At 43.4% G+C, this 56,959-nt stretch carries 56 protein-coding genes, 1 tRNA gene, 1 other RNA gene and 1 pseudogene (1 of these 59 cut by a window edge); 29 read left to right on the top strand and 30 right to left on the bottom strand.

Annotated elements, in window-relative coordinates:
• The 7 genes from UH38_RS20670 to UH38_RS20640 all read right to left on the bottom strand — a co-directional run.
• Positions 1 to 624 carry the start of a cation-translocating P-type ATPase gene (locus tag UH38_RS20670; RefSeq protein WP_045056583.1) on the bottom strand. 2,262 nt of this gene lie to the left of the window's left edge, so 624 of the gene's 2,886 nt are visible here — the first part of the coding sequence; it begins with the start codon at positions 622 to 624; its stop codon lies off the left edge, out of view.
• A 15-nt stretch (positions 625 to 639) separates the two neighbouring features.
• Positions 640 to 1,221, bottom strand: a complete 582-nt coding sequence (locus UH38_RS25025) for a hypothetical protein (protein WP_052672493.1) — start codon at positions 1,219 to 1,221, stop codon at positions 640 to 642.
• Between the two features lie 118 nt (positions 1,222 to 1,339).
• On the bottom strand, positions 1,340 to 3,325 hold the full coding sequence (locus tag UH38_RS20660) for an AMP-dependent synthetase/ligase (protein WP_200892543.1): 1,986 nt from the start codon (positions 3,323 to 3,325) through the stop codon (positions 1,340 to 1,342).
• A complete protein-coding gene (locus tag UH38_RS20655; RefSeq protein WP_045056582.1) occupies positions 3,325 to 3,663 on the bottom strand; it encodes a PepSY domain-containing protein in 339 nt (112 codons plus the stop codon). The genes UH38_RS20660 and UH38_RS20655 overlap by 1 nt, the downstream gene beginning before the upstream one ends.
• 270 nt (positions 3,664 to 3,933) lie before the next feature.
• Positions 3,934 to 5,661, bottom strand: coding sequence for an ABC transporter ATP-binding protein/permease (locus tag UH38_RS20650; protein WP_082065463.1), 1,728 nt, complete (start codon positions 5,659 to 5,661; stop codon positions 3,934 to 3,936).
• Between the two features lie 169 nt (positions 5,662 to 5,830).
• On the bottom strand, positions 5,831 to 7,210 hold the full coding sequence (locus UH38_RS20645) for a sensor histidine kinase (RefSeq protein ID WP_045056581.1): 1,380 nt from the start codon (positions 7,208 to 7,210) through the stop codon (positions 5,831 to 5,833).
• Between the two features lie 3 nt (positions 7,211 to 7,213).
• Entirely contained in the window at positions 7,214 to 7,888 is a 675-nt protein-coding gene (locus UH38_RS20640) for a response regulator (RefSeq protein WP_045056580.1), read from the bottom strand.
• Positions 7,889 to 8,124: 236 nt separating this feature from the next.
• On the opposite strand from UH38_RS20640, the gene UH38_RS20635 reads away from it, so the two are divergent.
• Positions 8,125 to 9,588, top strand: coding sequence for a dihydrolipoyl dehydrogenase family protein (locus tag UH38_RS20635; protein ID WP_045056579.1), 1,464 nt, complete (start codon positions 8,125 to 8,127; stop codon positions 9,586 to 9,588).
• Positions 9,589 to 9,708: 120 nt separating this feature from the next.
• A complete protein-coding gene (locus UH38_RS20630) occupies positions 9,709 to 10,551 on the top strand; it encodes a metallophosphoesterase (protein ID WP_045056578.1) in 843 nt (280 codons plus the stop codon).
• A 598-nt stretch (positions 10,552 to 11,149) separates the two neighbouring features.
• On the opposite strand, the gene UH38_RS20625 is transcribed toward UH38_RS20630, so the two are convergent.
• The 5 genes from UH38_RS20625 to UH38_RS20610 all read right to left on the bottom strand — a co-directional run bounded on the left by UH38_RS20625 (position 11,150) and on the right by UH38_RS20610 (position 16,611).
• Complete coding sequence (locus UH38_RS20625; protein WP_045056577.1) at positions 11,150 to 11,803, bottom strand: hypothetical protein; 654 nt, start codon at positions 11,801 to 11,803, stop codon at positions 11,150 to 11,152.
• Between the two features lie 274 nt (positions 11,804 to 12,077).
• Positions 12,078 to 13,361, bottom strand: a complete 1,284-nt coding sequence (locus UH38_RS20620; protein WP_045056576.1) for a M16 family metallopeptidase — start codon at positions 13,359 to 13,361, stop codon at positions 12,078 to 12,080.
• A 63-nt stretch (positions 13,362 to 13,424) separates the two neighbouring features.
• Entirely contained in the window at positions 13,425 to 14,711 is a 1,287-nt protein-coding gene (locus UH38_RS20615) for a M16 family metallopeptidase (RefSeq protein WP_045056575.1), read from the bottom strand.
• Positions 14,712 to 14,882: 171 nt separating this feature from the next.
• A non-coding RNA gene (ssrS, locus tag UH38_RS25175) (6S RNA) lies at positions 14,883 to 15,066 on the bottom strand.
• Positions 15,067 to 15,180: 114 nt separating this feature from the next.
• A complete protein-coding gene (locus tag UH38_RS20610) occupies positions 15,181 to 16,611 on the bottom strand; it encodes a type IV pilus twitching motility protein PilT (protein WP_045056574.1) in 1,431 nt (476 codons plus the stop codon).
• Positions 16,612 to 17,467: 856 nt separating this feature from the next.
• On the opposite strand from UH38_RS20610, the gene UH38_RS20605 reads away from it, so the two are divergent.
• Both UH38_RS20605 and UH38_RS25020 read left to right on the top strand, forming a co-directional pair.
• Entirely contained in the window at positions 17,468 to 17,839 is a 372-nt protein-coding gene (locus UH38_RS20605; protein ID WP_045056573.1) for a hypothetical protein, read from the top strand.
• Between the two features lie 299 nt (positions 17,840 to 18,138).
• Positions 18,139 to 18,534 (top strand): hypothetical protein, encoded by a 396-nt coding sequence (locus UH38_RS25020; protein ID WP_052672492.1) that lies wholly within the window; start codon positions 18,139 to 18,141, stop codon positions 18,532 to 18,534.
• Between the two features lie 67 nt (positions 18,535 to 18,601).
• Here UH38_RS25020 and UH38_RS20595 read toward each other — a convergent pair whose 3' ends face one another.
• The gene (locus UH38_RS20595) at positions 18,602 to 19,096 is read right to left on the bottom strand and encodes an ureidoglycolate lyase (protein WP_045056572.1); all 495 of its coding nucleotides are present in this window, start codon (positions 19,094 to 19,096) and stop codon (positions 18,602 to 18,604) included.
• A 535-nt stretch (positions 19,097 to 19,631) separates the two neighbouring features.
• Between UH38_RS20595 and UH38_RS20590 the strand changes: the two genes are divergently transcribed.
• Both UH38_RS20590 and ftsZ read left to right on the top strand, forming a co-directional pair.
• Complete coding sequence (locus tag UH38_RS20590) at positions 19,632 to 20,450, top strand: cell division protein FtsQ/DivIB (protein ID WP_045056571.1); 819 nt, start codon at positions 19,632 to 19,634, stop codon at positions 20,448 to 20,450.
• 501 nt (positions 20,451 to 20,951) lie between these two features.
• Positions 20,952 to 22,223, top strand: coding sequence for a cell division protein FtsZ (gene ftsZ, locus UH38_RS20585; RefSeq protein WP_045056570.1), 1,272 nt, complete (start codon positions 20,952 to 20,954; stop codon positions 22,221 to 22,223).
• A 29-nt stretch (positions 22,224 to 22,252) separates the two neighbouring features.
• On the opposite strand, the gene gshB is transcribed toward ftsZ, so the two are convergent.
• From gshB to grpE, 7 genes are all read right to left on the bottom strand, one after another.
• The gene (gene gshB, locus UH38_RS20580) at positions 22,253 to 23,212 is read right to left on the bottom strand and encodes a glutathione synthase (protein WP_200892542.1); all 960 of its coding nucleotides are present in this window, start codon (positions 23,210 to 23,212) and stop codon (positions 22,253 to 22,255) included.
• Positions 23,213 to 23,284: 72 nt separating this feature from the next.
• A complete protein-coding gene (grxC, locus tag UH38_RS20575) occupies positions 23,285 to 23,548 on the bottom strand; it encodes a glutaredoxin 3 (protein WP_045056568.1) in 264 nt (87 codons plus the stop codon).
• 133 nt (positions 23,549 to 23,681) lie between these two features.
• Positions 23,682 to 24,752: a small ribosomal subunit biogenesis GTPase RsgA gene (gene rsgA / locus UH38_RS20570; protein ID WP_144405728.1), complete on the bottom strand. Its 1,071-nt coding sequence runs from the start codon at positions 24,750 to 24,752 to the stop codon at positions 23,682 to 23,684.
• On the bottom strand, positions 24,749 to 25,000 hold the full coding sequence (locus tag UH38_RS20565) for a sulfurtransferase TusA family protein (RefSeq protein WP_045056566.1): 252 nt from the start codon (positions 24,998 to 25,000) through the stop codon (positions 24,749 to 24,751). The genes rsgA and UH38_RS20565 overlap by 4 nt, the downstream gene beginning before the upstream one ends.
• Positions 24,997 to 26,130 (bottom strand): molecular chaperone DnaJ, encoded by a 1,134-nt coding sequence (gene dnaJ / locus UH38_RS20560; protein ID WP_045056565.1) that lies wholly within the window; start codon positions 26,128 to 26,130, stop codon positions 24,997 to 24,999. Before dnaJ ends, UH38_RS20565 begins: the two co-directional genes overlap by 4 nt.
• A 119-nt stretch (positions 26,131 to 26,249) precedes the next feature.
• On the bottom strand, positions 26,250 to 28,223 hold the full coding sequence (gene dnaK / locus UH38_RS20555) for a molecular chaperone DnaK (protein ID WP_045056564.1): 1,974 nt from the start codon (positions 28,221 to 28,223) through the stop codon (positions 26,250 to 26,252).
• Between the two features lie 95 nt (positions 28,224 to 28,318).
• The gene (grpE, locus tag UH38_RS20550) at positions 28,319 to 29,053 is read right to left on the bottom strand and encodes a nucleotide exchange factor GrpE (RefSeq protein WP_045056563.1); all 735 of its coding nucleotides are present in this window, start codon (positions 29,051 to 29,053) and stop codon (positions 28,319 to 28,321) included.
• 303 nt (positions 29,054 to 29,356) lie between these two features.
• Between grpE and UH38_RS20545 the strand changes: the two genes are divergently transcribed.
• The 5 genes from UH38_RS20545 to UH38_RS20525 all read left to right on the top strand — a co-directional run bounded on the left by UH38_RS20545 (position 29,357) and on the right by UH38_RS20525 (position 35,027).
• The gene (locus tag UH38_RS20545; RefSeq protein WP_045056562.1) at positions 29,357 to 31,351 is read left to right on the top strand and encodes a GspE/PulE family protein; all 1,995 of its coding nucleotides are present in this window, start codon (positions 29,357 to 29,359) and stop codon (positions 31,349 to 31,351) included.
• A gap of 45 nt (positions 31,352 to 31,396) precedes the next feature.
• On the top strand, positions 31,397 to 32,527 hold the full coding sequence (locus tag UH38_RS20540; protein ID WP_045056561.1) for a type IV pilus twitching motility protein PilT: 1,131 nt from the start codon (positions 31,397 to 31,399) through the stop codon (positions 32,525 to 32,527).
• Between the two features lie 101 nt (positions 32,528 to 32,628).
• The gene (locus UH38_RS20535; RefSeq protein ID WP_045056560.1) at positions 32,629 to 33,858 is read left to right on the top strand and encodes a type II secretion system F family protein; all 1,230 of its coding nucleotides are present in this window, start codon (positions 32,629 to 32,631) and stop codon (positions 33,856 to 33,858) included.
• A gap of 97 nt (positions 33,859 to 33,955) precedes the next feature.
• The gene (locus UH38_RS20530) at positions 33,956 to 34,531 is read left to right on the top strand and encodes a hypothetical protein (RefSeq protein WP_045056559.1); all 576 of its coding nucleotides are present in this window, start codon (positions 33,956 to 33,958) and stop codon (positions 34,529 to 34,531) included.
• Between the two features lie 112 nt (positions 34,532 to 34,643).
• Positions 34,644 to 35,027, top strand: a complete 384-nt coding sequence (locus UH38_RS20525) for a hypothetical protein (RefSeq protein ID WP_045056558.1) — start codon at positions 34,644 to 34,646, stop codon at positions 35,025 to 35,027.
• Positions 35,028 to 35,177: 150 nt separating this feature from the next.
• Here the strand turns inward: UH38_RS20525 and bioU are convergent, their stop codons facing one another.
• Positions 35,178 to 36,197 carry a (S)-8-amino-7-oxononanoate synthase BioU gene (bioU, locus tag UH38_RS20520; RefSeq protein ID WP_045056557.1) on the bottom strand — a complete coding sequence of 340 codons (1,020 nt, stop codon included), beginning with the start codon at positions 36,195 to 36,197 and terminating at the stop codon, positions 35,178 to 35,180.
• A gap of 357 nt (positions 36,198 to 36,554) precedes the next feature.
• Here bioU and UH38_RS20515 point away from each other — a divergent pair, with 357 nt between their 5' ends.
• The 3 genes from UH38_RS20515 to UH38_RS20505 are packed head-to-tail and all read left to right on the top strand — an operon-like array spanning position 36,555 to position 37,662.
• Positions 36,555 to 36,764, top strand: a complete 210-nt coding sequence (locus UH38_RS20515) for a DUF2997 domain-containing protein (protein ID WP_045056556.1) — start codon at positions 36,555 to 36,557, stop codon at positions 36,762 to 36,764.
• 59 nt (positions 36,765 to 36,823) lie between these two features.
• A complete protein-coding gene (locus tag UH38_RS20510) occupies positions 36,824 to 37,210 on the top strand; it encodes a DUF1257 domain-containing protein (RefSeq protein WP_045056555.1) in 387 nt (128 codons plus the stop codon).
• A complete protein-coding gene (locus UH38_RS20505) occupies positions 37,210 to 37,662 on the top strand; it encodes a ferredoxin (protein WP_045056554.1) in 453 nt (150 codons plus the stop codon). The genes UH38_RS20510 and UH38_RS20505 overlap by 1 nt, the downstream gene beginning before the upstream one ends.
• A 58-nt stretch (positions 37,663 to 37,720) precedes the next feature.
• On the opposite strand, the gene UH38_RS20500 is transcribed toward UH38_RS20505, so the two are convergent.
• The 3 genes from UH38_RS20500 to UH38_RS20490 form a co-directional block, all read right to left on the bottom strand.
• Positions 37,721 to 37,999, bottom strand: coding sequence for a YiaA/YiaB family inner membrane protein (locus UH38_RS20500; RefSeq protein WP_045056553.1), 279 nt, complete (start codon positions 37,997 to 37,999; stop codon positions 37,721 to 37,723).
• A gap of 131 nt (positions 38,000 to 38,130) precedes the next feature.
• Complete coding sequence (locus UH38_RS20495; protein WP_045056552.1) at positions 38,131 to 38,715, bottom strand: DUF1802 family protein; 585 nt, start codon at positions 38,713 to 38,715, stop codon at positions 38,131 to 38,133.
• Positions 38,706 to 39,377 carry a class I SAM-dependent methyltransferase gene (locus tag UH38_RS20490; RefSeq protein ID WP_045056551.1) on the bottom strand — a complete coding sequence of 224 codons (672 nt, stop codon included), beginning with the start codon at positions 39,375 to 39,377 and terminating at the stop codon, positions 38,706 to 38,708. The genes UH38_RS20495 and UH38_RS20490 overlap by 10 nt, the downstream gene beginning before the upstream one ends.
• Positions 39,378 to 39,443: 66 nt before the next feature.
• Between UH38_RS20490 and UH38_RS20485 the strand changes: the two genes are divergently transcribed.
• Both UH38_RS20485 and wecB read left to right on the top strand, forming a co-directional pair.
• Complete coding sequence (locus UH38_RS20485) at positions 39,444 to 39,836, top strand: hypothetical protein (protein ID WP_045056550.1); 393 nt, start codon at positions 39,444 to 39,446, stop codon at positions 39,834 to 39,836.
• 23 nt (positions 39,837 to 39,859) lie between these two features.
• Entirely contained in the window at positions 39,860 to 40,972 is a 1,113-nt protein-coding gene (gene wecB / locus UH38_RS20480; protein WP_045056549.1) for a non-hydrolyzing UDP-N-acetylglucosamine 2-epimerase, read from the top strand.
• Here wecB and UH38_RS20475 read toward each other — a convergent pair.
• Both UH38_RS20475 and UH38_RS20470 read right to left on the bottom strand, forming a co-directional pair.
• Entirely contained in the window at positions 40,961 to 41,659 is a 699-nt protein-coding gene (locus UH38_RS20475; protein ID WP_045056548.1) for a Nif3-like dinuclear metal center hexameric protein, read from the bottom strand. The two genes, wecB and UH38_RS20475, sit on opposite strands and share 12 nt — an antisense overlap.
• On the bottom strand, positions 41,660 to 42,067 hold the full coding sequence (locus UH38_RS20470; RefSeq protein ID WP_045056588.1) for an ArsR/SmtB family transcription factor: 408 nt from the start codon (positions 42,065 to 42,067) through the stop codon (positions 41,660 to 41,662).
• 251 nt (positions 42,068 to 42,318) lie between these two features.
• Here UH38_RS20470 and UH38_RS20465 point away from each other — a divergent pair, with 251 nt between their 5' ends.
• From UH38_RS20465 to UH38_RS20420, 11 genes are all read left to right on the top strand, one after another.
• Positions 42,319 to 43,104 (top strand): metal ABC transporter permease, encoded by a 786-nt coding sequence (locus tag UH38_RS20465; protein WP_144405730.1) that lies wholly within the window; start codon positions 42,319 to 42,321, stop codon positions 43,102 to 43,104.
• A 76-nt stretch (positions 43,105 to 43,180) separates the two neighbouring features.
• Positions 43,181 to 43,253 (top strand) — tRNA-Phe (locus tag UH38_RS20460).
• Between the two features lie 253 nt (positions 43,254 to 43,506).
• A complete protein-coding gene (locus tag UH38_RS26905; RefSeq protein WP_160296003.1) occupies positions 43,507 to 43,647 on the top strand; it encodes a hypothetical protein in 141 nt (46 codons plus the stop codon).
• 178 nt (positions 43,648 to 43,825) lie between these two features.
• Positions 43,826 to 44,179 (top strand): hypothetical protein, encoded by a 354-nt coding sequence (locus UH38_RS20455; protein ID WP_045056546.1) that lies wholly within the window; start codon positions 43,826 to 43,828, stop codon positions 44,177 to 44,179.
• 106 nt (positions 44,180 to 44,285) lie between these two features.
• Positions 44,286 to 44,630 (top strand): YtxH domain-containing protein, encoded by a 345-nt coding sequence (locus tag UH38_RS20450; protein WP_045056545.1) that lies wholly within the window; start codon positions 44,286 to 44,288, stop codon positions 44,628 to 44,630.
• A gap of 15 nt (positions 44,631 to 44,645) precedes the next feature.
• A complete protein-coding gene (locus UH38_RS20445; protein ID WP_045056544.1) occupies positions 44,646 to 45,185 on the top strand; it encodes a hypothetical protein in 540 nt (179 codons plus the stop codon).
• Between the two features lie 50 nt (positions 45,186 to 45,235).
• Positions 45,236 to 45,838 carry a rhomboid family intramembrane serine protease gene (locus UH38_RS20440; protein ID WP_052672491.1) on the top strand — a complete coding sequence of 201 codons (603 nt, stop codon included), beginning with the start codon at positions 45,236 to 45,238 and terminating at the stop codon, positions 45,836 to 45,838.
• Between the two features lie 156 nt (positions 45,839 to 45,994).
• Positions 45,995 to 46,801, top strand: coding sequence for a TPM domain-containing protein (locus UH38_RS20435; protein WP_045056586.1), 807 nt, complete (start codon positions 45,995 to 45,997; stop codon positions 46,799 to 46,801).
• Positions 46,802 to 46,929: 128 nt separating this feature from the next.
• Positions 46,930 to 47,559: a precorrin-8X methylmutase gene (locus UH38_RS20430; protein ID WP_045056543.1), complete on the top strand. Its 630-nt coding sequence runs from the start codon at positions 46,930 to 46,932 to the stop codon at positions 47,557 to 47,559.
• Positions 47,560 to 47,689: 130 nt separating this feature from the next.
• Positions 47,690 to 50,179, top strand: a complete 2,490-nt coding sequence (locus UH38_RS20425) for a phosphoketolase family protein (RefSeq protein ID WP_045056542.1) — start codon at positions 47,690 to 47,692, stop codon at positions 50,177 to 50,179.
• Positions 50,180 to 50,314: 135 nt separating this feature from the next.
• A complete protein-coding gene (locus UH38_RS20420) occupies positions 50,315 to 50,776 on the top strand; it encodes a hypothetical protein (protein WP_045056541.1) in 462 nt (153 codons plus the stop codon).
• A 119-nt stretch (positions 50,777 to 50,895) separates the two neighbouring features.
• Here UH38_RS20420 and UH38_RS20415 read toward each other — a convergent pair whose 3' ends face one another.
• From UH38_RS20415 to UH38_RS20400, 4 genes and pseudogenes are all read right to left on the bottom strand, one after another.
• The gene (locus UH38_RS20415; protein ID WP_045056540.1) at positions 50,896 to 51,291 is read right to left on the bottom strand and encodes a hypothetical protein; all 396 of its coding nucleotides are present in this window, start codon (positions 51,289 to 51,291) and stop codon (positions 50,896 to 50,898) included.
• A gap of 68 nt (positions 51,292 to 51,359) precedes the next feature.
• The gene (locus UH38_RS20410) at positions 51,360 to 52,073 is read right to left on the bottom strand and encodes a hypothetical protein (RefSeq protein ID WP_045056539.1); all 714 of its coding nucleotides are present in this window, start codon (positions 52,071 to 52,073) and stop codon (positions 51,360 to 51,362) included.
• A gap of 37 nt (positions 52,074 to 52,110) precedes the next feature.
• The gene (dapB, locus tag UH38_RS20405) at positions 52,111 to 52,935 is read right to left on the bottom strand and encodes a 4-hydroxy-tetrahydrodipicolinate reductase (RefSeq protein ID WP_045056538.1); all 825 of its coding nucleotides are present in this window, start codon (positions 52,933 to 52,935) and stop codon (positions 52,111 to 52,113) included.
• A 70-nt stretch (positions 52,936 to 53,005) separates the two neighbouring features.
• Positions 53,006 to 54,482, bottom strand: a pseudogene (locus tag UH38_RS20400) (amidase).
• Between the two features lie 73 nt (positions 54,483 to 54,555).
• Here UH38_RS20400 and UH38_RS20395 point away from each other — a divergent pair.
• Positions 54,556 to 55,155, top strand: a complete 600-nt coding sequence (locus UH38_RS20395) for a TetR/AcrR family transcriptional regulator (protein WP_045056537.1) — start codon at positions 54,556 to 54,558, stop codon at positions 55,153 to 55,155.
• A 73-nt stretch (positions 55,156 to 55,228) separates the two neighbouring features.
• Positions 55,229 to 56,782: a M48 family metallopeptidase gene (locus tag UH38_RS20390; RefSeq protein ID WP_045056536.1), complete on the top strand. Its 1,554-nt coding sequence runs from the start codon at positions 55,229 to 55,231 to the stop codon at positions 56,780 to 56,782.
• The last annotated feature ends 177 nt before the right edge of the window (positions 56,783 to 56,959 follow it).

Genomic DNA, 56,959 nt, shown 5'->3' with positions numbered 1-56,959 from the left:
CAAATTGGCACGATCGCCCAAAGGTACATCTGCATCCAGAACCACAGTGGCATTTTTGCTAACGGGTTGCGCTTCTCCGGTGAGTGCTGCCTCCCGCACCCGCAAGTTGGCTCCTTCTAACAATCGTCCATCTGCTGGAACTTGTCCTCCTGCTTCGAGCAAGACAATATCGCCAGGTACGAGTTCCCGTCCTGGGATTTCCTGTACAGTACTTTGACGGCACACTCGCACCATTGGCACTGCCATTTGTTTGAGAGCAGCTAGTGCTTTCTCGGCGCGGCTTTCTTGCACGTATCCCAGCAATCCATTGATGCCGACAATGCTAAAAATTGCGATCGCGTCTTTCGCTTCTCCTAGCAAAGAAGAAACAATCGCAACAGCAATCAACATAATCAGCATAATGTTGGCGAACTGATCTAGCAAAATTCGCGCCACACTACGTCCTGCTTGTTCTTTGAGTTCATTCAATCCAAATTTGATGATGCGATCGTCAACTTGGGTACGATTCAATCCAGTTCGGCGATCGCTATCAAGCAAATCCAATACAATTTCTGCCTCTAGCGTGTGCCAATTGTTTGAGGTCTCAATCGCCGATTGAGAACGAGGATGCAAAGAGTTATTCATGATTTGACCGAGAGATTAATTCAGAAAAACAGCGCCATCTGGTTGGACTTCTAGGGCAATTCTGTCTTGGCTCAAATCTGTTGCTTCATTAAAGGTGATTTGTAACAGCCCAGGTGCGGTATTGACTTGAGGCTGGATGTTGAGTAACCCGCTATCTTGCCGTCTAAAGGTCACGCCAACCGGAGCAGGCAGATTTTTAAGTGTAAGGCTCGATCGGGCGGGTAGAATCCGCGATTCGGTATGCCCAAGTACCTCAAAAGAAATTGCAGCATTAGTTGGATTAGTCAGCAGCATTTTGATTTCCCCATCTACGGGTGCAACGATCGCGCTTGGCGGTTGAAGTTGTTCTGGCAGAGGAGGCACAATTGGGGAGGCAAGAGGTAGATTTAGCGCGTGTAATCCCCCACTAAAGGGAGCCTCGTTGAAAATTCTAGGTATAGCAGCATCATTGGCAGCAGCTTGAACAGTAGATGGATTGTGGGTGGTAGCATGGGCAGTCGGGGCGATACCTTCGGTAAGCTGCGCTAACGCAAAACTCAGCATCAAACTACCAAAGGCTGCTACCGATCGGTTCCAGTGTTTTTGAAACAATTGCATGGTAATGTCTCCTAGTATTTGTCAGAAAATGCGCTTTTGATTGTCCCTTCCTCTGTTCTGTGCTTGGAGAGAACAAAAAAGAGGCACGAGGAACAGTATGGTGAGAAGCGATTTTGAGTTAGTCGTACATTTCGTCGATTAGATAGGCGTAGTGTTGCTCGACTTTGGCACGACGGATTTTCAATGTTTGTGTTGTTAAGCCGTTATCCGGCGAGAATGGTTCAGGCACAAAGCGAAAGTCACTGACTGCATGGAGCGATCGCGGGTTAGAATACTGTTTCAATTGTGCCTTCATCAACTGGCGAACTTGAGGATAGTGGAGCAATTCGGTTTCTGGAACTGAGGACAATTTTTGCGTTGTTGCCCAAGCTGCAATCTCGTCCAAGTTCGGCAAGATTAACGCCGTCAATCGCTTGCGGTCTTGTCCAATCAACACAATTTGATTAATGTAGACACTTTGCTTGTAGCAATTCTCTAAAGGTTCTGGTTCTACGTTCTCGCCATTTGATAGTACGATCGTATCTTTTGCTCGTCCAGCGATCGCTAGATCGCCATCAGGTGTTAACCACCCCAAATCTCCAGTGTTGAACCAACCATCCGCGCAAAGCACTTGTGCTGTTGCTTCGGGGTTCTCATAATAGCCGATCGTGACTTGCGGTCCTCTTGCCATGACTAATCCTGTTTCCCCGCTCGGTAAAGGCAATCCAGTTTCAGGATGAACAATTTTTAGTTCTGTCCCTGGTAAAGCAGGACCAACTGTTCCCCGAACATTTCGATTGATTCTACGGGCAGCAAGCACTGGAGCCGTTTCAGTTAATCCATAACCGTTGAGAATCTCAATTCCCAGGATTTCATAGAAGTTATCGAGATAAGCGGGTAGCGTTGCTCCACCTGTAATCGCACATTTAAGCTGGGGCGCAATTGCTTGGCGAATTTTACGATATACCAGCGCATCTCCTAAGCGATGCAGTATTGATAGAATTCGATGTTGCCATTTTGAAATTTTTTTGTTTTTGAACTCATTTTCCACACGCTCGCTCGATTGATGTGTTGTAATTCGCCGTTGAGTGATGTAAAGTTCGCTAAGCCGGAGAAAGACTTTGACCAGCGATCGCGCCGTTCGGCTTTTGTTTTGAATTTGCTGCCCAATGGCATCATAAAACAGTTCCCAAATTCGAGGCACTGCGATAAAGTAATGTGGTCGTTCCGCTTGCAAATCTTGTTTGAGATGACGGCGATCGCTGTAAACAATCATGCACCCTCGCGATAGTAAAAAATATTCGCAAGCGCGTTCGTAACAGTGCCAAGTTGGAAGAATAGAAAGAACTCGTTCTCCAGAGTTAGGCTGCACGGCAACATCTAAATTCTCGATTTGATGCATGAGATTGCCGTGAGTTAGCATCACACCTTTGGGATTGCCAGTCGTGCCAGATGTGTACATAATTGTTGCCAGTTGCGATCTTTGTAATCCTCGCATCGTAGACTGACCGCGTCCTAGTGTTAATAAATCGTTGAATCCAAAGCAGCCTTTTTGTACCTCATCTGACAACAAAATTACTCGAAAAATCCCTAGCTCGCTCAGAATATACTGAAGTTGTTTCCACGTCTTTAAGTCCTGCAAGATCGCTACTGTGCTACCGCTATGACGCAGAATGTATTCTAGTTCTTGGAGCGGTGCGATCGCACTACGAGGCACATTCACTAAACTTGCAAACAGCGTACCCAAGTCTGCAATTAACCAGTGAGGGGAATTCTCGGCAATAATCGCCACCCGATCTCCAGGTGCAACCCCTAATGATTGCAAGCCTCCAGCAAAGTTGAGAGCTTGCTCGAATACTTGGGCATAGGTTAGTTCTACAATCGGTTGGCTGTGAGGATCTCGGAGCGCAACTCGATCGCCATAGTCTCTCGTTAAGTGTTGCCAAACTGTAAATAGGGTTGAATCGTACTCACTCTTTTGTGCAACAACTTTTTGTGTGAGTTCAACTTGCATACTCGTCTCCAACTTGATTTCAGAATCTAAATCCCAAGAAATAATTATTCCTAGATCGCTAAGGTAGTTTCGCCATTCATTTATAAATGCTTCATGCGTTGTTGTTTGCATTAGTTTGGTATCCATTCTCCTAAAAATGGGATGTTGCTGACATTCCATTTTTGCTCGGTTCTAACAATCTGATTAGTATTTGCATTCACATACACTTCCGTATCATTATCAAGTTCGATTTCCCATGCCAATGTGTTGCGATCGCGCTCTAAATTTGCCTCAATCGCGGTGGCTCCTGGATTAGCTGCCAGTACGGTTTCAACGGCTTGAACTAGGCTGATAGAAGGCGCAGTATTGTGAGGCGACGCTTGGGCTTCTTTAGGTTTGAACCATAATGCGCCACCCATGAGGAGAACTCCAGCCCCGATCGCACTGGCAATTTTTTGTTTAGCGTTCATAATTTCAACTCCTAAACTGTAGAGAGTGTTGTGTTTTTTGCCTATATCTCCAAGTTAGAAGCAAAGATTAAGAAAACCATGAGAAAACCGATTGGTAATTCGTAATTTTAGATTAAGGCTCAATCTACCCGACCGTGACGATATAGAGCGCGGCTTCCTGTTGTCCATCGAGATGTAGCTATTCATTTAGATAAAAGCTACCAACGCTCGTAAAGGTGATGACCAGGTAATTGAGATCGGGCTGTCTCATAGCGAATCGAGCCAACGCACCTATGCTGCATCATAAGTCTGAGCCAACAACAATTGCCAGTGAGTATTGCCTTCTAACTTTAAAACGTAATGATGATATTGCAATAAACTCATACGATGTCCAACGCTGATAAAGGCAATTTTCATTTCCTGAAGCTGTTGATATAGATGTTGTTCGTTATCTAAATCTAAAGCACTTGTAGCTTCATCTAAAATCGCATAGCGTGGTTGAGCCAACAACAATCGCGCGAAGGCAAGACGTTGCTGTTCGCCTAGAGAAAGCGTATTTGCCCAATCTAGCTCAACGTCAAAACCGCCAACCCGCTCAGGCAGTTCTGCCAGATTCACTTGCTCTAAAACGCGATTGAGTTGAGCTTCATCGCTCGAACAATCGCGATGGGGATACAATAGCTGATCTCGCAGCGAACCCAACACCATGTAAGGGCGTTGCGGCAAAAATAGCATTTCACCCAAGACTGGACGAGCTATGTGTCCAAGACCCGTATTCCATAACCCTGCGATCGCTCTGAGCAACGAACTCTTTCCACTACCGCTATGTCCCACGATTGCTAATCCTTCGCCGAGATTTAACTTCAAAGATAGATTATTCACTAATGTTCGTTGATAGTTTGGTGTCAGAAGCGTGACTCGATCGAGCGCCAGTTGTTCATCTTTGGTAGTTGTAATCGTCGTCGATTTCCTTTGTGCAAGTGCAGTTGGTTCTACCGCTTCCGCAAAACTGCCCAAACGGTTTACGCCAGCTGCAAATGCGGTCAATACCTCAAACTGGCTGATGACCAGCGATAAAGCCCGAAAAATCTGATCGAATGCGATCGCCGCTTGAGTAATTGCTCCAAAATCGGTTTGCCCTGCAAAATAAATTGGCGCAACCACCAAGTAAGGTAATGCCCGAACTAGAAAGTTATAGCTACTGGTAAAAAAGCCTAAGTTGCGTTCCCAGCGAATCAACAGATCGAAGTTTCGTAATGCATCCCCAAATCGCTTTCGCAACTGCGCTAATTCTGCAACTTCTCCTTGGTAGAATGCGATCGCTTCGGCATTGTCCCGCACGTGAACTAGACCATAGCGAAAATCTGCTTCCCGTTTCAGTTGGTTGAAGTTAATTCCAATCAATCTCCGTCCGAGCCAAGCTGTGATTACCGTACCCACAATCGCGTAGGCAATTAACGTCATGGATAGCGCTACTGAAATCGAGAGCAATACGCCTGTGAATGAAATTAAAGTAATGACCGAGGACAGAATGACCAACAGAAATGAAAGGCTTGTCCGAGAGAAAGCCCGAACATCATCGGCAATGCGTTGATCGGGATTATCAATTTTGGCATCTAAATTGATTTGATAGTAAGCACGATTGTATAAATACCGTTCTAAGAAACGATTTGTGAGCCACTCACGCCAATGCAGCCCTAACTTTTCTCGAACGAAATCGAACAGAACAACGATCGGAGTAGCAATGACTAAAAGTCCAGCATAAAGCGCAATCAGCCGCCAAAACGTACTGCTATCTCCGGTATTTGGAAATCTCGCTAGCGAAGTATCAATGTTTCTAAAAATAAAGCTAATCCCAACGTTAATTCCATTTACCAATACTGTGAGAACCACTAAATTCAGGAGCAACCTTCTGGCTTTCCACTTTTGCTCTGAGAACCAGTAAGGTTTTGCGAGTTTCCAGAATTTCTTCCATAGCTGACGGTCGAAGCGATTCAATGTGCCTGTTGTGTCACGCATTATTAGAATGACCAAAGAGTGATGCTCTCGACAATAGCAGTGAAAATTAAAAAAATGATGAGAAGAATAAAGTATATCTGTTACTAACTAGAGCATTAAATAGTAAATAGGTAGAGGCATACCCCTGATTAGAAAGCGAAATTAAGAAAATGATGAGAACGAGGGGCTACTATATGTCCGATCGAGATAAAGGCAACTTGACAGTAAAATTTGTTGTACCGGATTCGCTACTAGCCTCGATCGTGCCATTATGAAGCCGAACCATCTCTTGCGCGATCGCAAGTCCTAATCCCGCTCCACCTTGCGATCGTGCAGATTCCACCCGATAAAACCGCTCAAATAAGTAGGGTAAATGCTCTGGTGAAATGCCTGCTCCTGTATTGCTCACACAAACCTGAATTTTGGCAGTCTCAATGTTAGACCAGAGCCTCACCACTCCGCCTTCTTTTGTATATTTCACCGCATTATCTAGGAGATTGAGAAACAAACTTGTCAAATGGTCTGGATCGCCTTTCATCCATAATTCAGGCGCTAGATCGGCGATTAAGGTAATTTCTCTGGTGTCAGCCAAAGGCTCGACTTGCTCGACAATTATCTCTAGTAAGTCACTGAGATTCACAGATTGCAGTGCAAACGGCAACTGTCGTCGATCGATTTTTGCCAAAAGAAGCAAACCATTAGTAAGGCGAATCAAGCGATCGACTTCCTGTTCCAGTTTTTGCAGCGTGCGGTCGTACTCTTCTTGGCTGCGCGAACGACTCCGCGTGACCTCCAACCGTCCTTTCATTACGGTCAAGGGTGTCCGTAGTTCGTGGGCAGCATCGGCTGTAAAGCGTTGTTCTCGGTCGAGTGCTGCTTGTAAGCGATCGAGCATTCGATCGAACGTAATGGCTAACTTTCCAACCTCGTCGCTAGCTCCTTGGTAGTGAATGCGTTGACTCAAATCTGTTGCCGTAATTACCCGTGCTGTTTGCGTAATGTGTCGAACTGGAGATAGCGCCCGATTCGAGAGAAATAACCCACCGAGTACCGCGACCAGCAGAATCAACGGTAGATTGAGCAAAATTTCAGTTGGTAATTCTCGAGCAATGTCTTCTAGCGGCTCTAAAGATTGAGCGACTTGTAACCATCCAACGATGCGTCCTGCTCGAATCACTGGCTGACTAATCAATCGCCAATCAATGCCATCGGTTGCTAAGGTCATATAACCGCTTGTAGTCGGAACCCAGATCGGCACATCTTGATATCGACCGAATCCATCAACTACTTTACCTTCTGGCGTAATTAGACGAGCCGCTAACCCAAGCTGGCTCAGACGTAGTGCAGTCTGGCGTTGCCTAGGAGCCTGCTCAAACGCTAATACTGGTTGGCGATCGAGATAGACGAGTGATTGAGCCGAAGCAATCTGAAGCGCGGTGTCTGTCTTCACGAGCAATTTGCGTTCTAGTCGAAAGTACAAATACCCAGCAATGCTTCCGAGGATGAGTGCCAGCAGCAGCACATACCAGGAGGCAAGTTGAATGCGGACTGGAATTCGACTCCATCGCATGATTTACCCTTCCGCACTCAAGCGATAGCCAACGCCCCGTACTGTATGGAGCAGCGGCGGATTAAACTCGCGATCGATTTTGCGCCGCAGATAGCCGACGTAAACATCGACGACATTAGAATCGCCATAGAAATCAAAATTCCAAATATGTTCGGTAATCCGATCGCGGGTCAACACCTGGCGCGGATGGCGCATAAAATACTCCAGCAATGTAAATTCTCGCGGACTGAGATCGATTTGTTTTCCGTCCCGAAACACTTCGCGGTTTGCCACATCCATTTCTAGATTTGCAACCCGCAAAATCGTATCCCCTTGCAGCGGTGGACGACGCAACAAAGCCCGCAACCGCGCCAACAATTCTGTAAAAGCAAAAGGTTTGGCGAGATAGTCATCCGCCCCCGCATCCAATCCTTTAACTCGATCTTCGATGCGATCGCGGGCAGTTAGAAGCAGTACAGGCGATTTGATCCGTTCCGATCGCAGTTGGCGCAACAATTGCAAGCCATCCATTTCGGGCAGCATGATATCTAGCACAATAATGTCGTACTCGGCGGCTATTGCGTAATCCCATCCACTGCGTCCATCGGGTGCTACATCAACGGCGTATCCTGCTTCAGCTAATCCTTGTCGAACAAATTGAGCAATTCCAGGTTCATCTTCGACGAGTAAAACGCGCATCGATCGATCTCCTTGCAGCGATCGAGACTAGATTTTTAGCTATTGCGACGAGAAGTCATCCACCAACGCATATTGCCATGACAATAAATCGTCGCGAGTACCTTGATTCTAAACTTATTTTTTCAATTTTTCGCTTCCTACACCTCTATAAAAACGCAATCAGTAGTGTTCAATTGCTGGATAATGCGATCGCACGGCGATTGCGCTACGAATAAAGACAGTGTTTGGTGATAATCATGGCTGTTGAATACGATTTAGTAGTAATTGGCGGCGGTTCTGGCGGCTTGGTGGTTGCAGGTGTCGCCGCTGCCCTCAAAGCCAAAGTAGCGTTGATAGAAAAGCATCGTTTAGGCGGCGATTGCTTGTGGTATGGTTGCGTTCCTAGTAAATCTCTAATTTATGCCTCGCGCTTGGCTTACGAAGTCAAAAATGCAGGCAAATTGGGCATATATTGCAATGATACTCAGATTGATTTTGCTCAAGCGATCGCTCACGTCCAAAATGTCATAGCTAATATCGAACCCCACGACTCGCCAGAACGATTTGAGGGCTTGGGTTGTGAGGTAATTTTCGGCGACGGCGAATTTACAGACAAGCAAACATTTAAAGTTAATGGCAGAAGTCTTAAAGCGAGAGCTTTTGTAATTTCTACAGGTTCTAGACCAGCTATTCCACCGATTAGCGGACTTGAAGCAGCAGGATATATTACAAATGAGGAAGTTTTCTCAATAACTCAGCGCCCAGAAACGCTAGCTATTATTGGCGGCGGACCGATTGGTTGCGAATTGGGACAAGCCTTTTCTAGACTAGGTTCTCAGGTGACAATTGTTGCCGGAAGCGATCGCATTTTACCCAAAGAAGACTCGGAAGCAGCGCAAGTAGTAGCCCAGCAATTTACATCAGAAGGTATCCAAGTTCTCACTAAAACCCAAGTCGAACGAGTTGAAGTTATTGGCGGGAAAAAGGTTTTATGGGCAAAGGAACAAAAAATTGCTGAAGTAGACCAAATCTTAATTGCTGCGGGAAGACAACCTAATGTTGAATCCCTCAACCTACAAGCTGCTGGTGTCAAGGTGCAACCAAAGAGTGAGTCTGGTTATGGCAATAGTAAAGGTAAAAAAGGCATCCGCGTTAATGCCAAACTACAAACTACCAATCCTCGGATTTATGCCTGCGGCGATGTTATCGGTGGCTACCAATTTACTCATGTAGCCTCGTATGAAGCCAATATTGTGCTAAAAAATGCGCTATTTTTACCCGTTATCAAAGCAGACTATAAAGTAATTCCTTGGGCAACATTTACCGATCCTGAACTGGCGCGTGTTGGATTAACAGAACAAGAGGCAAAAGAGCGTTACGGCAAAGATATGCAAATCATAAAACAAGAATATGCCGATGTAGACCGCGCTCAAGCTGAAGCTGCAACTGCTGGATTTGCCAAAATTATTACTAGACGCAACGGGCAAATTCTTGGCGCTCATTTAGTCGGTGCAGCCGCAGGCGAATTGATTCACGAAATTGTCTTAGCAATGTCTCACAACCTAAAAATTTCGGCTTTGGGTGGTATTCACATCTACCCCACACTTGCAGAAGTAAATAGTAAAGCAGCCTTTGCCCTCACTCAGCAAAACTACGAAAAAAGCTACAGACTTCAAAAATTATTAGCAAAGGTATTCCAGTTACTAAGAGCCTTTGGCTAAGTTCTGTTAAGCTGGAGTCGCTACGGAAAAGGAGGGGTATCAAGCCGCAAAGCAGCAATTCGCGCATTACTAATTTTGTCCTTAATTACGAATTACGAATTACGAATTACGAATTATTTTATGCACTGGTTACTATCGGGACCGTTGAGTGTGGAAAAATTGACCGTAGAGATCGCAAATCTGCCACCATCATTGCAAGGTACGAAGCTAGTACAACTGTCAGATTTGCACTATGACGGTTTGCGGCTATCAGAAGAAATGCTCGCACAAGCGATCGCTGTGACAAATGAAGCCGAACCCGATTTAATTGTTTTAACTGGCGATTATGTAACTGATGAGCCAGCGCCTATTCATCAATTGGTACTGCGCCTCAAGCACTTGCAAAGCCGCGCTGGTATCTATTGCGTCTTGGGAAACCACGATCTCTATTACAGCCAGTCTAGAAAAGAAATTACTGATGCTCTAACTAGCATTGGTATTGGCGTACTTTGGAACGAAATAGCTTATCCACTCGGACAAGAATTGCCTATAGTAGGACTTGCTGATTATTGGTCGCATGAGTTTAGTATTAAACCTGTGATGAGCTTGGATGCTAATATACCGCGCATCGTACTATCCCATAATCCCGATACTGCTCAACCTTTAAAAAAATGTCGAGTAGACTTGCAACTATCTGGTCATACTCATGGCGGTCAAATTATGCTGCCAGGGATCGGTCCGGCTGTAAACTTATACAAAAGGTTGCGTCGCCGCCTTTCTAAATCCGCACGGCGAACAATGCCTTTTATGCAGAAAGACTGTGCCAAAGTAGTCAGACATTGGGAATGGGCGCAAGGCTTTCATCAGGTAGGAAATAACCAGCTATACGTTAACAGGGGTTTGGGGACATATCTACCAGGACGTTTGTTCTGTCCGCCTGAAGTCACAATCATTACCTTAATTGAGCAAGTACCAATTAACTAACCCAATCGCTCCTACAAAATTCCTTATCTACACACGAACTGCTAACTGGTCACTGGTCACTGGTCACTGATAATTGACTAACCCGCCGCGCTACTAGGGTGAAGAATTAAGTAGCATTCGGCGGGTTATTCAACGATGGGATGGTTTTATTTAAATTCAAACTGGAGAAATTTAACTCAAATAAGGTGGGCTAAACTTGCAATTTTTAGTTCTCGTCCTCGTGCATCCATTCATTCTACGGAGACAGTAATCAAAGCAACAAACTTAAAAATACCTCCAATACTAGCTAACCCTGAAAAGGAAACCTGACAGTAACTTTGTAGACCTCCAATAAAAACCGAGATTTAGCAAACAAATCTTACATTATTGGATGCGACATTTAGTAATTGCAAGGCGATCGCGCAGGAGGCACAGGCGCTAATCAAAAGACGGTTTGTTTTTGTGCCTGCATTTAAACTAACATTCCGTATTCTGGCTAACAACTGGTAATTTACTAAAATTGATTAGCATTTATATGTCGCAATATTTCACAAAATCTGTTTACTAAGGCAAAAATCCCCTCCAAAATTAGGAGAGGATTCAAGGCGCAAATTATTTATTACTGAGCGGGCGCGTCGCTGGTAGAATTGCCAGCAGCAGGAGAAGGACTTGTGCTGGTGCTACCTTCACTCGAACTGTTCTCAGTTGAAGTAGTAGTTGGCGAATCAGAGGATGTGGAGCTAGAGCTACTTTCGCTGGAGCTAGCTGCTGGTGCTTGCGGTGCAGGACTTGGCACTGTAATATTGATATCTTGCTGAGGAGCAGGTGCAGGAGCTTGAGGCGCGGGAGCCGGAGCTTGTTGCACAGGTGCAGGAACTATTACATCTCTAGTCTTTTCAATAATTGTAGTTTGGGTTTTAGGTTGAGGAGATGGGCTAGGCTCTACTCTGTTCGGTACTGGAACTATTACAGGCGTAACTGGGTCAACATCAGTACGTTGGTTTAAATACCATACAGCACCAGCAGTTAGCGCTGCTAGGGAGGCTAACAGAATGCCTAGTAGTAAACCACGTCCTGCATTTTCATTGTCACGCGCTACTAAGTTATCTTCATCGTAGCGTTCTGATATTTGCCCGTTGACGTAACCATCGCGGTAAGCATTTCCGTTGACGTTGGTTTTAGTTACGTCAGTATGAGTATTGCCATTAGCATCTGTGTAAGATTCTTTACGTACTTGTTTACTGTAGTTTTGCGGATCGTTGAGGTTAGACATATTGATAGAATTTCCTTTCTAATTACAATTTCGTTAGCAGCTTTAAAAATACTTTTGTGTATTTCTTTGTCTTATTTGCTACTAGAAGCTTTATTTGTTATTAGAATAACTTTGGCGATCGCCCAATCGGCTCTATCTACAGATGGGATTAGTTCGTCTATCTTAGGGCTGATTATGGTCAAAAAGAAATGTAAAAATCTCCTGTTACCTTAAATACAAAAACCACCGCCTATTGCAAAAACAAGCGGTGGCGAAATAAGCAAAAATAACTGCACTAGCTAGTAGGGATTGTTGCTAAGTTATTTACTACTGCTTCAGGACCAACTACAGATATATAAGGAGTAGTCAAATAGCGACAAGCAGCTTCAACAGCATCAGCAGTAGTCACAGCCGCCACTTCTTGCTGAAACCTAGTATCAAAATCAACTCCCAAATCTAAAACTTCGTACCAACCATAAACTTGAGCGATTTGAGCATTAGTTTGTTTGCCTAAAGCATACTGCCCTAATAACTTGTTTTTGGCTGTTTGCAAAGCTGCTTCACTAAGCTTGGTGCTGCATAGTAAATCGACTTCTGTTTGCAGTCCTTCTATAGCGATCGCTGTATTTTCAGGAGCCGTACCCATATAAACTACAAAAGGGGCAGTATCTTTGCGCGTCGGATAAAATGCCGAAACATCGTAAGCCAAACCGCGTTTTTCTCGCAACTCTACAAACAACCGACTAGAAAGCCCATTGCCTAAATAAGTAGATAGTAGTTTGAGCGCTATATAATCTTGCTGGTGAACTGAAGGAGCCAAATAACCGAGCATGACAATCGACTGTTGGGTTTGTTTGGGCGTAACAGTCGGATAAGGTTGAGGACTTAATTCGGGCAATGTGAGGTTTGGCAAAGGGGTTTTCGGGGCTTGCCAATCGCCAAAAACCTGCTCTACCATAATATTCGCATCGCTTTGAGTTATCCTACCTGCAAAGCTAATGACTAGATTATCAGGGCGAAAATGTTTGTGGTGAAACTCTTGGATATCTTTTCTAGTTAATGCCGATACCGTTGCTTCTGTACCCAAAGCCGACATAGCATAAGGATGGTGGCGGTACATAGCATGGCGCAACCTGTCGAAAGCGATACTAAAAGGTTGCTCTTGCTGAGAACGAATGCCTTGCAACACCAAACGCCGCTCTAATTCTACCTCCATTTCTGGAAAAGTAGGCGACTTCAACAATTGTCCTGCTAATTCCAACATCGAAGGCATATCTGCCGTGACTGTTTTGAGGCTGAGGACAAAATAATCGGCAGCAGCATCGGTACTAAGACTTGCCCCTAATGATTCTACGCGATCGCCAATTTCAAAGGAGGAAAGTTGCTGCGTTCCTTTGGTAATTACACTAGAAAATAAATGCGCTAACCCCGCCTGCTGGGGAGACTCCCAACAACTACCTGCTCGGAGAAAAAGCCGAGCCGCAACAATATCCGCTGCTGGGTTTTCTGTTACTAATACGGTTATGCCGTTGTTTAAAACTGTGCGCTGGATAATTTGATTTTGTAGCTGAGTTGTCACGCCAGTATATTTCCTCTTCTATATATCTTTAATTTTGGGAGAATTAGAATTTACCTTGTTGCTTTAGCAAGGTCTTAATAACGTTACTGCATACTCGTGGGGCAATAAGTAACGCGCAGCCAACTTTTGTAGTTCTTCGGGCTGAAAAGATTGAATTTGCTGGGGGTATAGAAGTGCTAATTGGGCAGATGCGATCGTGCTGTAGTAACCGTAAAGTCCAGCAATTTGACTTGGTGTTTCAGTATAAAAATTATAGTCATTGCACATCAAACGCTTGCAGCGCTCCAGTTCTGCTAGACAAATTGGCTTAGTTTGCAGTTCTTCCAAGTGGGCGCGAATTAAAAACTCAACTCGCTCCAAGTTTTGCGGCTCTAACAAAGCGCTAATCGTAAACAGACTTGACTCTCTTTGCAACGAAAAGTCACTACTAATTGCTTGTACTAATTGCCTATCTTCTCTTAATTCTCTAACTAAGCGACTGGATCTGCCTCCACCTAAAATTACTGACAGCAAATCTAATCCGTAAGCACTACGGAAATTGTCTACACCTGGTCCTACCCATGCCATCATCAATCGCGCCTGCTCTAAATTTGGCAATTTTATTTCTTGGCGACGAATTCCTAACAGCACTGGGGGAAGCTCGGCAGTTTTTTTCGTGGGTAAATTTGCTGGTGCAGCGTGAGGACTATCGACATGAGGCAGAGATTGAATTTCCGTCATTTTCTCGGCAAAGGTGCGATCGATCAAATCCAAAGCCAGATCTGCTTCAATTCCCCCTACAACGGCTACTGTCATGTTTTCCGGTCGGTAATGCTGGCGGTGAAAACAACGCATTGCGTCTGGCGAGTGCTGCTGCAAGTTTTTTGCCGTACCGAGTACCGATCGCCCGTAAGGGTGAAGTTGATATACGCTTTCACTTAACGCTTGAAATCCAATCCAATCTGGATCGTCATAACAAGAGCGAATTTCCTCTAACACTACATCTCGTTCTCGCTCGAACTCGTCTTCAGGAATTGCCGCATTTAAGAGCAATTCTGCTAAATAAGGTAAAGTATCTTCTAAATAAGCCGTTGCTGTTGTCAAGAAATAATGGGCGTAGTCGTGACTTGTAGCTGCGTTCGTCATCCCGCCTTTATTTTCTATCTCGCGATCGAACTGTCCTGGTTGTATTGCTGCAGTGCCTTTAAAGATCATGTGTTCCAAAAAGTGAGCCATTCCAGATTCGTGTTCTGGCTCTTTCACTGCTCCTGCATTCAGCCAAACATCGGCTACAACTACCCCAGTCGTAGGTAAGTATTGGTGAATAACAGTTATACCACTATCTAATCTAAAAAAATTAGCTGGAAACACTAGGGCGATTTGCAGTTTGAATAAACTGTTTTAACTTAAACTTAATCTTAATATCCTAACGTTTCCTAGATCGCAAAATCGAATTAATCGCTACAGTATTTATTTAGGCAGAAAAGTCTCTACAGCAAATTGCTCGACATAGGGCGAACAAAATTTACTGATTTTATATAGAAGTTGACCGCAACGCCGTCTTACCTCAGTTTTGGACCTGGAAAAACCAGGTGGGTACTAGCGGGTCTGACGTAAAGTTTCCGAGTACAAGCTCGGTCTACTGCTGCCAAGACCTCTTAGTTCCCTTATTGGAAAAGACATAGATCAAAAACATTATTGGCAGTCACCAACGTCGCAGCGCAACTTCAACTATTATAACTGAAGCATCATCAAGCAACAGGGTAATTTATTTTGCCCGCCGCTGTTAATAGTAAGATCCTGGTCACTGGTCACTGGTCACTGGTCACTGGTCACTGATTTAAGCTCTACCTCGCAAAATTTGAGCCATTTCGTTTGGTTTGGGAGATGCTTCTAATGCTGTCTCTTCAGTAATCCGTCCTTCTTCATAGAGTCTGTAGATTGATTGGTTCATCGTACACATACCCTCAAAGTTACAGCGGGGGATAATTGACTCAATTTCTTCAACATCATTGCGAATGATATAGTCTTTAATTGCGTCAGTGTTGATCATAATTTCGTGAATCGCGGCACGTTTGCGGTCAGTGGTTCTCAGCAAACTTTGGGCAATCACTGCAACTAAAGATTCAGCTACTTGAATCCGCATCGGCGCTTGCTCGTCGGGGTTATACAAGTTAAGAATCCGCTCGATAGTTTTGACAGCGCTGTTGGTGTGCAAAGTCCCAAATACTAAGTGTCCGGTTTGAGCGGCTTTGAGGGCTGTATTCACGGTTTCGCGATCGCGCATTTCCCCAATAAGAATAATATCGGGGTCTTCCCGCAACGATGCTTTGAGGGCATTGTCAAATTTCAAAGTATGAATGCCTACTTCCCTTTGCTTGATCAGCGATTTTTGACTTTTATGCACGAATTCTACAGGATCTTCAATTGAGATGATGTTTTTGGGCATCTCTTTATTGATATAGTCAATCATCGCTGCCATTGTTGTTGACTTGCCCGAACCTGTCGGTCCTGTAACTAAAATTAAGCCTTTATGGTAGTGGCACAAATCTCGGAACACAGGTGGCAATCCTAATTGTTCCATAGTGAGAATTTTTAATGGAATCAACCGCAGTACCATCGCTGGACCGTTGAGCGAAACAAATATGTTGATCCGCACCCGCACTAAGCCTTCGTATTGAGTAGCGCCGTCGTATTCCAAATCGTGTCTAAATTGCTCGATTTGTTGTTCGCTCAAGATTTCGCCTAACCAGCCATAAAATGTTGCTTCGTCAGTTTCGGGGTACTGAGTGACAATGATGTGACCGCGTTCGCGGAAACGAGGTACTTCGCTTACTCCTAAGTGTAAGTCTGAAACTCCCTGCTCGTAAGCTTCTTGTACTAATTTTTCTAAAGTTGGTTGTACGTCTTTACCAAAAGTAGGTTTTGTCGCTTGGGGTGGTGTAGGGGGACGATGCGCCGAGGTCGGCGGTAGCGGTGGGGGAGATGCAGGACGATGCGCCGAGGTCGGCGGTAGCGGTGGGGGAGATGCAGGACGATTGACTGAGGTCGGCGGTAGCGGTGGGGGAGATGCAGGACGATTGACTGAGGTCGGCGGTAGCGGTGCGGAACTCAAGTCGCTTTGAGCAATATTAGTTGCTGGGCTATGTTGCAGTTGAGTATTACCAATAGTTGTATTATTAACAGCCTGACTTTGCCTTGGTGGTGGTGGTGGTGGTGGAACTTGACGTGCAGGTAAGGGTGGGATTGATGGGCGCTGTGATTCTGTCATATATTTACAACTTTTAAGTAGGTAATTTACGCAAGACAATCAAATAGAGGCTCTAAGGAAAAATTGCGATCGCTCAAAATTAGCTACCTTTAGACTATTTAATAGCCAAAAGCGAAACTAGCAACTTTAGCCTCAATTTGGTAAAAACTATATTGATGTGTTTGTCCTTTTGCTAGTCTTCCCAGGATGTTGACTTTCTTACCACTTTAAGTAAAAGTTTTCTTGGGCGGCTGGTATTGGGCAGTTTTGCCGTCACCCTATCTTGCGGAACTTGAATAAAAGCGATCGCACTAATCTTGTTAGAAACTACTTTTAAATATCTATCTTTATATAGATGACTTTGAGCAAAAACTTTTATTTATGCCTTCTCTTAATTTTTTGTAATTACTATTGATGCATAGACAAGATAGCTAAATTGGCATATCTATGGCTTATAAACTGCTAATACTAAGGTTTGCGATCGCTCCACAGTATATTTAGCTTGCATCTACAATTATGAGAATCAAAAGCTGTAGTTATAAGAAATGTTAAGTATTTAAGTGCAGACCTGTGCGTTTTTAACGCAAAATTAGTCGCAAGCCATTAAATAATCGGCGATTTGATATCTATAAGCCTTATAGAACAACACTTTTGCTCTCTACGTCTGAAGATAGAGAAGAATATTAGCAACGATAAATAACTCAATAAAAACTTAGTATTCATAAATACAAAATAGAGATTGTAAACTTTAATAACTAATCGATCATATTGCTAGTTACTGTCTATATACTAATTTTTAACGAAGCAGACTAGCTTGGATTTAGTCAACCGAATTTTTACTTAATTTAAAAAACTGTATTACCTGTGGAGGTAAATCATGGCTCTAGCTCAAAGCTCCAGTCTAGGAAAAACATATTTTCTATCTGTACTCAAAAGCTTTTTAATTTGGGCATTTACTTTGGCAGTATGCTTGCTAGTAGTAGGTTTTCCATTAGTTGTTTTGATGGCTACAGTAGGTTCTTTGCTGTCACTTGTGTTGCAATCAGTAATGCCAGTTAGTGCGGTTTTACTTGTAGCAGGTAGTTTGATTGGTTTCAATATATTGGCAGTAATAGCAGGTGCGGCTGTTTTAACTTTTAAGGGCATTCATCCCAAGGAAGTTGTCTGGTTGAACTGGCTACATGGCGAGGCAGATACTACACAAACTTCTGTTTATGCTGCTTGTCCTTTGACGTGCGACGTAAAATAACAAGCGGTGCAAAACTGAGGACATCTTAGCTACATAGATAAGATTTTCCATAGATAAGTGCATCTGCCCGGTTAAAGCCGGGTTTTTTCATGGCTAAAATTTATAAGACTGCTTATCTATGCCTTGCTGCATTAGCTACTGCTTATGAGCATTTTTTGTCATAATTAGGGGATTTTTCAGAATTATTAAGTAATTTTAGTGTTAGTAAATATTTACAAACAATATATTATATATAAAGAATCTCCACCGAATCTGACTTTTTCCCCTATAATCTATCAAATTACGCTCCTAACCAGACAATGATGAGCAAAATTCTCGATCGCATGCAAAAAGCGATGCTAGGTCAAATTTTAGTCCGCAAAGGGTTAATTTCTGAGGCGGAACTAGAAAGAGCTTTATTGGAACAGCTTAGTAGCGACAGAAAGTTAGGCGAAATCTTTCTAGATAGAAATATGATCTCGCAGACTGAACTAGAGCGAGTGTTAAGAGAACAAAATATGCTGCTCGGTCATCTGTTAGTTCAAGAAAAGTTTGTTTCTCCAGCCCAGCTAGAACAAATCTTAAGCGAGCAAAATCACCGCAATCAAAAGCTTGGTGAATTAATGGTAGAGAAGAATATAATTTCTCCAGCCCAGCTAGAACAATTGTTAGAGAAGCAATACTGGCAAAAAAATGGTTTTTGGTTGATTTCTTAACTTGGTTTGGTAGCCGGAAAGATTAGAATTGCAAAGTTCACAGCCGAGCGCCAACTATTCCTTTGCATTACAGAATAATTTCTAGCTCTAAGTTGTCTTTTGGTTTTAAGTTGGCAGTGTGGCGATCGCTAATATTGGTATCGCTAAGTTCCAAATTGTAAAAATCAATAACCTTGGTATCGAAATAAGGTCCAGCGTGCCAAGTTCCCCGCTCTAATTTGATAAAACAGTCGCCTAGAATGTGAAAAGCGGCAATTTCTGAGATTGAGGGATAGGGTGCAGCCGATGGAGGTGCAACCGCAATTAGCCAAGGTTTGCCTGCTAGCGAACCTAGACACTGCGTACATTGTAAATGGCGAGTCATTTGCGAAAATTTACGCTCTCGTCCCCTGCAGCGCATAATGTAGAAGCGAGGAGTACCCAGATTGAGAACTAGGGATGCATCTGCAAGATCGTATGGTTTGCGATCGCAAGCAGCATAAATTACCTGACCGTACTTTTGAAATTTGTCTGGAGTTATTTGTTGAGCCTTGATTTGCTTTAATAACTTAGCTGCAGGCATAAGTTACAGGGTAATTGCGCGGACAATATTGTATTTAATAGTAGATTAAACCTATTTATAACAATACTAGGTTCGTTTGGCGATCGCGTGTAATAGCTACAACTTTTTTTAGTGGTATAGATAACTACTAATAAAACTATATATGTTATCTTTGCTACTTATATTTATTAATTGTTGCAGCTAATTGCTAGAAAACTAAGTGTTTCAGCTAAATTTACAGCATAACTGTTGTAAATTTAGTGACTAATTACAATCATTTATAGATTGAGCTTGACTTTAACTAAGCAATATTTGTTTCTACTCCAAACTTAAAAAATTATGGATTTATGTATTTACACGCAACAGTTGAGAATGTACGTGATACCATACTTGACAATTAAATGTTTGGATTTTAACAGTACATGGCTTACAGGCAGAAAATTCACTGCAAAATCTCAGAGGCTTGCGCCAATGAGAGCATGGGTTAGCTAGTTTAAAACATATATAAAAATCTTAAAAAGGTTTTGATTCTTATTAATATTATTAATACCTGAATATGAAGGATATTACACCTATTTCTCAACTAGAGTTGGAACAGAGACGCTCGGTACTGCGCCGTACCAGAAGGATCGAACAAGCTCAGTCGATTTGGAGAACCTTGGCTGCAAGTTGCCTTTTAGGTGGACTTATCTGGGGAGTTAATCAACCAATTTGGGTAGTAAAGGAAGCCAAGCAAATTACTATTTTTGGCAACAAACTCCTGTCTACGCAGGCGATTCAATCTTATCTACCAGTTGCTTATCCCAAATCTTTGTTAGAAATTCAACCAGAAGAATTAGCCCGCGCTTTGGAATCCCAGCCGACAATTGCCGATGCTAGCATTACGCGCAAACTATTTCCGCCTAGGGTCACGCTGCAAGTGCAAGAAAGAGTACCCGTAGCAGTCGCCATCACCAAAACTCGCGCCCTGCCAACTACAGGTTTAATTGCTGAAGATGGTGTATGGATACCAATTCAAAGTTATGCCGCACCAAACAGTACCTCGTTTCAAATGCCAAAACTAAAAGTTTTAGGACAAGTAGAGCAATATCAACCTTATTGGCGCGAACTTTATCAAACAGTCAGCAAAGCGCAAGTAAAAATAACAGAGATTGATTGTCAAAATCCGCACAACTTAATTTTAAAAACTGAACTAGGAAATGTACATCTCGGTCCTTATAGTCCGCTACTGACAAAACAATTGCAAGTCCTGCAGAGAATGGGTTCCCTGCCAACCAAAGTTCCTCATAGTCAAATTAATTACATAGATTTAAGTAATCCTGATAATCCGTATATTCAAACAAAATTTCTTGAACCAAAAACCAAGCAAAATTAGGCGTAGGTAGTGTAACCTAGTGACTGTAAAGCAAATTGCAGCACCAATAATGTTAGAAAGTCATTTAAGTATCAGACTGCCAGAGCTAGAAATGAAGATACTAGAGCAATATTGTCATAAGTATCAAAGGACAAAAACAGATGTGGTCAGAGAGTTTATTCGCTCCCTCAATCAAAAGCTCTAAAACAGGACTAAAGACTTTTAACCCAAAATTAACTTACTTCTGTCAAAGTAAGCGATCGCAACTAAAAGGAGTAATTACAGATGTTGACACGAAATTTTGACAAATTACTGGTTGTAGCTAAAAATACTTGAAAAACCTTCTCAGCAGCCGGACAATTCTAAGCTACGAATACCTGGCGCGTATATAAGATGAATAATTTGCATCTGATACGCTGACAACAAGTCAAAATCTCAGCTAGAGGAACCAGAAGGCAAATTTATAGTAAACTTTTAGCCATATTACCCAAAGTTGTTTATAAAAATTCAAAAATTGCAATTATGTTTAATAATAAACAAGGGCTTGCCCATAAAAACACTCAATCATCAGGACAGTCTCGGTACGCGCTGGCAGTAAATTCTACCAATCCCTTTAGCAATTCTGGACTGCATTTCGGGCGCGATGCGGGTAATGGCGTACCGGGGGAAGATAACTTGTTAGATGAAATCGTACCCGGTCGAGTAGCTAATATTAAAGTAATTGGCGTTGGCGGCGGTGGCGGCAATGCAGTCAACCGCATGATTGCGAGTAATGTGGCTGGCATTGAATTTTGGACAATCAACACAGACGCTCAAGCATTGGTACAATCATCCCCCTGCAAACGCTTGCAAATCGGACAAAAGCTCACGCGCGGTTTGGGAGCAGGTGGCAATCCAGCAATTGGTCAAAAAGCAGCAGAAGAATCCCGCGATGAAATTGCGGCTGCCTTAGAAGGCTCTGACTTAGTATTTATCACCTCTGGCATGGGTGGTGGTACGGGTACGGGCGCAGCCCCAATAGTTGCAGAAATAGCCAAAGAAATGGGCGCTCTTACAGTTGGTGTCGTGACGCGTCCGTTTGTATTTGAAGGGCGACGACGCACAAGTCAAGCCGAGCAAGGAATTGAAGCATTAGAAAGCCGAGTAGATACGCTCATTGTCATTCCCAACGATAAATTGCTGTCGGTGATTTCCGAACAAACCCCAGTACAAGAAGCTTTTCGCTATGCCGATGACGTTTTGCGTCAGGGGGTGCAGGGAATTTCTGATATTATTACCATCCCTGGTTTAGTCAACGTTGACTTTGCTGATGTACGGGCGATTATGGCAGATGCGGGTTCGGCATTGATGGGAATTGGCATTGGTTCGGGCAAATCTCGTGCTAGGGAAGCTGCTAATGCAGCTATTTCATCGCCCTTACTAGAGTCTTCTATTGAAGGAGCCAGAGGCGTTGTTTTTAATATTACTGGCGGTAGCGATCTAACTTTACATGAGGTAAATGCTGCCGCAGAAACGATTTACGAAGTAGTCGATCCCAATGCCAATATCATTTTTGGCGCAGTGATTGACGATCGATTGCAAGGCGAAGTCAGAATTACAGTTATCGCAACAGGCTTTACAGGCGAAGTTCAAGCTGCCCCTCAAACGCTGACAAAAGTATCCCCGAAACCAGCGCCACCAAATTCCCCCGCAAATACATCGCAGCCAACAGCACCGCAAGCTGCTGAACCTAAAGAAAAGCCAGGACTAGATATACCTGATTTTTTGCAAAGAAGAAGACAACCGCGCCCTTAGAGGGAGTAAGGGCGCGTAGCAAAGCTCCTCTAACGTTGTACCCATTGGATAACTCGCGCCCCTAAGTTCGTCCCATCTAGGCGGTCTATTTCCCTAATGCCAGTAGGGCTAGTAACGTTGACTTCTGTTAAATAGCCGCCAATTACATCAATCCCAACAAAATACAAGCCGTCTCGCCGCAGAAGGGGGGCAACTTCTGCACAAATTTCTTGCTCCCTGTCGGTAATTGCTGTTGATGCTACTGTCCCGCCTGCTGCCATATTGTTGCGAAACTCATTGCCGGAAGATAAGCGATTGAGAGCGCCAATTGGTTCTCCATCGAGTAAAATAATGCGCTTGTCTCCCTCTTTGGCTGCGGGTAAAAACGTCTGCACCATTACCGGAACTCTGCCTTGGAGAGTGCTAAGTTCAACTATAGAGTTGAAGTTGCGATCGCTCGGTTCTAAATACAGTATTCCCTCTCCAGCTTTATTCCCTAAAGGCTTAAGTATTGCTGCGCCTTTGGACTCGACAAATTGGCGAATAATTTGTTTGTCTGGACTAACAATCGTTTCGGGGATCGAATTGGTAAATTGCAGGGCGTACATCTTTTCGTTAGCTGCCCTTAGCCCTTGGGGATTGTTAACTACTAAGGTTTTTGCCTTATCTATATAATCGAGGATGTAGGTGGCGTAGAGGTAAGTGACATCTACAGGCGGATCTGTCCGCATAAATACCGCATCCATAGATTCTAAAGGCGCATTGGTGCGATCGCCTAACTCGTACCAAGGAGATTTTGCTACCCAACGCCCTGCTACTAATTCTACTGGCTGCAATTGCACCCGTTCTAACTGCGCCCAAGCTTTGCCAGCGATAACACTAAGCAAGTTCGCTTGAGTCACCCAAACTTGATGACCAAGCGCTTGCGCTGCTTCCATTAGTGCCACGCTAGTATCGTGACCTGGATCGAGTTTGGCTATAGGATCGATGATAAAAGCAAGTTTTAGCACGCTGACTATTTTTTGTGAATAAAGTGCGACTATGTTCTATTTAACTTGCTTGCGGGGCAATCTTACAGGACATTATTTAGCTGCTAGTAGAGGATCGAGTTTGCCTTGCCAATCTAAATCGTGAATATCGTCGCAGCCGCCTATATGTTGGTCGTTGATAAATATTTGCGGTACAGAACGTCTGCCGTTGGCTCTTTGTGCCATTTGCGATCGCGCTGCTTCATCGCCATCAATACTATATTCTGTAAATTCTACGCCCTTACTTTTGAGTAATTGTTTCGCCCGAATGCAATACGGGCAGGTTCTCCACGTGTAAATTTCAATTTTGGCGCTCATGGCTGGTACTATAAGTAATAATTCTTAATTTTAGAATAGACTTCTGGCAAAAGTAGCGATCCCCCTGTATTCCCCCTTGTCTCCTTGTCCCCTTGTCCCTTGAATTATGGACTTATGCAAGAGGTCTAACAATCTAGCTTGTGCTGGTAGTATTTTCCTCGTTGTCTTCTGTATCCTCGTACAACTGTTGTAGCTGCTGTTGTTGCGTCCGCCGCGATGTGCGCCGATACTTTTTCGTTTCTAGCTTGGGTTCGTACTGACTTTTACCGCGCTTGGTTTTTAACTTGTGACTAGATTCGGGATCTGCTTGTTGGTTGAGAGCATCGGTGCGAGCGATCGCTTCTGCCAAAAAGTCTAAATAATGCTCGTAGCGCTCCCAATCGCCCCTGACAGCGCAGTTTGGCTCGTCTCGGTGCAGGCAATTACTAAATTGACAGCTAGCAACGGCTAATCGCTGTCTAGCTTCGGGAAAATAATTAACCAATTCTTCGGGGGTACAATCTAAATCTGGTTGATTAAACCCAGGAGTATCAGCTAGCAATCCCCCTGTGGGCAAATCAAATAATTCTACGTGGCGGGTAGTATGCCGCCCTCTGCCTAATTTGCCTGAAACTGCACTAACGCGCAAATTTACTGTAGGAATTAGTTGATTGATTAAGCTAGATTTACCGACTCCAGAAGGACCAGCAACAACTGTAATTTTATCTTGTAGTTGCTGGCTAACTGCTTCTATGGCAATATTAGCTTCAACGCTAATAAATATCGGCTCGTAGCCCCACTGTTGCAAGCGCGATCGCCATTCTTCCAATTGTTCGCTGCCAAGTAGGTCGCTTTTATTCAAGCACAAGCATACATCTAAGCTAGTAGATTCTGCTTTGATCAAAAAGCGGCTCAATTGATGGGGATCGAGGGTAGGTTCTTCTAGAGCAAAAACTAACAGAATTTGCTCGGCGTTGGCAATGGGGGGGCGATTTAGCTCTGTCTTTCTGGGCAAAACATTGGCGATCGCACCTCTCCCCCCTGCCCAATCTGGTTCTACTACTTCCACGCGATCGCCTACCATCACTTTCTGCCCAATTTTTTTGAGAAGGGCGCGGCGAGTACACAACAGCAAAGTTTCTGCTAACTTTACTTGGTAGTAATTTGCTTGGACTGCAACTACAGTACCTAACAGGCTGTGCTTATCTTCCTCCAACGCCATCATGCAGCAAGCGGGCGACGTACTAAAAGGGAAAAATAGCCAGATGCCTCCACAATTTGCTCGACGCTATAACCTGCCATTGTCAGGCTGTCGGGGACTTGCTCGATTGGTTCGCCTGGATCTAACCACACTTCTAACAATGCCCCTGGCTGCATTTGTTCCAGACGCAATTTAGTCCGCACAAAGTTGATCGGGCAGGGCGTACCGCGTAAGTCGAGATTGGCATCAGGAGCAGATAATGGATTGCTCATCGCTGAAATAAATTTCCTAAAAATCCGTCTCTACCACCTTTTCCAGTGCGATCGCCTCTAATTTTTGCTAACTTGTCTAGCAATTCTTTCTCTTCGCTAGTAAGTTTGGTGGGAATATCTACTAACACTGTAACTAAATGGTTGCCCCGACTAACTGGATTTCCCAAACGCGGTACGCCATGATTTTCCAAAGTTAGGACTATATTTGGCTGCGTTCCAGGCGCTATAGTTTGTTCTACAGGTCCATCTACTGTATTAATTTCAATTCTTGAGCCTAAAATTGCTTGCAGGTAGCTAATTTTAATCTCCGATAAGATGTCGATGCCATCGCGCTTAAACTCAGCATCTTCATTAACAAACAAATAGACATAAAGATCGCCTGGAGGACCGTTGCGCTGCCCTGCATCGCCCTCTGCGGAAATCCGCAAGCGCGTACCGTTATCTACTCCGGCTGGAATCGTAATTTTGAGCTTTTTCGTAACTTGATGTGCGCCTTTACCTTCGCAAGTTTCGCATTTTTCCTCAATCATCTGCCCCGTACCGTTACAAGTGGGACAAGCGGAAACTTGAGTAAAGCTACCAAAAGGCGTTCTGGTCACGCGGCGTACTTGCCCCGAACCCGTACAAGTCGAGCAAGTCCGAGGACGAGTACCAGGCTTTGCCCCAGAACCAGAGCAAACTTCGCACGTTTCTAGGTGGGAGATGCGAATTTCTTTTTCGCCCCCAAATACAGCTTCTCTAAAGTCTAATTTGAGGTCTAGGCGCAAGTCATCGCCGCGCACCGGACCATTGCGCCGCCGTTGACTTTGACCCCCCGCCACGCCGCCAGCAAAGTTGTTAAATAAGTTCTCGAAAATATCAGCAAAGCCGCCAATGTCGCCAAAGTCTTGAAAGCCAGCGCCAGCACCAGCCGCTACTCCAGCTTCGCCAAAGCGATCGTAGCGATCGCGCATTTCTGGCTCTGATAGCACTTCATAAGCGCGATTGATTTCTTTAAAGCGATCTTCGGCTCCAGCCTCTTTGTTCACGTCTGGGTGGTATTTTCGCGCTAGGCGGCGGTAAGAAGATTTGATTTCTTCTTTGTCTGCATTACGAGAAACACCTAATATTTCGTAGTAGTCGCGAGCCATAAAGCGCTGCTTTGTTTGGAGTTAAGGTTGACTATCGGCTGATGGATATTAGTTTTTAGCTAAATCAAAGCTTCTATTACTAAATGTATCCAAATAATTATATTTCTAACAAGCCTACATTATTCGATCGCCTCATAATCAACTGTAACTGTACTATCTTGATCGAAACTTAGATCGAAGTCATCGTTAGCAGGGGGTGTTGAAGTTTTAGCGCTCGTGGTAGTTTGGGGCAATGTCTGTTTGCTGGCGGTGACAGTTTCAATAAAGTCGTGCGCCCCAGAACTTGCTTTTTTGTAGACGCTAGTACCAATTGTCAGCAACAATTGCTGAAAACTATCTATCTTGTGCGTAACTGTGTCTAAGCTAGTGGCTGAATCGTTGAGCAGTGCTTTTAACTGCGCCATTTCTGTCTCGGCTTGAGTTTTCAAATCGTCACCGATCAAAGCGCCGTTATCTTTTACGGTTGATTCGTAGCTGTAGAATAAGTTTTCAGCTTGGTTTCTCAGTTCAATTAGTTCGATGCGTTTCCTGTCTTGGTCGGCGAACATTTCCGCTTCTTGACGCATCCGTTCGACTTCGCTAGCAGTTAAGCCGCCAGTGCTGGTAATCCGAATGCTTTGTTCTCGCCCCGTACCTTTATCTTGAGCTAAAACTTTTAAAATTCCATTGACATCGATTTCAAAACTGACTTCAATTTGCGGCATACCGCGCGGGGCGGGAGGAATTCCCGCCAAGACAAATCTGCCTAAGCTTTTATTATCTTTTGCCATCGCCCGTTCGCCTTGTAGGACGTGGATTTCTACAGAAATTTGTCCGTCTGTGGCGGTAGAAAATACTTGTGACTTGCTAGTAGGAATTGTGCGATTGCGCTCGATTACTTTGGTAAATACTTCGCCTAAAGTTTCAATACCCAATGATAGCGGCGTAACATCTAAGAGCAATACATCTTGAACTTCGCCGCCTAGCACTCCACCTTGAATTGCTGCGCCTAATGCTACAGCTTCATCTGGGTTGACAGAGCGATCGCTTGCTTTACCGCCAAAGAATTTTTGCAGGGCGTTTTGGACTGCAGGAATGCGGGTAGAACCACCGACTAAAATCACGCGATCGATGTCCGCTGGCTTTAATTCGCTGTCTTTGAGCGCCTGTACCATTGGTTCGATGGTTCTTTCGACTAAGTGAGCGACTAATTCTTCAAATTTGGAGCGGCTTAGTTCCATCTCCATATGCTTAGGTCCCGTTTCATCTGCAGTAATAAATGGCAGATTTATCGACGTTGTGCCGATGGTTGACAGTTCTATTTTTGCTTTCTCTGCGGCTTCTCTGAGGCGCTGGAGCGCCATCTTATCGTGCGACAGGTCAATTTTCTCTTCTTCTTGAAATTGCGACAGCAGCCACAGCACTATGCAGTTATCAAAGTCATCGCCGCCTAAATGGTTATTTCCTGAAGTCGCTTTGACTTCAAATACGCCATCTCCTAGTTGCAAAATCGATACATCAAAAGTACCGCCGCCTAAGTCAAATACCAAGATTTTTTGTTCTCGGTCGAGCTTATCCATGCCATAAGCAAGAGCAGCGGCGGTTGGCTCGTTGATGATTCGCAATACCTCTAATCCAGCAATTGTTCCAGCATCTTTGGTTGCTTGCCTTTGGGCATCGGTAAAGTAGGCAGGGACGGTAATTACAGCTTGGTCTACAGTTTCCCCCAAAAAGTTCTCCGCGTCCTGTTTGAGCTTGTGCAGGATCATTGCCGAAATTTCTTGAGGGGTGTAATTGCGTCCGCGAATTTGTACGTCTACAGTATCGTCACGACCTTTGACGCATTTATAGGGTACGCGCTGACGTTCTGATGCTGTATCTTCCCAGCGCCGCCCAATAAACCGCTTGATACTATAAATTGTATTTTCGGCGTTGGTGACGGCTTGCCGTTTTGCCAACTGCCCGATTAGGCGTTCGCTGCCTTTGCCAAATGCTACTACACTTGGTGTTGTGCGCCCGCCTTCTGAATTGGAAATTACTGTTGGTTGACCACCTTCTAAGATGGCAACACAACTATTTGTCGTGCCTAAGTCGATGCCGATGACTTTTCCCATACTTAGTGGTAGTTTTGCTTTGTTGTCAAAGGTCGTTTATGGAAATGTTTTTCACTTCTATTTAGCGCGAACTTTATAGTTCGTGCAAGCTAAACTTAACTTCCTTCAGTGGCAGTTGTCGAGTCTTCTTCAGAATTTGCTACAGGTTCAGGAGCAGAAGCCACTTTGACCATAGCATGGCGCAAAATGCGATCGCCCAAAAAGTAGCCTCTAACCAACTCTTCTAAAACTGTACCTTCAGGATATTCATCGCTAGGTTGGCGCATTACAGCTTCGTGGAGGCTGGGGTCAAATTCCTTGCCTTCCGGTCGCATGGGGGCTACACCCAAGCGCTTGAGGCAATCTACCAACTGCTTGTAGACGCTTTGATAGCTTTTGTGCATGGACATTTCTGCCTCAGTTTGCGGTTTTAGCTGCGACCTTGCCCGCTCGAAATTATCTACTACTGGCAGCAATTCGGTGATTGTATTGCCTTTGATTTGCTGCTCTAAATCTTCCTTTTCTTTTTGCGATCGCTTGCGGAAGTTATCAAAGTCCGCCACAATTCGCAGATATTGGTTTGTTCGCTCTTCAACTTGAGCTTTGAGCGCTGCTATTTGCGGCTCGTCGGATGATGTTTGGGCTTCGCCGTTAGTTGCAGCCGCATTTTCTGGGGTAGCAACATCGCTGGACATATCCACCCCTGCTTCTGGTGTGGGTGTTGCGGCGGTGTTGGCATCGAAATTAGAATCTGTTGTTGGCGTTGTCTCGTTCATTGTGGCTTGTGAGACCTCTAATGGATCGCTATAAAGTTGATTGTGCGGTTCGGTGATTTTTTCTTCGTCAACCATTATGCCTTAATCCTAGATGCTCAAAACTATGCACATAGAGGCAAAAATTAGTCCGTCTTTTTCTAGGATGCACCAATTACATCGGCAATAACAAAGTTAACAAATATTTTAGTTGCGATCGTTGACATTTTGCCCTGCATTAGTTGGATAGTAAAAGCAAATGGCTGGAGTTAGAGACTGCTAATTGCTTTTTTTGCTGGTTGCCATTGCTACTTTTTATGCGCGATCGCTTCCTCTCATAGCAACTCTGCCCTTAACTTTGGGCATACTTTATCCATAGCAACTTTAAATCGTAAATATTTTATGACTTATTCCTCCTCTCAGCGGCGAGCGCTGATTGTTAAAAATGACTTTTCACCGTTTGGCAATAAAGTAATTGAAGCTGGCTATGCCAATCGCGAACAAATGCAGCAGGCTATAGCTGAAAGCCGCAAGTCAGGTAAACCCCTGACAGAGCTATTGGAATCGGTGACTGGCAAGCAACTAACACCAGACTTGCTCAGGCAGTATAAAAATCAGCAGCTATTTGAACTAAAAATTCTCTACGGAGTCGAAAGTCTCGATCCCCAGGTCAACGAGACTAAAACCGCGCAAGTAGGCAATCTCATTAATACTTTAATTCCGGTCGATGCTTGTCGCCGCTTTCGTTTACTACCTTTAGCAAAAAATGATACTCAACCGCCCTCAGTGGTAGTGGCAATGGTTGAGCCGGATAACCTAGATGCTCAAGATACTTTAAATCGAATTTTACGCCCCAAAGGCTTTAGCTTACAAAGAATAGTAATTACCCAAGAAGACTTTCAGCAAATTTTATCCAAGTATTTAGACGAACAAGTAGAAAAGCAAAAGCAAGTAGACTTAGAAAAATCGGTTGATGTCAAATCAGAGCTAGAAAATCTGGACTTGCAAGACGCGCCGGATGATGTAGATGCCGATTTAGGCGCGGCTGTTCAAGATGCGGGCGCTGCACCTGTAATTGGGTTAGTAAACAAAATCCTGGTTAAAGCTCTCCAGGAAAAAGTATCAGATATACACATTGAGCCGCAAGAAGAATCTTTGCGGATCCGCTTTCGTAAAGATGGCGTGTTGAGACAAGCTTTTGAACCTTTGCCCAAGCAAATTGTCCCAGCAGTTACCGCCCGCTTTAAGATTATTTCGGACTTAGATATTGCCGAACGCCGGATGCCTCAAGATGGTCGTATCCGCCGGATGTTTGAAGGCAGAAAAGTAGACTTTCGGGTTAGCACTTTGCCTAGCCGCTACGGGGAAAAAGTGGTACTGCGGATTTTAGATAACTCGTCAACTCAACTAGGCTTAGATAAACTTATTAGCGATCCTGAGAGCCTGCAAATTGTCAGAGACATGGCTAGCCGTCCGTTTGGACTATTGCTAGTAACTGGACCTACTGGTTCTGGTAAATCGACGACTTTGTACTCAGTATTAGCAGAACGCAACGATCCAGGCGTAAATATTAGCACTGCTGAAGACCCGATTGAATACTCATTGCCAGGAATTACTCAAGTACAGGTAATTCGCGAAAAAGGCATGGACTTTGCTTCAATTTTGCGCTCCTTCTTGCGTCAAGATCCAGACGTGATTCTAGTGGGTGAGACGCGAGATAAAGAAACAGCCAAAACAGCGATTGAAGCCGCCTTAACCGGACACTTGGTACTGACTACATTACACACTAACGATGCCGCAGGTGCGATCGCTCGTTTGGACGAAATGGGTGTAGAACCTTTCATGGTGTCGGGAGCGTTGCTAGGTGTAGTTGCTCAACGTCTAATGCGGCGCGTTTGTTCGGGGTGTAAAATTGCCTACACGCCTACCTCCGCAGAATTAGCTAGATTTGGGTTAACAAGTTCTCAAGATGTAGCTATTACCTTGTATAAAGCTAATACTCTACAGCCAGAGCAAATCCAGCAAGCCCGCAGTGCCGGACAACTTTGCCAAAATTGTAGCGGTGTAGGTTACAAAGGACGATGTGGCGTTTACGAAGTGATGCGGATCACCGAGCGATTGCAGACCTTAATTACCGAGGGAGCGCCGACAGAACGGATCAAAGAAGTAGCAGTCGAAGAAGGCATGATCACTTTGCTTGCTTACAGCCTCAATTTAGTTCGCCAAGGCAATACAACATTAGAAGAAGTAGAACGAGTAACCTTTACTGATTCTGGCTTAGAAGCTGAACTAAAAGCAAAACGCAAGACCGCTTTAGAGTGCCGAGTTTGCAGCGCTCAATTGCAACAAGAATGGCTAGACTGTCCGTACTGTATGACCTCGCGTTTTCAAGAGTAACAAATAGCAAAAGACTACAAATACTATTAATCGGGAAATAAACAAATGGAATACATGATCGAAGACCTAATGGAACAAGTAGTTGAAAGTGGTGGTTCAGACCTCCACTTATCAGCAGGACTACCGCCATACATCCGCGTCAGTGGCAAACTTACGCCTACAGAACACGAGCCTTTAACACCAGAGCAGTGTCAAAGGTTAATATTCAGTATGCTCAATAACACCCAACGCAAGAACTTAGAGCAGAACTGGGAACTAGATTGCTCCTATGGTGTAAAAGGATTAGCGCGGTTCCGAGTCAATGTATATAAAGATCGCGGTACGTATGCTGCTTGTTTGCGGGCATTATCTTCTAAGATTCCCAACATGGAAGCTTTGAATTTACCGAATATCGTGCGGGAAATTTCTGAAAAGCCAAGAGGATTAGTTTTAGTCACCGGACCTACTGGTTCTGGTAAGTCAACAACGCTAGCGTCAATGATCAATAACATTAACATGACGCGATCGGAGCATATTCTTACAGTTGAAGACCCGATTGAATTTGTTTACGAACCCATCAAAAGCTTAATTCACCAGCGTCAAGTAGGCGAAGATACTAAAAGTTTTGCTAATGCGTTGCGTGCTGCCCTGCGCGAAGATCCAGATGTAATTCTAGTAGGCGAGATGCGCGACTTGGAAACAATTCAGCTAGCCATTTCCGCCGCAGAAACAGGACACTTAGTATTTGGCACGTTGCACACAAGTTCGGCATCGCAAACTGTTGACAGGATGGTAGACGTATTTCCGCCAGAACAGCAGCAGCAAGTCCGCGTTCAGTTGTCTAACTCCTTAGTAGCTGTATTCAGTCAAACTCTAGTATCCAAGAAAAAGCCTAAACCCAATGAATACGGGCGGGTAATGGCACAAGAAATCATGATTGTGACTCCTGCTATTTCTAACCTCATTCGCGAAGGTAAAACAGCACAGATTTACTCAGCAATTCAAACTGGGGGCAAAATCGGGATGCAAACTTTAGAAAAAGTTTTGTCCGATCTTTACAAGGCGGGGACAATTTCTTTTGAAGCGGCTATGTCCAAAACTTCTAAGACAGATGAATTGCAGCGGCTAATTGGTAACGTACCAACTGCTGGCGCACCAGGAGCAAAACCAGGCGTTCCTACTAGCACTGCTCGCTAAATAACTACTGTTAGGGATGAGGGAAATACTTTTATAGCAGTATGCTCCTTCATCCCAAATCTTTCAACTTTATACAATTCCCAATGATTTGGATGTGAGCTATGCCTACTTATGTTGCCCGCGTTCGAGATGCTAAAGGCAATGCCAGAAAAGAAAAAATTGTTGCAGATACTCCTTTTGCCGCCCGTTCTAACTTGAGAGAACGGGGTTTTGTCATTCAAGACTTAAAACAAGCTCAAGAATTTAAATTCAGTGGCGATCTTGACTTAGGTCAATTTCAAGCAGCTTTTACCAGTGTTTCTGTTAAAGATAAAGCTATTTTTTCCAGGCAATTTGCGGTTTTGACTAATGCTGGAGTTGCGATCGTCAGAAGTCTCGGATTGCTAGCCGAACAGTCTAGCAATCCCAAACTTAAAAAAGCTTTATTAGAAATTAGCGAAGACGTACAGCAAGGTGTGAACCTTTCAGAAGCAATGCGTAAGCATCCTGCCTGTTTTGATAACTTATACGTCAGCATGGTTCAGGCTGGAGAAGTTGGCGGCGTGTTAGATGAAGTAATGAACCGCTTGTCTAAGTTATTAGAAGATGTTGCTAGACTGCAAAATCAAGTAAAGTCAGCATTAGCTTACCCAGTAGCAGTAGGCTTTCTAGCCGTACTGATATTCCTCGGTATGACTATATTTTTGATTCCAATTTTTGCGGATATTTTCAAACAGTTAGGAGTCGAACTGCCAGCCTTGACGCAGTTCATGCTGACAATTAGTGAAATACTTAGAAGTTGGAGAATTTTCATTCCTATTCTTATATTTATTGTTGGCAGCTTCTTTTATAGGCAATACTACAGAACTCGTCTAGGCAGAGAAACTATAGATCGGATTTCTTTAAAAATGCCTTTATTTGGTGACTTGATTCAAAAATCATCGGTAGCTCGTTTTAGCAGAACTTTTGGTTCTCTAACTCGTTCGGGCGTACCAATTCTTACTGCTTTGGAGATTGTTCGAGATACCGCTGGAAATCAAGTGATTGCTAATGCTTTAGATGCGTCTAGGCAAGAAATTCAACAAGGTGGGATGATTAGCGTTGCGCTTAGAAAAGACGATGTTTTTCCACTGATGGCAATTCAAATGATTAGTATTGGCGAGGAAACGGGCGAATTAGACCAAATGTTGATGAAAGTTGCTGATTTCTATGAAGATGAAATAGAACAGGCAGTAAAAGCCCTTACTAGCGTCATCGAACCAGTGATGATTGTGGTTTTAGGGGGCATGGTGGGTACAATCCTGCTGTCAATGTACCTGCCGATGTTCAAAGTGTTTGAGAAGCTTGGGTAAATTAAAACTAGCTATATTAGAGGCTTTTGGTTACTTGGTTACAGCGATTAACTGAAAGCCTTTAAATTTGGAGAGTTAATTAAAAGTTAATTATTTCATGACTATTAAAAAATCTAATTACGAACACTTGCTAGCAGAATATAGCAATAACGATCGCGCGATCGCTCTGCTGAAGCAGCACCGCCCTTATCTAGAGATGATTCCCAGTCTGCGCCGCCCCCAAGAAAGTGTAATTACACTTCCTTTGCCTATTGTTAAATTACGCCAATCATCTACCCAAGAAGGTAGCACCCATAAAACAGCGGTAGCAACTATGCTACCTTGTGAAGTCGCAATTTTGATGTGCGATCCAGAATGGAAGATTAAGACAGGGGTAGAAATTTTTATCTTTATTCATCGCCCTGATGAGGATTTTTCCGATTTACTCAAGCGCTGGCGACAAATTCAAGTTTTCTTAGACAAAGACTATGAATGGTTAATGCCCCCTCGCTACAAGCATATATTTAGTGAAGGGGCTAATGATGCTATTTATCCTTTGTTTGTCATCTTTCCCGAAACGCCAGAAAGAATCAAACGCGGCTTGCAAGGCGCTAATTTACCCTTTGTTTGTCAACCTCCTACTGCTAGTGATGAAGAAATTGTAGAAGATTTGTCTAAAGATCCAGCGGTGTAGGAGATGGGAGCAGGGGAAGCACACTTTTCAACTTTAAAAGTAGATGTAGTTATGTGCGCTTTATCTGAGGTGCTTCTGAAATAAAATAAAGTTAATTAACAAAAATTAAATCATGTCTTATGAAGAGTGGCATAGTGCCAAGAGTGGATATAAAAGTGTATTAGAAAACATTCCACGATTGGGACATACTTATTTAGCTCATATGCCTTGGTTAATTGACCAGATTATTGAATCTAAGTATGCTTTAATATTTTTTCCAGGGAGGTCGCATATGAATCTTTTCATACAACCAACGTTTGAATTAGATATCGACGAGCATTATTGGATTGTAATTCATCCAAAAGCAAGCTGGTTCACATTGCACTATTGCTACTTAGATGGCGAGGATATATTTACATACGATGAGTATAAAGTTGTATTGAAAGAGGTGAAAAATCTTCTTTTAAAACTTATGGAGCGTCTTGAACAATGGAAATTAGAAAACCTACCTATTTAAAAGCAAATATTTATAGAAAAGATTTTTCCCTATCATGCAGGCTTTTACAAGTATATCGGCTTCACGTCAGCAGGCGGAGCAGGGGAAGCAGAGGAAGAAGGAATTTAATTGAACTAATTATCTCCTTGTTTCCCTTGTCTTCCTCATCCACTACTTAACAAACTGCGGCATAATCTCGGCGGCTGTAAATAAACCGTATATGCCTCGGCGATGTAATGATACTCCAGATTTAAGGTAGCCAAAAGCAGGTCCGCATACATTGGCTGCCATACTGGTTTCATCGCCTAACGTGAAGGTATGAGTGGAAATTTTGCCTTCAAATGTCCTGCCTGTTACCTGCACGTTGGTACTGAGGGGTTTTTTGGGGTTGCGGGTATCAACTACACCCCCAACTGTAACTCGATCGCGATCGCATATTCCCGCCAATTCCAACATCACATCGTCGGCGTGTTCCATATTCTCTAATGTCAGCACGCCGTTAGTTTTATCTAGCAGTGCTTCCACTTCTTCATCCGTCATTGCTCTAGCGCTTTCTGTACTATATCCAGGTAAGTGAGCAATATCTTCTCTAATAGTTGCTCGATACGCTTCCCAATTGGCAATGCCTACTCCAAATGTAATCTTAACTTGGTGAATTTCAGCGTAACTTTGAGCAGCTAAGGCGGCGGCGGCGGTTAATAATCCAGGCGTTGCGCCACAACCGCTAAGATATGTAATTCCTGCAGCCAGCAATTGTGCTTTTAACTCTAGTAATTGCTCAACTGCGCTAGTACGTTTAATCGCATCTACCAGTACGCCGCGCCAACCAGATTTAATAAATAACTGCGCGACAGAGGCAATAAATGTATTGGGTAAGTTAGGTAAAGCGAGAAAATAACCATCTACATCAGCAGATACTTCTATTAACTCTTGAATGCTTTGGTTACTAAGCGTTCCCCCAGCCTCTATATATCCAACCGAGCCTTGAGACTGGTACGCAGCCAAACACTTATCTAAATCTAAACCTGCTGATGTGTAAGCGTAGCCTTTGAGATCCGCTACAGCTACCAATTGCATCTCTTGCTTGGGCGCAATCAGTCTAGCTGCAGCTTGCCCTAATCCACCGAATCCAAGTACCCCAACGCGCGTAGGTGTGGAAGTAGTAGAACTTTTTGTGCGATCGCCATTCATTACCTGTTACTCAACCTGAACGAACTTTAATTACCGTTATTTCTACCGCAAAAATGCCCCCTGCGATGCTTAACGTTACTGAATTTCTCTTATTTGCCAGCTATTGGTGCAGATTGTTAAACTTCTACACATATCTTGACTGCTGCGAAGAGTTAAGGGAAACTGACAAATAACCGATGTGTTCCCTCACTTAGTTGTAACTTTTGTTAAGTTTTGACTTTATATAATTCGATAGATGCAACATAAATTGGCAACTGACACAGTGAGGAAAGCACCAGCAAGTCACGAATTGTAAAAATTTGTATCCATTTGGTTGTAAATATGTAGTTATAAGCTATATGGATGTCATCTGAAAATATGGAAACATTAGAGTTCATCATCTACCCAGATGGTAGGGTTCAAGAAAAGGTAACGGGAATTGTCGGGGCATCCTGCGCTGAAGTTACAGCCGCAATTGAGGCTCAATTAGGAACGGTACTCGCTCAAGAACAAACTGCCGAGTTTTTTGCCGCAAAACTTTATCAGACAAACGCAGCCACTACTCAAACTACTTTGAGCGATTGGTAAATTAAATTAAATATTTATTAGTTTTTATCTAGTTCAGCCTCCCTCAACAAACAAACATCATGTCACACTTTAGCCAAATCAAAACTCAAATCCGCAATCTTGAATCGTTAGAAGCTGCTCTTACTGACTTAGGTATTGAGTGGAAGTCAGGACCGCAAAGCGTACGCGGTTATCGGGGTCAAACACGCAATGCACAAATTGCGATCGAGCAAGAGAACGGTTACGACTTAGGATTTAGCTGGAACGGCAAAGAATACGAATTAGTAGCAGATTTGCAATACTGGCAGCAAGATTTGACTGTAGATGGATTTTTGCGGAAGGTAACGCAGCGTTACGCTTACCATACCGTGATAAATGAAACAGCTAAACAAGGGTTCCAAGTTTCCGAGCAACAACAAAATGCAGATGGTTCAATTCGCTTATTAGTACAGCGTTGGAGTGCATAATGTCTGAGTTTGCGTCGCCTGAATGCGATCGCTCGCAGCTAGAACCAGAACTAGGGGGAATTTTCCGAGATGCACCCGAAAGGACTGGCTTTGAGCCTGAATTGGGCGGTATAACCCGACAAAAGGGCGTGTATGTAGATGAAGTTACCTGTATAGGGTGCAAGCATTGCGCTCACGTAGCCCGTAATACATTTTACATCGAACCAGATTATGGGCGATCGCGAGTAATTCGTCAAGATGGAGATTCAGAAGAGATAATTCAAGAAGCGATCGATACGTGTCCCGTAGATTGCATTCACTGGTTAGATTATACTGAAGTCAAAAAGCGCGAAGAAGAACGGCAATTTCAAGTAATTCCGCTTGCTGGGTATCCAGTGGAAGAGGCTGTAGTTGCTGCTCACAGGCGGCGCAGAAAGCAGGAAAGGCAAGCTCGCAAAAAAGCAAAATATTAGTGGTAAAAAAGAGGTTGGCGATCGCAGCCTCTTTTTTTATTGTCGAACTTAGAGTAAGTTACTTGAGTGGATGGTTGTTAGTTAGCAATTTTTCTACATGAGCTTCGTCTACTCTAGCTGTAAGCTTTGTAGATTCGTGTAAGTCTCTTGTCGTCTTAGCTAAAGTCAAAGTTGAGCCAACGCTGAAAGCTAAACCCATACCCATAAAGCCTTTTACCCAATCGTTGACAGGTAAATTGACAATTCCTATTGTCGTCATACCTACAGAAGCAACAAAAGCTACCCATGTTTGAACAATCCAAGCAGTGCTATCTTTTTGGCGATGTAGATTATGCATATTGGATGTGATGTATTTTTGAATACACGTAAGGTTAGTAACTATATTATTTAGGCTTTATTTCTTCTCCTGTAAGATCGTTACAGTTTTTAAACTGGCGATTTATACGCGGCAGTTTGATGTATTTGCAGTTAGTTAAGCTTAATGGCTTTTTCTGAGACAAGATCGCGAATTTCAGCCTTTAAGTGATAATAGGCTGCATCTGTTAAAACTGGTTGAGTATCGTTAAGAGCGATCGCTTCTTTCATATCGATCCACGACTTACAGCCGCCATACTCTGAACTATAGGCAATAGTTTGCGGTGCTAGTTTGTAAGTGCGTAACAAGAGAATGTATATCGGTTGACGCGGTTTCCACTTGAGGCGATCGCTTATAAATTGCTCGTTCCAAATATGATAAGGTAGCAACGCCTTAACAGTATTTTCTTCGCTTACAGGGAAAATAGCGGTAATTTCCGCCCAACTAGATATAGTAACTGTCTTGGGATGCCATCCTGATGTAACTGGCGTTACTTGTTCGCTGTAGCCAGATTTTAGCAGCGCTGGTTGTTGATGCTCGTAGGTGGGGTAAAGTAAAACGCGATCGCTTTTGACTTGAAAACGCCCGCCTTGTTCGCTAATTCCGCCTTTACGCAGCAGCATAATTGTTTTACCTTGTTCTAGGGCTTCGACAGCTACAGCCCATTCTTTGAGTGCAGACGTAAGATTTAGTTGCATACTTTCTTCAGGGCTAAAGTTAATCCATCAGCGATCGGAACTAAGCTAATTGCGACTCTTTCATCTTGATACAATTTTTCATTGAAGGTGCGAATTGCTTGAGTATCTTCGTCAGGATCGTGAGGATTGGCAACTCTTCCCGACCACAATACATTATCAATAGCAATTAAGCCACCAGGACGAATTAGTTGCAACGATTTTTCGTAATATTGCTGGTAATTTGGTTTATCAGCATCTATGAAAGCAAAATCAAACGTTTCTGCTTGCCCAGAAGCTAATAACTGCTCTAAAGTCTGTAAAGCTGGCGCTAATTTCAAATCGATCTTATTAGCTACTCCCCCAGCTTGCCAATATCTTTGGGCGACGCGAGTATATTCCTCATTAACATCGCAAGCTATAACTTTACCATCAGGTGGGAGAGCAAGGGCAACGCATAACGCACTGTAACCAGTAAATACGCCAATATCTAGCGTCTTAGTAGCGCCCAGAAGTTGAACTAATAAAGCCATAAATTGCCCTTGTTCGGGGGCTATTTGCATTGTCTTGTGAATATGTAAGTTAGTTTCCTCGCGTAACTGCCTTAATACTTCTGCTTCACGCAAAGAAACAGATAATAGATAATCGTAAAGCTGGTTATCGATGCCAATAGTCTGTTTTGACATGGTTAACAATAAATGGGAGTCGTCCAGGCTTATACTAGCGCTGAATGCAGATAGTCGAGGAAAAGTATGGTGCGGCGGTTAGTTTTGATAGTGCTAGTAGGATTATTGACTGCTTGTAGCGGCGTAGGGGTAGAACCAAACAGGGAATTAGTGCAAAAAGCGATCGCTTTGCAAATGCAGCAAACTCAGCAACAATTACAGCAGCAAGTCCGTGATTTAGACATTAAACATATCAAAATTGCTCAAAAACAGCCTATTAGCATTCAAGACTTGCCTGGTTATCGAGTTCAAGGTACTTATGACTTAAAAATTAAACTGCCAAAACAGCAGTTGACTCAGCCAAAAAATCCTTTTGAAGTATATTTACAAAGGCAAAAAGAAGGTAAAACTTGGCGGTTAGCACTACCTCAATTTAGCCCTAATGGCGTTTCTAGTTGGTTTACCTACTTGATTCCGTGAGCTTGTAACCGTATCTTAAGGGCATGAATAAGCAAAAACAGCAAGTTAATATTATTTTAGGTACTCGCCCCGAAGCTATCAAACTCGCTCCGGTAATCCAGGTATTTCAAGCGAGTAATTTTGACGTGCAAGTAATTCTCACAGGTCAGCATCGAGAAATGGTCGAGCAAGTAATGCAACTATTTGACCTCAAAGCCGACCGAGATTTAGAAATTATGCAGCCAGGACAATCGCTGACTGATATTACCGAACGTAGTTTACGCGGATTAGAAGGCTTATTTCAGGAAAATAAACCAGATTTTGTTATCGTCCAAGGAGATACTACTACAGCTTTTGCTGCTACTTTAGCTGCTTTTTACCAGCAAATTCCTGTAGGTCATGTAGAAGCAGGATTGCGGACTAACGATCTATTCAATCCTTTTCCTGAAGAAGCCAATCGACGCTTGATTTCTCAGTTATGTCAGTTGCACTTTGCACCTACAACTCTAGCTGTAGAAAATTTGCAACGTTCTGGCGTAATTGGCGAAATTCACCACACAGGGAATACAGTTATTGATGCTTTACTAACAGTTGCTAAAAGTCAGCCAGCTTGTGATATTCCAGGTTTGGAATGGGATAAATACCGCGTCATACTTGCAACAGTTCATCGGCGGGAAAATTGGGGCGAACCGCTTGGCGATATTGCTCAAGGATTTTTGCAATTATTAGAGGCGTTCCCCGATACAGCTTTACTCTTACCCTTGCACCGCAATCCTACAGTCCGCGAACCTTTGCAGCAAATATTAGGTAATCATGGGCGCGTATTTTTGACTGAACCATTAGATTATGCCCAATTGGTAGGCGCGATCGCTAGCTCCCACCTCCTATTAACTGATTCTGGTGGCTTGCAAGAAGAAGCGCCAAGTTTAGGTAAACCTGTTTTGGTGCTGCGGGAAACAACAGAACGACCGGAAGCTGTTACAGCAGGTACAGCAAAGTTAGTTGGAACCGATCCCACCCAAATTTTTAGTGCTGGGAAGGAACTGTTAAGCGATGCGGTGGCTTATGAAAAAATGGCGACAGCTATTAATCCTTTTGGTGATGGTCGCGCCGCAGAGAGGATTTTGCAAATTGTGCAAACTTATTTAGAGAAATAAAACTTGTAATTTTGCCCAGCGTTCTGTTAATACTCCGCCTAACGCTTTTAATCCCCATTCTTCGCAGCGTCTATGACCTACTGCGACACAGCCGATTCCTGTTTCTAGTAAAGCTTCCTGGGCAGGTTGTCTGAGTTGCCCAGTAATATAGATATTTGCGCCGCGATCGCTAGCTTCGCGCACTAAGGCATCATTCATCGCCCCAACTACCGCAACTCGCAAGATTTCGGCACAATTGCCAGGATTTGCTTTGTCGTAACCGCCAAATACTTGATCGATGCGATCGCAGTAACTATCAAAATTATGCCTATCGATTGCGCCGATCATCCCAATCGCCCGTTCTTCTTTTTTGCCCAACACTTCTAAGCCTGACATCCCCAATACTGTTGCTAGTCGAGGATTGTAGCCCAACGTAAAACATTCATCAAATGCCAAATGATAAGCAATTACGCCTATATCTGCGGCTAATTTTTCGGGCTGGAGTTGCCAAGGTCGATGCAAAAATAAAGCATCTATACGTTCTCTTCTCGTCCACTTGGCTAAATCTGACCGAGGTTCTAAGACTAATCCCAACCGCGCGATCGCCCGATTTGATGGTACGTATATCCCATTTTGGTCGCCGTCATAACGATCTACAGCCAAAAATTTAGCTAAAAATTGAGCAATATCATCTAAATAGATCGACAATTAAAGCTCCTCATCTAAGTGTTCGGCAACAGATTGATAAAGACTGAGGACATGGCTATCTTGTAAGTTATAGAATACATTGCGCCCTTGTTTGCGATAGCTGACTAAACGCATTGCTCTTAAGGTTCGTAATTGATGCGATACAGCAGATTCACTCATTTCTACTGCTGCGGCTATGTCGCACACGCATAATTCTTGTACTGCTAATACTGATAAAATTCTTAGGCGATTAGCATCTCCCAATAAGCTAAAAAATTCTGCCATCCGTTGGGCTTTGTTGCTACTAAGAGTCTGTCTTTGCAGATGGAAGACATTATCAACGTCAACAGGATGCGGTGGATTGCAATTGAGAGGCGATCGCGCAATAGAATTGATTACCGTTCGAGCGCTTCTAGGATAAACTGACATTTTGATGGCTGTAGAATAATTACCGAAGCTAACCCAAGTATAGCAATAGGTTAGTTTTGCTCTACAAAGCAAACAGCACAACTGAAGTAACTTTCCAATTGTGCTTGCTTTCAAACTGGACATTGAAAATCGATTAGTTCAATAGTCGGGTAAAGATGCAGATAAGCTGGAATACTATGCTGGGAGTAAATAATTACTGATTAGCCGTGACTAATATTGATAATCTGCTGAATTTATTACAGTTCCCTTTTATGCAGCGGGCGATCGCTGGCGGGGTATTAATGGGGCTGTTAGGCGGCTTACTTGGTTGTTTTGTTACTTTACGTCAATTATCTTTTTTCAGCCATGCTGTAGGTCATGCAGCCTTGGTAGGCGTTGCTTTGGGCGTACTGCTACATCTCGATCCTACTTGGATGTTATTACCATTTACTTTAGTTTTTGGTGTGGTTGTACTTTACCTGATCGATCGCACAGATTTGGCTAGCGACAACGTGCTAAGTATCGTTTTATCTGGTGCTTTAGCGATCGGTGTTATCCTCACTAGCTTAATCAAAGGCTATCGCGGGAACTTGATGGCGGTGTTATTTGGCGATATCTTGGCGATCGACGCTACAGATTTAATTTTGACGCTAATAGTGCTTGTTGTTAGTGGTGTGTTTTTGCTATCAACTTTACGCCAGCAAATATTATTGACGCTTAATCCTGCTGTAGCCCAAGTTCAAGGTATTCCCGTTGGGCTATATCGTTATATATTTGTCGTGCTGCTGTCTTTGACTGTAGCAGTAGCAATTAAAGCTATAGGAGTATTGCTAGTAAATGCCTTTTTAGTAATTCCGGCTTCTAGTGCTAAACTCCTCAGCCATCACTTTATCCGTTTTCTATGGCTGTCAGTTGTTATAGGCGCTATTAGCAGTATTGCTGGCATGATTGTATCTGGACTTTTCAACTTTGCTTCTGGTCCTAGTATCGTTTTGGTGCAATTTGTGCTATTTCTGCTGATTTTTGGGTGGTCTAAGCTTCTAGTTAAATTCGCCTAAATTTTTCGCTTAGGTACTTGCCAATATCTTGCATATTTGCTAGCTTAATAAAGCACTCAAAATACAAGTGCAAACCGCCGGGATAGCTCAGTTGGTAGAGCAAAGGACTGAAAATCCTTGTGTCCGCAGTTCAAGCCTGCGTCCTGGCATTTTTAATAGAATTATTAATCGTCTAATTTCTCCTAATCGCACGCATTATAGGACGTGCAGAGATTTGTAAATGTACCGTAATATACCTGTACGCAGCCAAACCTCAAAACTCGTAAGGGCATAATAAAAGTATCAGCACTAGAGGTAAAGCAATGACTAATAAGACTCAAACTGATAGGACGCAATTAGTAATCTGGCTCTCTTGGACTCTGATTGTCATTATGAACGCAGTTACGATATGGGGATATGTTCATGGAAGAGGAGATTAAGCAGTTAAAGCAAGAGATAGAAGAATTAAAAGTTAAATTGATGAATGTAGATACTAAATTAGATGCGTATAAAGCAGCAATGAGACAAGGAACAAATCTTGCATTCATTTGGTTTAATCGCTAGCGCTACAATCACTATTTTGATATCTAATGTTTTAAAAAAATAGACTTATTTATATCATTACAGAAGCGATGTAAAATCATCGCTGCGGGAAAAGTCATAAATAATAGAGTTTAATGACATTAAAACTACTGCCTAGCCTGGTTTAGATAAAATACTTAAAGTAATAACTAAGCTAGTAATGGTAACAATTGTTGTTATTTTTAATCTGATAATTGCCCTAATTCTACTGTATGTAGCAGGGCGAGTATGGCTGCTGAGGCAAAAGCTCAAGCGCATAAATAATACTTTAATTGCCTTAGAACGCAGCACTCAAGCAGCTTTAGCAGGGACACCCAATGCTATTTACCAAGGGCAAATGGGCATTTATCAACTCAAAGAAAGAAACGAGCCATTACAGTTGCAAATTCAACGCATGAAACAGGTTTTAAGCCTGCTAGCTATCGGACAACAAGTATGGCAGCGATTTTTATTTGCAGGTAATCCCCTTAACTCTCGCCTTGCGCCGCCAGCAAAATTATTCAGAAAACGGTGAACATAAGCTGTAGTGTAGAGTATCCTACTAACTAAATGCTGATGGGCGATCGCCCGTCAATTGAGAAAAATCAGCCTAAAATGGGTAGTTAAGGAGAGGTCGCCAAATGTCTAACAACCGTTCTGGATCTTTTATTGGCGGTGTGTTGCTAGGTGCGGCTGTCGGCACCCTGACTGGGTTGTTGATGGCTCCGCGTACTGGTAGGGAAACCCGTCAGTTTATCAAAAAATCTGCTAATGCTTTACCGGAGCTAGCAGAAGATTTGTCAACGAGCGTGCAAATTCAAGCCGATAGACTATCAGAATCAGCCCTGCGTAATTGGGATGATACCTTAGATCGACTGCGAGAAGCGATCGCCGCAGGCGTTGAAGCAAGCCAGAAGGAAAGCCAAGTAATTAATCGTAGCGAAGCTCCAGCAGAGCCAAACCCACCTATTCTAGACCGTTTGTAGATAGTAAAAATACCCGTGATTGAACCTCTGTTTTGGCTTGGATTGTCGATTTTATTAGTTGCTGTCAGCCTCACAGCAGTTTTGGTGACGGCAATCCCTGCCTTGCAGGAATTAGCACGAGCAGCGCGAAGTGCAGAAAAGCTTTTTGATACTTTGAGGCGAGACTTACCGCCAACTTTAGAAGCAATTCGCCTAACAGGACTAGAAATTAGCGAACTAACTGATGATGTCAGCGATGGGGTAAAAAGCGCCAGTCAAGTTGCCAAACAAGTAGATCGCAGCATAGATGGAGCAAAAAAGCAAGCCCAAAAGGTAGAAATTGGAACTCGCAGCGTGTTTGCAGGCGTAACAGCAGCTTGGAAAACATTTAACCGTACATCTAATCGGCGCACAGAAAGGCTTACACCTAGTCAAAGAGAATTGATATCGAGTAGTGAGTACGAAATAGCACCACTTACAGATGAAGATGAGGAAACAGCGTTAGAGCCTTACCAAGGCTATAGTCTCGACCGAGAATTATCCTCAAAGGTCAAATTAGGTGAAGAAGAGGAGTAGTTGCTAGATAAACTGCGATCGCTAAACATTCGCAAAGGAAAATCGCTCTTATGCTGCTAGAAGACAAGCAACCGTTTACGCTCAAAAAGCACAACTATAACGGCGTTTTTGCGCTCATTATTATTAATTTAGTAGTATTTATTGCCGACCATGTTCTGCGGATCGGCTTGATTCAGTATTTGTACCTCAATCTTGCTTCGCCTTCTTGGTATCAATTTTTCACGGCGATGTTTTGTCATGCCAATTGGGCGCACATATCAGGAAATTTATTTTTCCTGTATATATTTGGCAAATTAGTCGAAGAAGAAGAGGGCGTTATCGGCGTTGTCGGCTCTTATTTAATCTGTGGCTTAGGTGCAAGTATCATGAGTTGGCTGTTCCACGCTGGAGGAGCTAGCTATTCTTTGGGTGCTTCTGGCGCAGTCTTTGGGCTATTTGTGGTCAGCGTTTTGATTAAGCTGAGTTGGCAGTGGCGCAGAATCTTAGAAGTTTTAATTCTCGGTCAATTTGTTGTCGAACGCTTATTGTTTGAATTTCGGCAAACAGGCGTTCAAGATGGGGTAGATCGTGTAGCGCATATAGGCGGCGCGTTGGTTGGAGTGGCGCTGATTATTGTACTGATGCGACTTGAACCAGAAAAAAGACTGCGTTAAATGGGCGATCGCTTTATTTCTATTGCATCTCACACTTACGAGTTTTGCTAATCTTACCTAAATTAGAGTAAAGTAAACAAATGTAAAGAAGTATGAGTTTTAGCTTACATTCAAAGCTAAGAGCTACTTAATTTAGAAATTCTTATATAAATGCCCATGCAGCGTTTTTCTTGGCGACGAATTTTCGGCTATTTTTGTGCATTATGTGTAGCTTGCTCAGTATGGGGAGTAGTTACTCCTACAGCCTTGGCTTATAACAATCCCGATTTACTTCCAGATACACCAACACCAATCATTGACTTAGCAAAATCCTTGACTAGCGTTCAAGAAGAAAAGCTAGCTCAAGATTTAGAGCAATTTCAAGCCGAAACAGGCTGGAAACTGCGAGTTTTGACCCAATACGATCGCACTCCAGGTACAGCCGTCAAAGAATTTTGGGGTTTAGACGATAAAAGCGTGCTATTGGTAGCTGACTCTAGAGGCGGAAATATACTTAACTTCAGCGTTGGCGATGCAGTTTACAACTTGCTACCGCGTACCTTTTGGATCGAATTGCAAACCCGCTTTGGCAACTTATATTTTGTGCGGGAAGAAGGCGAAGATCAAGCTATCATCCAGGCATTAGAATCAGTTGAAACTTGTTTGCGTCAAGGCGGTTGCCGAGTTGTACCAGGATTACCCCGCGAACAATGGATTTTGACTTTGATTACTTCAGTCGTTGGCGGCGTAATTTGTGGATTTGCAGCCCAACCGCGCAAGCCAGGACAAATATTTGCATGGCAGTGGGCGTTAATATTCTCGCCTTTGTGGGGAATATTATTTATTGCCTTTGGTATTGCCCCAGTAATTACGCGCACTTCAGAATGGCTGCCTTTGGTTCGTAACGTTTCAGGTTTTCTAATTGGTGCTTTGGTTGCTTACCTATCGCCAATTTTTAGTCGCCCCTCTGCTTCTGAATATTAAAGTTGCGTTAGCAGTTTTTGCAAAGATAGCAGGCTGCAGGCTAAGTAAAGGGTAGGATAAAGGCTGAAGGATCGAGTCAATAATTTTCTCGATCCTTTACAATCTCCCTCACACCTCACATAGCTCAAATGGAATGGCAGACTACAGATGCCCAAAACTTGGCAATCATTGACCGAGAAATTGGCGACAATCAGTTTTCACCAGCACAATATGAAATCGTTCGACGGGTAATATATGCGACGGGAGACTTAGAGTATAAAACTTTAATTAGATTTAGCGATCGCGCGTTGCAAGCTGGGGCAGCAGCGCTAGCGGCTCGCAGTACCATTGTTGTAGATTTACCAATGGTGCAAGTTGGGATTCAACCCAGCATAGAGAATACTTTTGCCAATCCCGTGTATTGCAGTATCAACGCTTTAGACGGAATGGGAATAGGCAAACCAAGTGTAAGTTTGGGAATTGAAATCTTAGCTAGGCGTTATCCAGAAGCAATATTTGTTATCAGTCAAGGACAAGCAGCCTTAACAGCACTATTAGAATTAATTGAATCAGAAGAAGTTAGACCTGCACTGGTAATTGGTGCGCCAGCAGGATTTGTTGATGTCGATGTTGCCAAGCAACGCTTAAATGATGCTTCAGTACCGCATATTCGCATTGACGGGCGTAAAGGCAGTGCTATAGTCGCAACCGCAATTGTTGATGGATTAGTAGACTTAGCTTGGCAGGCTTACGGACAAGATGCAAGTGTAGGGGGTTGAACTTATAGTCAGAGTAATTAATATAAAAGCTAGCGCCTGACGCAAAAGCATGAGGGATGAAGTATAAATATTGTCCTTTAGCTTTTGCGCGCTTGCACGAGGGCAAACCTAGAGTAGAGAAGCACTCAATATGGTACTGACAACCCCCCCGCAAACAAAGCTTTTAAGTGCAGAAGAACTGCAGAAAATGAACGCCTACTGGCGGGCAGCAAACTACTTATCTGTAGGACAAATTTATTTGTTGGCTAATCCCCTGCTAAGAGAGCCTCTAACCCTAGAACATATCAAGCCAAGGCTATTAGGTCATTGGGGGACAACACCAGGGCTGAACTTCATCTACGTTCACCTCAACCGCATTATCAAAGCTCAAAATTTAGATGCAATTTATATTGCAGGTCCAGGTCACGGCGGTCCTGGTTTAGTTGCTAATGTTTATTTAGAAGGAACATATAGCGAAGTTTATCCGCATATTTCTCAAGATGAAGAGGGGTTAGGCAATCTATTCAAGCAATTTTCTTTCCCTGGCGGTATTCCCAGCCACGTCGCACCCGAAACTCCTGGATCTATTCACGAAGGGGGAGAACTCGGATACGCGCTTTCTCATGCTTACGGTGCTGCCTTTGACAATCCTAACTTGCTCGTTGCTTGCGTTATTGGTGATGGAGAAGCAGAAACAGGACCTTTAGCAGCTAGCTGGCATAGTAACAAGTTTCTTAATCCAGCGCATGACGGCGCAGTTTTGCCGATATTGCATCTCAATGGTTATAAAATTGCCAATCCGACAGTATTAGCGCGAATGAGCGATCGCGAACTTGAAAGCTTATTTGTTGGCTACGGCTACAAGCCTTATTTTGTCGAGGGATCGGAACCGGAAACTATGCACCAAATGATGGCAGCAACCCTCGATGCGGCGATCGCCGATATTAAAGCAATTCAGCACGATGTCCGTAGCAATGGGTTTAAAACGCGTCCTCAGTATCCGATGATTGTATTGCGATCGCCCAAAGGCTGGACAGGTCCCAAGGAAGTCGATGGCAAGAAGACAGAAGGTTACTGGCGATCGCACCAAGTTCCATTTGCAGAAATGGCAAGCAAGCCAGAACACGTTAAGTTGCTAGAACAGTGGATGAAGAGTTACAAGCCGGAAGAACTCTTCGACCAAAATGGTAAATTCAGACAAGAATTAGCAGAACTCGCACCAGTTGGCGATCGGCGCATGGGCGCAAATCCCCACGCTAACGGCGGCTTGCTGCTGAAGGGGCTAAAGTTACCTGACTTTCAAGATTATGCTGTGGATGTAGATAAACCTGGCAAAGTCATCGCTGAAGCTACCCGCGTGATGGGTGTATTGTTGCGCGACGTAATGAAATTGAACACCGCAACGCGCAATTTCCGGCTGATGGGACCGGACGAAACAGCTTCTAATCGCTTGAGTGCTGTATTTGAGGCAAGCGATCGCACTTGGGCAGCCCAAACCCTCCCAGAAGACGACCATCTTTCCCCAGATGGGCGGGTAATGGAAATACTCAGCGAACATACTTGCCAAGGCTGGTTAGAAGGCTATTTACTTACAGGTAGACACGGTTTATTTTCCTGCTACGAAGCTTTTATCCACATCGTAGATTCGATGTTCAACCAACACGCTAAATGGTTGAAAACTACTCGTGATATTTCCTGGCGCAGACCAATTGCATCCCTCAACTATTTACTCACTTCCCACGTTTGGCGGCAAGATCATAACGGTTTCTCGCATCAAGATCCTGGTTTTATCGATCACGTTCTCAACAAAAAGCCGGAAGTAATTCGAGTTTATTTACCACCAGATGCTAATACGCTGCTATCTGTCACCAACCATTGTTTGCGTAGCCGCAATTATGTAAACGTAATTATTGCTGGCAAACAACCCGCCCTGCAATACTTAGACATGGATGCGGCAATTAAGCATTGTACTAAAGGTATTGGTATTTGGGGATGGGCAAGCAACGACCAAGGTGTAGAACCAGATGTAGTTATGGCTTGTGCGGGTGATATTCCTACCTTAGAGACTTTAGCTGCTGTTGACATCTTGCGCCAAAACTTTCCCGACCTCAAAATTCGGCTAGTAAACGTTGTTGATTTGATGAAACTTTTGCCAGAAACAGAACATCCTCACGGGTTGAGCGATAAAGACTTTGACTCGATTTTTACAACTGATAAGCCAATTATCTTTGCTTTTCATGGCTACCCTTGGTTAATACATCGCCTTACCTACCGCAGAACAAACCATGACAACCTCCACGTTAGAGGCTACAAAGAAGAAGGGACAACTACTACACCCTTTGACATGGTAGTGATGAATGAGTTAGATCGCTTTAGTTTGGCAGATGATGCGATCGACAGAGTACCAAAACTGAGAAATACAGCCGCGCACGTCAAACAGATGTTGCACGACAAGCTAATCGAACACAAAAACTACGTCCGCAATCATGGCGAAGATATGCCAGAGATTTTAGATTGGCAGTGGTTGTACTATAGCGGTTCTGAGGCAGATAAAACTCAGTCAATACCGAATGTAACGCCTACTGATGCTAGTTCTCCTTCACAAGAAGGGGGAGAAGGGGCTGCAAAATCAACTTCTTAGGATAGGTGAATGTGAGGGCGCAATGCTGCGCCCTAGCAAGGTTTTCGATAGATTTCTGGCATATATGGGGCGGTTAGAAACCGCGTCTACACAGATGAAGTCCGGATGGTGCGCGGACTAGGAAAATTTTTAAATATGAGGCAAACAATAGAAAATGCAAAACAAGCTATAGCGCAAAAAAAATACCTTTGGGCTTATCCAATTGCACTCAAACTACAAAAATATCACTATGGTTTGGCAATCCAATGGGCAGTAGAATGTATCAAAATATATTCATCTGAGTTTGAATCAGACAAACCCTCTAAGCTTAATAAATATATTGAGCAAGCTTTAGATTCGCAGAATGATTTAACTCCTTTACAGTGTAGTGAAATTGGTCGAGAAATATGGTATTTGCCAGAAAGGGAAGACGTACAAACGGCAATAGCTCGATTGTGGTGGTCTATTGCAGCTTTTAAAAGTGGAGATAAGCATATTGGAATAATGGAAGCTATCTCGCCTGTCGAATTATTACCTGATATATCCGATCGCCATCTATTAGATCGATACCTAGAAGCTGCTGTAAAAATTTACGAAGAATACGAATCGCAAAACTGAAACTTCCCTTCGCTAACTCTTGCTAAGACAAAAGCGATTGCAAACCGATAGAATAACGTCTAGTGAAAACTAGACAAGCAACGAACTACTTTAATGATTTTGTTGGAAAGCTTAAATTGCTATTTAGATAAATTAGCTTTTATTCCCATGTAGAGCCCGCTCAACATATATAACAAAATTAGTCCTTTTGCTATTGCCACGAAACCTGTTGAAAATACACCTGGATCGCTTGTACCAGTTCTAAAATAATCAAATTGTCCTAAAAAACTTAGAAAAAGAGCGCCTGATACAAATCCCCAAGCTGCAATCAAATAGGCGATCGCATTATTCTTATTCGTCTTTACTAAATAAGCAGCTATTAAAAGAACAGCACCAAGAATATAGTCATCAAACCAATTAAAAAATCTAGTTAAATCAAATATTTGATTCGATCTTCTTACAGTTTCGGCAAGTGGCAGAAATATTCCCATAATCACTGCCATTCTCATAGATATCTTTAAGGGCTTGTTTCCCATTTTTGAAGCTCCTACTTTATCTATAACTGTTAATTTCTGAATGTAATGAAGTGCAGCTTTCTGGCTAGTTAATAATCTGGGTAACGCCGAGAGGACGATCGCGATTTTTTTCTCGGTGGGCGGCGATCGCTATCATCTCTATCTCTACCCAACCGACGACTAACATCAATAAACATATCTCTTTGCAAATACGGATAGTCGCTCACCCACAGATTTTTAGTCGGAAGATAAACGTCCGTTACTTTGACAATATCGCTCAAATCTGGCTGGTTGGAAAGCACTACCATCTCTGCTATTTGATTGGGAGCGATCGCTTTATGTTCTTTCCGCAAAGGTACTTGTATCTCTGTTACAAAACCTGATTCGTCGCCTAGTTCTAAATTCAATCTGCGTTCGCGGTTTTCGACAATTACTAAATCGCCTTGATTATTAACTGTTTCTTCTGTACTAATAAGTTCTTCAGTTAAATATATATCTAATACTCGACCGCGAAAAAAGCCGCTGTAAGGATAGCGGCGGTATTCCTGATTGCGTAAACTTGCTGATAAAACAGGCGACCAAAACCAGTAAAGCCCGCCAATTAATCCTAACCCAAATAGCAAAGTGCCAAATCCTTCTCCCAACACCACCCTAAGTAGCAAAACGGCGAGTACAGCTACGACAGAAATCAGCAGCCGCTTCAAAAAATCGGCAGATTTTCCCCAATAATATTTGTATTGAGGAGCGCTGGCGATGCGCGGTATAACTTGTTCAAATTTTTGGCGCGTGAGAGGGACTAGCATATAGGCTGAAAAGAAAGAGAAGATAAAAGCTGCATACCTACATTATCTTCTCTAGCCCATAAACTAGGGATTTGAGTTGTAAGACTTTGCGAATAGCGAGTAACACCCCTGGCATATAGCAAGCGCGATCGCTGGTATCGTGTCTTAAAGTGTAAACTTGTCCTGCTGCGCCAAAAATCACTTCTTGGTGAGCAATTAATCCTGGTAAGCGGATGCTATGAATTCTAATTCCTTCTTGGGCTAAACCACCTCTTGCCCCTGGTAATTTTTCGGTTTCTTCTACCAAAGCAGGGTTAAACGCTTTGCCCATTTCTGCTAGCATTTCGGCAGTTTGAATTGCTGTACCGCTTGGTGCATCTGCTTTTTGGTTGTGGTGCAACTCGATAATTTCTACATGATCGAAATGTTGAGAAGCTGCGATCGCCGCTTGTTGCAGTAAAACCATTCCAATTGAGAAGTTAGGAATAATTAAGCAACCCGTACTTGCTTTATCGGCAAATTCAGCCAAATCTTGAATTTGTTCGGGACTCAAACCAGTCGTTCCTACTACCGGACGCACGCCGTAAGCGATCGCCGACCGAATATTATTGTAAATAGAACTAGGATGAGTAAAGTCAACCATCACCGCCTGCTGTCTCTCTTGGGATGCAAGAGCTAGCATTGGTTCAAATTGGTCGGTAATGGGAACTTCCAGCGCCTCTATACCTGCTAATTCGCCTGCGTCTTTATCCATGTGTTCGGGGCTTTTATCGATCGCGCCGAGTAGAGTCATATCCTCGGCTTGCGCTACTGCTTTAACTACTTCACGACCCATTTTGCCAGCAGCACCGTTTACTAGCACTGGGATAGGAGCTTGTGCCATGTTCTATTTATCTCTTTGCTTTTATTTGTAAATGCATTTTAGATCGACATGGGCGATCGCGCTTGGTAAGTTAATAACCAGGCGGTTGTTGCCAACTACCAACTACTTTATCGATTTGCGATGCGATCGCTAACAATTCCATCTCGCGCCATCGCTTACCGATAATTTGCAGCCCAATAGGTAAACCATTTTGAGTTTGCCCAACTGGAATTACCACAGCCGGATGACCGCTAAGATTAAACGGTATTGTATAAGCGCCATTAGCGATGCTATGAGGATAAGACTTGCCCTCAATATCAATAGCACTCCAAGCAGGACGATGGGTAAATGCAGGCGTTGCAGCTATAGGTGTAAGCCATACATCCCAAGGTTCTAGGGCTGCATCAATTTGCGCAATAAAGCGATCGCTTTGTAAGTGTCTCAAAATATCCTCTCAAGCTAGGACGCAAAATTTCTGGTAAAAAGCGGCTAAAATTACCTATTTTTCGCAGTTGTTTGTCACCTTGCGTTGCCGTACGCCAGATTAGTGTAAGGCTGCGTCGTATATTATAAATATCCTTGGGTTGGGCGTAGTTGTTAATGTATGCTGCCATTCGCCCGTATATATTCCACGCAGTTGATAGAGCGAAATCTTTAGGTAGCCAACGTTCAATACAAGCACCCGTATCAGCTATTTTTTGGGCGATCGCAACTATTAAAGCGCGAATTTCAGCATCAACAGGTACTTCTCTCCATTCATCAATCCAAGCAATTTTGCAATTCTGCAAAGGTTTACCAGAAGGCGGATCGAGTGAAACTGGCGGCACATCAGGGCGGCGCAAATCGGCTCCAGCAATTAAGGAAAAACAAAGTCGGATGTCTGCAATACTTCGCGCCAAACAGCCCACAGTCATCATTTGCCGCAGACAATACGGCATTCCTGGTACTTCAGGAATCATCCCCATAGTTGAAATCCGGCGATCTGTTAACTTCAACCCATACACGCCGCAAAAGTGAGCGGGTTGGCGCACTGAACCCCCGATATCGTTACCTAAATCCAATGGTGAAAGCCCTGCTGCAACAGCAGCCGCGCTACCTCCAGAACTACCGCCAGCAGTATATTCAAGATTCCAAGGATTATTTACTCGTGGGAATAGAGAATTTGTACTTTGATAATCTCCTGCAAGTTCCGCCATGTTAGTTTTGCCCACAATAACGGCTCCGGCTGCTCGCAATCTAGCAACGGCGGTAGCATCTTGCTCTGGTACGTAATCTTTCAGAGGAATATAGCCTGCTGTAGTGCGGATTCCTGCGGTGGCAAAAATGTCTTTAATAGTGATGGGAACGCCGTGCAAAACACCCCAGTTTTCTCCTCTAGCTAAGGCTTCGTCCGCTAGTTTTGCTCTTTTACGGGCATTATCTTCATCCAACGTGCAAACAGCATTTAGTTTCGAGTTATGTTTGTAAATTTGGACTAAATAAGCATCGAGAACTTCAACAGCAGAGACTTCGCGATCGCGTATCATTCGCGCCAACTGATGGGCAGGGGCAAATGTCAAGCTATTCATAGGCTACAACCAGCTTGTTCTTGATAAAGTTAATTATACCTACTTTTAGTTAATTGTATTAACTAAATATTATATGGGTCGTCCAGTCAAAGAAAAATCGTTGTCAAGGCAAGATGTAATTAACGCTGCGATTTCTTGCTTAGACAAAGAGGGAGAAGCAGCTTTAGGCGTGAATCGCGTGGCTAGAGAATTGGGCATCAAGCCGCCTGCAATCTACAAGCATCTTGATGGCAATGCAGCCTTAAAACGGGCAGTTGCGCTTACTATTTGGCAGCAATATATCCAATGGTGTCACGAGCAAACCAAGGGCTTAGAAGATCCCCATGCTTTATTGCAAGCAGGCGGACAAGCAACGCGCAACTTCGCAAAATCCCATCCAGAACGCTATCGCACTATGACTCAGTTCCAACTTAATCTCAAAGATGTAGAGACAGCACCGTTGATTCAAGAAGTTTTCAGCTTTCTCAAAAGGGTATTGCAACCTTACAATCTCAGCGAATCAAAGTTAATTGATGCTATGCGTACAGTTAACGCCGCAATTACTGGATTTATTGCGCTCGAACAAACTGGATTGATGACTCTAGAGCGATCTGCTGATGCTAGCTATCAGATTATGCTCGACGCGCTAGTAGTTGCAATTCAATATATTCAACAAGTTGAGACGCAATCGTAACATAATAAATATACGGTTAATAAATGCTTGGCAACTAATAAATTTTAATTTCTCAGCGATTAAATAAACACTTATGAAACTCGTCTCGAAGTCACTGCTTGTAGCCTTGAACTTGACGATTATATCAACTGCAAACGCAGTTGTTGTTGCTCACCCCCAAGCGATCGCAAGTTCGCAAGTTAATACTGTTCAAACTGTACAAACAAAATCTGACGATAAAAAGCAAGAAGATACTACAGCCAAAAAGCTGCAAGATAGACTAGCAGAACTCAGTCGCGATCGCCAACTAATAGAAGCAGATAGGTTATATTTAGGCGGACAATTTGCAGCGGCGGAAAAAATATATCGTCAGGTTAAAACACCTTTTGCTCAAAGCGTAGAGACTCAACAACGTCCCGTCCCAATTGTAGATCCAGCACAGCTATCGCCAGCAGGTAAAGTTTACTGGCGCGAAGCAGAAGCAGGGATAGCGCAAAACTTAAAAACAAGAACGTTAGTCCCCTTGAGACTATTAGTAGAACAATATCCTGAATTTGTCCCTGGTCATCTGCGCCTAGCAGAAGTATTAAAAAAATACGACAAACCTAAAGAGTCGTTAAAAGTCTTAGAACAAGCAACCGCAATATATCCAGCGCAACCAGATTTAGTTAAAGCCAAAATTTCCGCCTTAGCTGAGGCAAAAGAATGGATGGAAGCTTCGCTTACAGCTAGGCAATTTGCCCTGCTAAATTACAACCAAAGTTCAACTAGCGCTGAATTTACCCAACTTGCAGACGAAAATCTCAAACGTTACAAATCGCATTTGCGTTCGGAGTTACGCGGAAATGCGATCGCCAACGTCTTAACTGGGGCTTTAGGTTATGCTCTTACTGGTAGCTTATTCGGTCCTGTTTCAGCAGTACAAACAACAGCCATGTTATTGCAAGGCGAATCAAATGTAGGCGAATCTGTAGCCAAACAAGCCCGCGAACAGTTGCCATTGGTTAAAGATCCAGAAGTTGTCACCTATGTCAATGAAATTGGTCAAAAACTCGCTCAAGTAGCTGGTAGAAGCGATTTTAAATACGAGTTTTACGTAATATTAGACGATGACCTCAATGCCTTTGCGCTGCCAGGGGGTAAAGTATTTATTAATGCAGGAGCGATCGCTAAAACTAACTCCGAAGCAGAACTAGCTGGGTTACTCGCTCACGAATTATCTCATGCTGTACTTTCGCATGGATTTCAATTAGTAGCAGAAGGCAATCTTAACGCCAATATTACTCAATACATTCCCTACGGTGGCGTACTTGCTAACCTATTTACCCTCAGCTACAGTCGGGATATGGAAAGCCAGGCAGATACGTTAGGAACGCGGTTGCTAGCTTCTACAGGCTATGCTGCTGATGGTTTGCGTAACTTGATGGTCATACTGGAAAAACAAGAAAAAGATGCTCCGCCTAGTTGGTTGTCTTCGCACCCAGATACAGGCGATCGCGTAGACTATTTAGAAAAGCTGATCGTGCAAAACAACTACAATCGCTACGCCTTTGAAGGTGTAGAACGCCACTCGCAAATTAAAGAAAGAGTCAAGAAGCTTTTAGTTGAGCAAAAACAGCAAGAAGACAAAAAGCGTCATCCTAGATAAGTGAGATCGTCGATCTTCTAAGGTGTGTTTTGTCAAAGAGCAACACACCCTACTGGCGCGGCAAGGCTAAAATAGTGCAATAGCAGAGGAGGAAAATAGGAGTAAACTGATGGGGAAAGGTCGTAGGGATAAAGTGCTGCTGAAGACAGAACAAAGGCAAAAACTAGAAGCGATTAG

The organism is Aliterella atlantica CENA595, from assembly GCF_000952155.1.
GTDB lineage: Bacteria > Cyanobacteriota > Cyanobacteriia > Cyanobacteriales > Chroococcidiopsidaceae > Aliterella > Aliterella atlantica.
The sequence above is the reverse complement of the archived record's forward strand: the minus strand, read 5'-3'. Positions and strand labels throughout refer to the sequence as shown.

What these genes read in the sequence shown, in the direction of transcription:
- grxC (WP_045056568.1), bottom strand. Translation starts at nt 23,548, where the DNA reads ATGAGCGCCAAAATTGAAATTTACACGTGGAGAACCTGCCCGTATTGC.
- UH38_RS20465 (WP_144405730.1), top strand. Translation starts at nt 42,319, where the DNA reads ATGCAGCGGGCGATCGCTGGCGGGGTATTAATGGGGCTGTTAGGCGGC.
- dnaK (WP_045056564.1), bottom strand. Translation starts at nt 28,223, where the DNA reads ATGGGAAAAGTCATCGGCATCGACTTAGGCACGACAAATAGTTGTGTT.
- UH38_RS20420 (WP_045056541.1), top strand. Translation starts at nt 50,315, where the DNA reads ATGAGGCAAACAATAGAAAATGCAAAACAAGCTATAGCGCAAAAAAAA.
- UH38_RS25020 (WP_052672492.1), top strand. Translation starts at nt 18,139, where the DNA reads ATGATGAGCAAAATTCTCGATCGCATGCAAAAAGCGATGCTAGGTCAA.
- UH38_RS20470 (WP_045056588.1), bottom strand. Translation starts at nt 42,067, where the DNA reads ATGTCAGTTTATCCTAGAAGCGCTCGAACGGTAATCAATTCTATTGCG.
- grpE (WP_045056563.1), bottom strand. Translation starts at nt 29,053, where the DNA reads ATGGTTGACGAAGAAAAAATCACCGAACCGCACAATCAACTTTATAGC.
- UH38_RS25025 (WP_052672493.1), bottom strand. Translation starts at nt 1,221, where the DNA reads ATGCAATTGTTTCAAAAACACTGGAACCGATCGGTAGCAGCCTTTGGT.
- UH38_RS20505 (WP_045056554.1), top strand. Translation starts at nt 37,210, where the DNA reads ATGTCTGAGTTTGCGTCGCCTGAATGCGATCGCTCGCAGCTAGAACCA.
- UH38_RS20535 (WP_045056560.1), top strand. Translation starts at nt 32,629, where the DNA reads ATGCCTACTTATGTTGCCCGCGTTCGAGATGCTAAAGGCAATGCCAGA.
- UH38_RS20660 (WP_200892543.1), bottom strand. Translation starts at nt 3,325, where the DNA reads ATGCAAACAACAACGCATGAAGCATTTATAAATGAATGGCGAAACTAC.
- UH38_RS20410 (WP_045056539.1), bottom strand. Translation starts at nt 52,073, where the DNA reads ATGCTAGTCCCTCTCACGCGCCAAAAATTTGAACAAGTTATACCGCGC.
- UH38_RS20430 (WP_045056543.1), top strand. Translation starts at nt 46,930, where the DNA reads ATGGAATGGCAGACTACAGATGCCCAAAACTTGGCAATCATTGACCGA.
- UH38_RS20510 (WP_045056555.1), top strand. Translation starts at nt 36,824, where the DNA reads ATGTCACACTTTAGCCAAATCAAAACTCAAATCCGCAATCTTGAATCG.
- UH38_RS20610 (WP_045056574.1), bottom strand. Translation starts at nt 16,611, where the DNA reads ATGACAGAATCACAGCGCCCATCAATCCCACCCTTACCTGCACGTCAA.
- UH38_RS20645 (WP_045056581.1), bottom strand. Translation starts at nt 7,210, where the DNA reads ATGCGATGGAGTCGAATTCCAGTCCGCATTCAACTTGCCTCCTGGTAT.
- UH38_RS20435 (WP_045056586.1), top strand. Translation starts at nt 45,995, where the DNA reads ATGCAGCGTTTTTCTTGGCGACGAATTTTCGGCTATTTTTGTGCATTA.
- dnaJ (WP_045056565.1), bottom strand. Translation starts at nt 26,130, where the DNA reads ATGGCTCGCGACTACTACGAAATATTAGGTGTTTCTCGTAATGCAGAC.
- UH38_RS20390 (WP_045056536.1), top strand. Translation starts at nt 55,229, where the DNA reads ATGAAACTCGTCTCGAAGTCACTGCTTGTAGCCTTGAACTTGACGATT.
- UH38_RS20595 (WP_045056572.1), bottom strand. Translation starts at nt 19,096, where the DNA reads ATGCCTGCAGCTAAGTTATTAAAGCAAATCAAGGCTCAACAAATAACT.
- UH38_RS20650 (WP_082065463.1), bottom strand. Translation starts at nt 5,661, where the DNA reads ATGCGTGACACAACAGGCACATTGAATCGCTTCGACCGTCAGCTATGG.
- UH38_RS20530 (WP_045056559.1), top strand. Translation starts at nt 33,956, where the DNA reads ATGACTATTAAAAAATCTAATTACGAACACTTGCTAGCAGAATATAGC.
- UH38_RS20540 (WP_045056561.1), top strand. Translation starts at nt 31,397, where the DNA reads ATGGAATACATGATCGAAGACCTAATGGAACAAGTAGTTGAAAGTGGT.
- UH38_RS20485 (WP_045056550.1), top strand. Translation starts at nt 39,444, where the DNA reads ATGGTGCGGCGGTTAGTTTTGATAGTGCTAGTAGGATTATTGACTGCT.
- UH38_RS20450 (WP_045056545.1), top strand. Translation starts at nt 44,286, where the DNA reads ATGTCTAACAACCGTTCTGGATCTTTTATTGGCGGTGTGTTGCTAGGT.
- UH38_RS20495 (WP_045056552.1), bottom strand. Translation starts at nt 38,715, where the DNA reads ATGCAACTAAATCTTACGTCTGCACTCAAAGAATGGGCTGTAGCTGTC.
- ftsZ (WP_045056570.1), top strand. Translation starts at nt 20,952, where the DNA reads ATGTTTAATAATAAACAAGGGCTTGCCCATAAAAACACTCAATCATCA.
- UH38_RS20515 (WP_045056556.1), top strand. Translation starts at nt 36,555, where the DNA reads ATGGAAACATTAGAGTTCATCATCTACCCAGATGGTAGGGTTCAAGAA.
- wecB (WP_045056549.1), top strand. Translation starts at nt 39,860, where the DNA reads ATGAATAAGCAAAAACAGCAAGTTAATATTATTTTAGGTACTCGCCCC.
- bioU (WP_045056557.1), bottom strand. Translation starts at nt 36,197, where the DNA reads ATGAATGGCGATCGCACAAAAAGTTCTACTACTTCCACACCTACGCGC.
- dapB (WP_045056538.1), bottom strand. Translation starts at nt 52,935, where the DNA reads ATGGCACAAGCTCCTATCCCAGTGCTAGTAAACGGTGCTGCTGGCAAA.
- UH38_RS20425 (WP_045056542.1), top strand. Translation starts at nt 47,690, where the DNA reads ATGGTACTGACAACCCCCCCGCAAACAAAGCTTTTAAGTGCAGAAGAA.
- UH38_RS20525 (WP_045056558.1), top strand. Translation starts at nt 34,644, where the DNA reads ATGTCTTATGAAGAGTGGCATAGTGCCAAGAGTGGATATAAAAGTGTA.
- UH38_RS20415 (WP_045056540.1), bottom strand. Translation starts at nt 51,291, where the DNA reads ATGGGAAACAAGCCCTTAAAGATATCTATGAGAATGGCAGTGATTATG.
- UH38_RS20635 (WP_045056579.1), top strand. Translation starts at nt 8,125, where the DNA reads ATGGCTGTTGAATACGATTTAGTAGTAATTGGCGGCGGTTCTGGCGGC.
- UH38_RS20605 (WP_045056573.1), top strand. Translation starts at nt 17,468, where the DNA reads ATGGCTCTAGCTCAAAGCTCCAGTCTAGGAAAAACATATTTTCTATCT.
- UH38_RS20490 (WP_045056551.1), bottom strand. Translation starts at nt 39,377, where the DNA reads ATGTCAAAACAGACTATTGGCATCGATAACCAGCTTTACGATTATCTA.
- rsgA (WP_144405728.1), bottom strand. Translation starts at nt 24,752, where the DNA reads ATGATGGCGTTGGAGGAAGATAAGCACAGCCTGTTAGGTACTGTAGTT.
- UH38_RS20655 (WP_045056582.1), bottom strand. Translation starts at nt 3,663, where the DNA reads ATGAACGCTAAACAAAAAATTGCCAGTGCGATCGGGGCTGGAGTTCTC.
- UH38_RS20590 (WP_045056571.1), top strand. Translation starts at nt 19,632, where the DNA reads ATGAAGGATATTACACCTATTTCTCAACTAGAGTTGGAACAGAGACGC.
- UH38_RS20625 (WP_045056577.1), bottom strand. Translation starts at nt 11,803, where the DNA reads ATGTCTAACCTCAACGATCCGCAAAACTACAGTAAACAAGTACGTAAA.
- UH38_RS20640 (WP_045056580.1), bottom strand. Translation starts at nt 7,888, where the DNA reads ATGCGCGTTTTACTCGTCGAAGATGAACCTGGAATTGCTCAATTTGTT.
- UH38_RS20455 (WP_045056546.1), top strand. Translation starts at nt 43,826, where the DNA reads ATGGTAACAATTGTTGTTATTTTTAATCTGATAATTGCCCTAATTCTA.
- UH38_RS20440 (WP_052672491.1), top strand. Translation starts at nt 45,236, where the DNA reads ATGCTGCTAGAAGACAAGCAACCGTTTACGCTCAAAAAGCACAACTAT.
- UH38_RS20500 (WP_045056553.1), bottom strand. Translation starts at nt 37,999, where the DNA reads ATGCATAATCTACATCGCCAAAAAGATAGCACTGCTTGGATTGTTCAA.
- UH38_RS20545 (WP_045056562.1), top strand. Translation starts at nt 29,357, where the DNA reads ATGACTTATTCCTCCTCTCAGCGGCGAGCGCTGATTGTTAAAAATGAC.
- UH38_RS20395 (WP_045056537.1), top strand. Translation starts at nt 54,556, where the DNA reads ATGGGTCGTCCAGTCAAAGAAAAATCGTTGTCAAGGCAAGATGTAATT.
- UH38_RS20630 (WP_045056578.1), top strand. Translation starts at nt 9,709, where the DNA reads ATGCACTGGTTACTATCGGGACCGTTGAGTGTGGAAAAATTGACCGTA.
- UH38_RS26905 (WP_160296003.1), top strand. Translation starts at nt 43,507, where the DNA reads ATGGAAGAGGAGATTAAGCAGTTAAAGCAAGAGATAGAAGAATTAAAA.
- UH38_RS20565 (WP_045056566.1), bottom strand. Translation starts at nt 25,000, where the DNA reads ATGAGCAATCCATTATCTGCTCCTGATGCCAATCTCGACTTACGCGGT.